The organism is Apilactobacillus quenuiae (assembly GCF_002994005.1).
In the GTDB taxonomy this organism is placed as follows: Bacteria; Bacillota; Bacilli; order Lactobacillales; family Lactobacillaceae; genus Apilactobacillus; species Apilactobacillus quenuiae.
On sequence record NZ_POSN01000004.1, the window covers coordinates 57,672 to 115,342 of the forward strand.

Genomic DNA, 57,671 nt, shown 5'->3' on the forward strand with positions numbered 1-57,671 from the left:
CCCATTAGTTGAATATCAACGTGAAGGTTATCAAATGTTTGAAGAAATGGTTTCAGATATCAATTATGATACAACTAGACTATTTATGAAGGCTGAAATTAGACAAAACATTGAAAGATAATTTTTAAAAACGGGGATGGACTTTTATAGTTCCATTGCCGTTTTTTACATAAGGAGATAACAAGTTTATGGAACTAAAAGATGCAAAAGATGAAATTATTAAAATAAAAAAAGCAATTGCTGGCTTTAGGGGGTCTCTTTGACTTAGATTCATTATCTGAAAATATTGAAATTAATGAGTCTAAAATGGCAGATCCTAATTTTTGGGATGATCCTAATAAAGCCAAAGATTTTATAGAAGAAAACAATAAGCTGAAGAAAAAGTATGATAATTTTAAAGTGATTTCTAATGAGAGTGATGACCTAGAGGTTAATTTGGAACTACTTGAAGAAGGTGACGATCCTTCAATTATGGCAGAATTTGAAGATAATTTAACTAAAACTAAAAATCATTTAGAAAATTATCGTCTAGGAATGTTATTAAATGGAAAGTATGATGGTAATAATGCTATTTTAGAAATTCATCCAGGTGCAGGCGGAACAGAATCTCATGATTGGGGTATGATGTTACTCCGCATGTACACTAGATGGGCAGAACAACATGAGTTCAAACTAGAAACTTTAAATTATCAAGTTGGTGAAGTAGCAGGAATTGATAGTGCAACTTTGTTAATATCTGGTGAAAATGCATATGGTTATTTAAAATCAGAAAAAGGTGTTCATCGATTGGTTCGAATCTCTCCATTTGATTCAGCAGGTCGTCGTCACACATCGTTTGCTTCTGTTGATGTGATGCCGGAATTAGATGATTCCGTAAATATTGATATTAATCCAGCTGATTTAAGGGTTGATGTTTTTAGAGCTAGTGGAGCTGGTGGACAACATGTTAATAAAACTTCATCTGCAGTTCGAATTACGCATGAACCAACTGGAATTGTAGTTGCTAGCCAAGCTCAACGTTCCCAACTACAAAACAGGGAAACTGCAATGAATATGTTAAAGTCAAAGTTGTACGAATTAGAAGAAGAAAAGAAAGCTGAGCAAAAAGCTCAATTAGAAGGTGAACAAAAAGAAATTGGCTGGGGTTCACAAATTCGTTCTTATGTTTTTCATCCTTATTCTATGGTAAAAGATCATCGTACAGGCTATGAAACTGCTAAGGTACAAGATGTTATGGATGGTAAATTAGACAAGTTTATTAATTCATACTTACAATGGAAATTAAGCAAACAAAACCCAGATTAACTTAGGAGACAAGCAAATGAATTATTTATTAACGTTATCTATAATTTTTATTCAACCAATTCTTTGGTTAGGGATAATTAAGGTTATTCTAAATAATAAAAAAAGAATTTCTCGTGAAAGAAATTCTTTTAATACTGCAATCTATCAAAATAATTTTGAATTGAAACATTTTTTATTAGGTTTTTTAATTTTTGGTGTTTTAGGTTCGATTCTTTCAACTTTAGTTGGTGCATTTATTTCTGTTCCATGGATTCTTGGATATGAAATATTATTATTGTTAAATATTATCTTAATTCCTTATAGATTATTTCCAATTATAATAGCTGGAATAACAACTTTGATTACAATAATTCCAAATTTATCTGACTTTATTAATAACGAATTTGAATTTTCAATTGATTTATCAATGACTTCAAGTCAAAATATATTATTTCTTATTAGTTTAATGGTTTTAATATCTGGCTTTTTCTGGCGATATTTTGTTGGTCACTACAATACTCCCAAAGTATCTAAAAATAAGCGTGGTAATCGTGTCGCTGGATATATATTAAATGAAATGACAGTTTTTCCATTATTGGTTTTAATTCCAGGAGACCAGATTCAAAAATCTATTTCATTTTGGCCTATATTTATGATTGGACATCAATCATTTAGTTTGTTTTTATTACCTGTACTTTTAAGTGCAAAAATGAAAATCTTTAAAAACGTTCCGCGTCAGATTTCTAATGACATTGGTAATTCCATTATTAAAATAGGTGTTTTAGGATTAGCATTTACAGTGACAAGTTACTTCTTGCCAATGATTACCCTGTATTTAATTGGGACAATAATTATTCTTTATTTGTTAATTTTAATTAAGCATAAGTTACAAGATCTTAAATCTGAAAAGTGGTTTTCTGATGCCGTTGAAGGAGTTAGAGTGATTGGCATTAGGCCATCTACTCCCGCTTATAAAATGGGAGTGGAAATTGGCGATCGAATTGTTGAAGTTAATGATAAAACAGTTCATAATGAAGCCGAGTTTTATGAAGCAATCCTATCTTCACCTACATTTTGTCGTTTAAAATTAATAAATAGAAATGATCGAATCAAAATTGCTGAATCGGCTATTTATAATGATTCACCAAACGAATTAGGGATTGTTTTATTTAAATAAATCATTTTTTGGTTAAATGTATTGTATTTATTTATGAAAAGTGTTTAAATATCTAATTCAAAGGAGTTGTTAATAAATTGAAAAAATTAACTAGATCAAAAACAGACAGAATGTTAACTGGAGTTGCTGGTGGAATTGCAGAATATATAGGAATTGATTCTAGAATTATAAGGATAATTTTTATTATTCTTGCGTTCTTTCATGGTATTGGATTACTTGCATATTTGATTTTACTTGTTTTAATGCCAAATACTCAAAAAGCAACCGGACCTTTTGATGGGATGTTTAATCATTATAAAACTAAAGAACAATCAACTACTAAGAATAACGACAAAAGAAAAAATTTAAAAGATGTTCAAGAATTTGATCACAAATAAAGGAGCTTTACAAATGGGATTTTGGGGTCGTTTATTAGTTAATACCTTATTATTTATAGCTATTGCAGGCTTCTTTCAAGGAAGCTTTTATGTTGCTAATATAACAACTGCAATTATAGCTGCGTTTGTACTTGCTATTTTGAATACTCTGGTAAAACCGGTATTGTTTATCCTTTCATTACCAATTAATATTTTGACATTAGGATTATTTAGCATTGTTTTAAATGCGTTTATGTTAGAAGCAACTTCATATATTGTTGGAAGTAATTTTCATTTTACGTCCTTTGGTATGGCGATTTTAGTATCTATAATAATGTCAATTTGTAATGCGGTACTATCTAATAATCAGTCAACTGAATAATGTTAAAATAAGTAGGTATAGTAATACTTGCTTATTTTTTTATTTTTAATGTGCTTTTAAGATTAAAAGATAATAATTAAAATGGTAAAATAATAATAATATAGGAGGTAAACTTATGACCTATAATGTTAGTGTCGCTGACTTGGTTGAAAATACACATCTAGATATTTTTTATGGTAAGGATTATTTAGATAGACCTATTACTACTAGTGATATTTCCAGACCTGGTTTAGAGTTAACTGGATATTTTAATTATTATCCAGCTAAAAGAATTCAATTGCTAGGTATTACTGAAACTTCATACGCAAAAGGTATGAATAGTGCTGATCTTTATAAAGTTATGAAGGAAATGTGTCATCCAGAGACACCGGCCTTTGTAATTTCTACGCAACTAGACCCTCCAGATGAATTAATTAGAGCTGCTAAAAATAAGCATATTCCTATCTTAGGATCGAAACTAACAACTTCTAGAGTTCTAAGTAATATGACTAATTATTTAGAGAGTAATTTGGCAGAAAGAAAATCTATGCACGGAGTTTTAGTTGATGTTTATGGATTAGGAGTTTTAATGACTGGTGATTCAGGAGTTGGTAAAAGTGAAACCGCTTTGGAATTAGTTAAACGTGGACACCGTTTAATAGCTGATGATCGAGTAGAAGTATACCAACAAGATGAACAAACATTAGTTGGACAAGCTCCAAGAATTTTGCGTCATTTATTGGAAATTCGTGGAATTGGAATTATTGACGTGATGAATTTATTTGGTGCTGGAGCTGTACGTTCCAAAACTAAAGTAGATTTGATTGTTCATTTGGAAAATTGGTCAGATAATAAAGACTATGATCGTTTAGGTAATTCTGGTGAGACTAGACGAATTTTTGATGTTGATGTTGAAAGAATTAATATTCCAGTTAAAACAGGTCGTAATTTAGCTATTATCGTTGAAGCTGCTGCTATGAACTTTAGAGCTAGAACAATGGGGTATGATGCAACTAAAGTATTCAATGATAATTTAAACAGTTTAATTAAAGAAAATTCAAAAACTAATAATTAATTAAATATTGAATGGAGGAGATCTTATTTCGTTATCTTTAAATCCGATTGCATTTAATTTGGGATCAATTCAAGTCCATTGGTATGGAATCTTCATTGCTAGTGCAGTTATGATTGCAGTATATCTTTCTGTTAAAGAAGGTTCTAAACGTGGAATTATTGCAGATAATATTTATGACATGATTTTATGGGCATTACCTATTGCGATTATTTGTGCTCGTATTTATTATGTTGCATTCCAATGGCCATATTATAGTCAACATTTAGATGAAATTATTAAAGTTTGGGATGGTGGAATAGCCATTTATGGAGCCTTAATCGGTGCTGGTATAGTTGTATTTTATTATTGTCGCAGTAAGTTTATACCAGTGTGGTTAATGTTAGATATAATTGCCCCGACGGTAATAATGGGACAAGGTATTGGTAGATGGGGCAACTTTATGAACCAAGAAGCATTTGGTAAAATTACAAGTCTATCTTTCTTGCAACATTTACATTTACCATCATTTATAATCAATCAGATGTTTATTCAGGGGGCATATCGTCAACCAACATTTTTATATGAATCTATTTGGGATATCTTTGGTTTCATATTATTAATGAACTTAAGACATATTAACAATTTCTTTAAACGTGGCGAAGTATTTTTAGGTTATGTAGTTTGGTATTCATTTGGTAGATTTTTTGTTGAAGGAATGCGTACTGATAGCTTGATGGCTTTTGGTGACATTAGAGTTTCACAATTATTATCAATTATTTTATTTTTAGGTTCTATAGGTATTATTATTTTTCGTAGAAAGAAAAATAAAGATTTACCATACTATCTTGACGGTAGATCAATTATCAATAAGTAATATAAATTACAAGGAGATTTTATAATGGTAGAAAAAGTTGCAGTTTTAGGTGCAGGATCATGGGGTAGTATGTTAGCTAACATCTTATCTGAAAATGAAAACGAAGTTCGTTTATGGTCTTATAAGCCAGCTCAAGTTGAAGAATTAAATAATAAACATACTAATACTAAGTATATTGAGAATTTTACATATTCTAAGGATTTAGTAGCTTATTCAGATATGAAAGAGGCTATTAAAGGAGTTGACGATATTTTATTTGTTGTTCCAGCTCAAGTTACTAGGTCAATTGCCCAAAAGGTAAATAACATTTTGGCAGAATTGAATATGAAAGTAAATATTATTCATGGAAGTAAGGGAATTGAACAAAAAACATACAAACGGATGTCTGAAGTACTTTCTGAAGAAATCGATCCTAAATACCGTAAATCCATTTCTGTAATATCTGGTCCTAGTCAAGCTGAGTCAGTAGCCAAACACGATATTACTTTGGTTACAACTGCCTCAGAAAATATTAAAGATGCTGAGCATGTACAATCATTATTTATTAATGACTATTTCAGAGTTTACACTAATGATGATATTATAGGTGTTGAAATTGGTGCAGCATTGAAGAACATTATTGCATTAGGAGCAGGAGCTCTTTATAGTTTAGGATATGGTGATAATACCAAAGCAGCTTTAATGACTCGTGGTTTAGCTGAAATTTCTAGATTAGGGACTTCATTTGGAGCTAATCCGCTTACTTTTACTGGATTGTCTGGTGTTGGGGACTTAATTGTTACTGCAACAAGTAGTGATTCAAGAAACTGGCGTGCTGGATATCAATTAGGCCAAGGAAAATCATTAGATGAAGTTATTGAGCATATGGGAATGGTAATTGAAGGAATTGCAACCACTAAAGCAGCTTATGAATTAGCTAAACAACGTGGTATTGATATGCCAATTACATCAGCCATTTATCATGTAATAAATGATGAATTAACGGTTAAAGATGCAATTAATAACTTAATGCATCGTGAAGGTCGAGCAGAACTAGACTAAATTTAAGGAGAATCTTTTATGAAAAAAATTAGAAAAGCAATTATCCCAGCTGCAGGTTTGGGAACTAGATTTTTACCAGAAACTAAAGCAATGCCTAAGGAAATGCTTCCAGTAGTTGATAAGCCTGCAATTCAATTAATTGTTGAAGAAGCGGTTGCTTCTGGAATTACTGATATTTTAATTATTATTGGAAAAGGCAAACGTGCAATTGAAGACCATTTTGATTCTAATACTGAATTAGAATTAAATCTTGAAAAGAAAAATAAAATGAAAATGTTGGAAGCTGTTAGGAAAACTAATGGTTTAAATATCTATTTTAAGCGTCAAGAACATCCTAATGGTTTAGGTGATGCTGTTCATACTGCTAAGAGCTTTGTTGGAAATGATCCATTTGTTATTATGCTAGGGGATGATTTAATGCAGGACAAAACTCCTCTAACTAAGCAGCTAATTGAAAGTTATGAAAAAACTAATTCTTCTACACTAGCTGTCATGAAAGTTCCACATGAAGACACTTCTAAATATGGAGTTATTAATCCTGCTAAGGAAGTACAAAATGGATTATATGATGTTACTAGTTTTGTTGAAAAACCTAATCCAGAAGATGCTCCTAGTGATTTAGCTATTATTGGTCGTTATTTATTAACACCAGAAATATTTGAAATACTAGAAAATACTAAACCAGGTAAGGGAAATGAAATTCAATTAACTGATGCTATTGATACTTTGAATAAGAATGGAAAGGTGTATGCCCATGAATTCAAAGGGGCTCGTTATGATACTGGTAATAAGTTTGGCTGGTTGCAAACTAATATTGAATTTGGCTTACAGCATCCAGAAGTATCAGATCAATTGAAACAATATATTAAAGATTTAGCTAAAAAATTAGATTAATAATAATTTGTGTGCAAAATAATAGACAAACTTACTATTTGATAGTAAAGTAATGGTTATTGAAATTTAGAGAGGAGCTGAAACTATGGAAAAATATGATGTAGTCGTAATTGGTGCAGGCCCTGGTGGAATGACTGCAGCTTTATATGCTTCTCGTGCCAATTTATCTGTTTTGATGATTGATCGAGGCATTTATGGTGGCCAGATGAATAATACTGCTGAAATCGAAAATTATCCTGGCTTTAAATCAATTTTAGGCCCCGATTTGGCTAAGAAAATGTATGAAGGTTCAATTAATTTTGGTGCAAAATACGCATATGGAACTGTTGAATCTATTGAAAAATCAGGTAAGAATAAGGTTGTTAATACTGACCAAGGTAGTTATGAGACAGGTTCTGTAATTATTGGAACAGGTTCTCAATATCGCAAATTGGGTGTTCCCGGTGAAGATGAATATGGTGGTAAGGGTGTCTCTTACTGTGCCGTATGTGATGGGGCTTTCTTTAAAAATAGAGAAGTTGTTGTAATTGGTGGTGGAGATTCAGCTATTTCTGAGGCATTATATCTCGCTGGAATTACTTCAAAGGTTACTGTTATTCATCGTCGCGATCAATTAAGAGCGCAAAAGGTTCTTCAAGATCGTGCTTTTGCAAACGATAAAATTACCTTTATTTGGAATACTAATGTAACTGAAATCATTGGTGACAATATGAAAGTTACTGGTGTTAAGACATTGAACAATCAGACTAATGAAACTGATGTTGTTGACGCTAATGGAGTTTTTATCTATGTTGGAAATAATCCAATGACTGAACCTTTTGATAATTTACAAATTACTGATGATAAAGGTTGGATTAAAACTAATGAACGTATGGAAACTTCATTACCTGGGATTTTTGCAATTGGAGATGTTCGTTCAAAAGAATTAAGACAGGTTGCAACTGCTGTTGGTGATGGTGGAATTGCTGGTCAAAATGCTTTTGAATATGTATCATCATTAGAAAAATAATCGATAAAAAGGAATGCTTAAATAGCATTCCTTTTTATTATCTTGGCGGATACGTATTAATTTTAGAATGTATGTTCGTGTGTTAAAATATATACAAAATTATAGAGATGTTTAAGGGCTTATAATTTAAGCTCTTATTTTAATGAGAAAGTGAGGGCTTTTATTGCAAATTAAACGAGAAAAAAATAATCATTTTGATTTAGTTTCTAAATATAAGCCAACTGGAGATCAACCAGAGGCAATCAAAAAATTAACTGATGGTATTGAAAACGGTCAAAAATCGCAAATCTTATTAGGTGCTACTGGTACCGGTAAAACATTTACGATTTCAAATGTTATCAAAAATGTAAATAAGCCTACGTTAATTTTGTCTCACAATAAAACCTTGGCTGGTCAATTATATGGTGAATTCAAGGAATTTTTTCCAAACAATGCAGTTGAATATTTTGTTAGTTATTATGATTATTATCAACCGGAAGCTTATGTACCTTCAAGTGACACTTATATCGAAAAAGACTCTTCTGTAAATGACGAAATTGATAAGCTACGGCATGCTGCTACTAATGCACTCCTAACTAGAAATGATGTTATTATTGTGGCTTCAGTATCATCTATTTTTGGTTTAGGGAGTCCAGAAGAATACTATAAACATACTGTATCTTTACATGTAGGACAACAAATAGAACGTGATGATGTTTTACGTCAACTTGTGGATATTCAATTTGATCGTAATGATATTGATTTTCAACGTGGTCGCTTTAGAGTTCATGGTGATGTGGTAGATATTTTTCCAGCTTCTGGTGATAAACATGCACTTAGAGTTGAATTTTTTGGCGATGAAATTGATTCAATTAGAGAAATCGACACATTGACAGGTGAATTTTTAGGAAAAAAGGATAATATTATTATTTTCCCTGCGACTCACTTTTTAACTGATGATCAAAATTTGGATCGTGCTTTAGCTAACATTAGGAAAGAAATGGATGAGCAAGTTGCTAAATTCAAAAGTGAAGGTAAACTTGTTGAAGCACAACGCCTTAAGCAAAGGACTACTTATGATGTAGAAATGATGGCTGAAATGGGATATACCAACGGTATTGAAAATTACTCTAGACATATGGACCATCGTAAACCAGGAGAACCACCATATACATTACTTGATTTCTTCCCGGATGATTATTTATTAGTTGTTGATGAGTCACACCAAACTTTGCCCCAAATTGGTGGTATGTATAAGGGTGACAAGGCTAGAAAAGAGCAACTTATTAAGTATGGTTTTAGATTGCCTAGTGCTTTAGATAATCGTCCTTTGAAGATGCCTGAGTTTAAGAAACATATTAACCAAGCGGTTTACATGTCGGCTACGCCTGGTCCTCGTGAACTTGAAATGACTGATAAAAAGAATATTGTTCAACAAATTATTCGTCCAACTGGTCTTTTAGATCCTACAGTTGAAGTTCGCCCAATTATGGGACAAATGGATAATTTGGTTGGTGAAATAAATAAGAGAATCGATAAAGATGAGAGAACATTTGTTACCACTTTAACCAAAAAGATGGCAGAAGATTTAACTGACTATCTTAAAGACTTAGGAATTAAAGTAGCATATTTACATTCGGATGTTAAAACGCTTGAGCGAACTAAAATTATACGTGATTTAAGGTTAGGTAAATATGATGTTTTAGTTGGGATTAATCTTTTAAGAGAGGGAATTGATGTTCCAGAAGTTTCTTTAGTTGCAATTTTAGATGCTGATAAAGAAGGCTTCCTAAGAAATGAACGTTCATTGATTCAAACAATTGGCCGTGCAGCTAGGAATGAAAACGGTGCTGTTATTATGTATGCCGATACAGTAACTGATTCAATGAAAAAGGCAATGGATGAAACTGCTAGAAGAAGAAAAATTCAAAAAGGATACAATAAAGAGCATGGGATTACACCGCATACCATAAAAAAACCAGTTCGTGATCTTATTAAGTATGACAACAACGATGATGACGAACCAAAAGAAAGCCATTCATTTGTTGAATCTGATTTTCAAAAGATGACCAAAAAAGAGCAACAATCAATGCTTGAAACTTTAAATAAAGAAATGAGGCATGCTGCAACAAAATTAGACTTTGAACAAGCTGCCTCGATTCGTGATACAGTTATGGAACTTAAAAGCCAAATGAAATAATTAAGGAGTGATTTCTTGTCAAACGACAAAATTATTATTAAGGGTGCTCGTGCCCATAATCTAAAAAATATTAATGTTTCAATCCCTAAAAATAAATTAACAGTAATGACAGGACTATCTGGATCTGGTAAAAGTTCTTTGGCTTTTGATACTTTATATGCTGAAGGCCAGCGTCGTTATGTTGAAAGCTTATCTTCATATGCCAGACAATTTTTAGGTCAAATGGATAAACCAGATGTAGATTCAATCGAAGGATTAAGCCCAGCAATTGCGATTGATCAAAAAACGACTTCTCATAATCCTCGTTCTACTGTAGGAACCGTCACTGAAATTAATGATTATTTTAGATTATTATGGGCTCGTGTTGGAAATCCAATTTGTCCTAATGATGGGACTAAGATTACTCGTCAATCAATTGACCAAATGATTGATGAAATCATGGCATTACCAGAACGTACGAAATTGCAGATTCTTTCACCAGTAGTTCGTGAGGAACGAGGTCAACATAAAAAGACTTTTGAAAAGATTCAAAGAGAAGGCTTTGTTCGTTTTCGTGTTGATGGTGAAGTTCACGAATTAGGTGATGGAGTGGAATTGGATAAAAACAAACGACATAATATTGATATTGTGATTGATCGAATTATTGTAAAAGATGGTATTAAGTCAAGATTGTCTGATTCTTTAGAAACTGCTTTAAGATTGAGTGGTGGATATGCAGTTGCTGATTTAATGGGGCATGGTGAAAATCTAATCTTTTCAGAGCATTATGCATGTCCTTTGTGTGGTTTTACCATTAGCGAATTAGAACCACGTTTATTTTCATTTAATTCTCCAATTGGCGCCTGTCTAGATTGTGATGGATTAGGGATGAAGCTAGAAGTAGATGATAGTCTAGTTATTCCTGATCAAAATAAAACTTTAAATGAAGGGGCGATTGAGCCATGGAATCCAATCAGTTCTAAATTTTACCCAAGTTTGTTAGAACAAGCTTGTCATGCTTTTAAAATTAATATGGATACTCCTTTCAAAAAGTTACCTAAGAAACAACGTGATATTGTTTTAAATGGATCTAAAGGTAAAGAATTTCATTTTCATTTTGATAGTAACTTTGGTGGCGTACGTGATACGGATGCACCATTTGAAGGGGTTCTAAATAATATTGATCGTCGTTATCATAGTACTAATAGTGATTTTACTCGTGAACAAATGAGAAAATACATGACAGAATTAACGTGTCAAACTTGTCATGGTCTTCGATTAAATCGTGAAGCACTAAGTGTCAAAATTAATGGGGAAAATATTAGTGAAATTACTAATTTAGATATTAATAAAGAACTAGAATTCTTTAAAAAATTAACCTTTGGTGAAAAAGATACCGTAATTGCAAAACCAATCTTAAAAGAAATTATTGATCGTTTGTCTTTCTTAAAGAATGTTGGGATAGATTATCTAACATTGTCTAGAAATGCAGGAACTTTATCTGGTGGGGAATCACAAAGAATTCGTTTAGCTACTCAGATTGGTTCTAACTTATCAGGTGTTTTATATGTGTTAGATGAACCATCCATTGGATTGCATCAACGCGATAATGATCGATTAATTAGTTCATTGAAATCAATGCGTGATTTAGGGAATACTTTAGTAGTGGTCGAACATGGTGAAGACACTATGGAAGCTGCTGATTATATTGTAGACATTGGTCCAGGTGCTGGTGCTAATGGTGGTAACGTAATGGGTGTTGGAACTCCTAAAGAAATTGCTGATAATGATAATTCCTTAACAGGTCAATATTTATCTGGGAAGAAGTTTATTCCGGTACCGTTGAAACGACGTAAAGGTAACAAAAAACATATTAAGGTTAAGGGTGCAGCTGAGAACAATTTAAAGAATGTCGATGTTGATATCCCATTAGGTGAATTTAATGTTGTTACTGGAGTTTCTGGTTCTGGTAAATCAACATTGATTAATCGTGTTTTAAAACGAGCCTTGGCACAAAAACTCAATAATAATTCAGAAAAACCTGGTAAGTATAAGTCTATTTCTGGTTATAAGAATATTGATAAGTTAATTAACATTGATCAAAGTCCGATTGGAAGAACTCCACGTAGTAACCCGGCTACTTATACAGGTGTTTTTGATGATATCCGTGAATTATTCGCTGAAACTAATGAGGCTAAGTTAAGAGGGTATCAAAAAGGACGTTTTAGTTTTAACGTTAAAGGAGGCCGTTGTGAAACTTGTCATGGAGATGGGATTCTAAAAATTGAAATGAATTTCTTACCTGATGTTTATGTGCCTTGTGAAGTATGTCATGGTAAACGTTATAATAATGAAACACTTGAAGTTGAATATAAGGGTAAAAATATTGCGGATGTTTTAAATATGACTGTTAAAGAAGCTTTATCATTCTTTGAAGCAATGCCTAAAATTACAAGAAAACTTAAAACAATTGACGAGGTTGGGTTAGGTTATGTTAAGTTGGGACAATCTGCCACTACATTATCTGGTGGTGAGGCTCAAAGAATGAAATTAGCAGCTGAATTATACAAAAAATCTGCTGGCAATAATTTATATATTTTAGATGAACCGACAATTGGATTACACACCGATGATATTAAACGTTTATTGGTTGTTTTACATGAATTGGTGGATCAAGGTAATACGATTTTAATTATTGAACATAACTTGGATGTTATTAAGACTGCTGATAACATAATTGACTTGGGTCCAGAAGGTGGTGAAGGTGGCGGTAATATTATCGCTACTGGAACGCCTGAAGAGATCATTAAACAAAATGATAGTTATACAGGCCAATATTTGTCTCCAATTTTGAAGCGTGATACTAAAAGAACTAAAATGAATAATAAATAAGAAAGAGTTTTTGACTCTTTTTTATTTTGTTTATAAATGACACGCCCGGGTATGTGTGTTAAAATATCATGAGTTATTATATTGAACGAATAAAATGTTAAAGAAAGGCGGTAAAATTAATGATTAATGATTTAAATGACCGTCCTAGAATTGTAGTTATTGGTGGTGGAACCGGACTACCAGTTATATTAAAAAGTTTAAAAGAAAAGAATGTTGATATTACAGCAATTGTTACAGTTGCTGATGATGGTGGTTCATCTGGAAAAATTCGTAATTATATGGATGTGGTTCCGCCGGGTGATATTCGAAATGTTTTGGTTTCTTTGTCAGAATTGCCGAAGTTAGAATTGGATTTATTCCAGTATCGTTTTAATAACGGGGATGAATTTTTATCTGGGCATTCAATTGGAAATTTAATTATTGCGGCTTTATCAGAAATGAAAGATGGAGTTGATAATGCAGTTGAATTAATTAGTAAGATGATGAAAGTGAGGGGACATGTTTATCCATCCTCTAGCCAAAATTTACAGCTATGTGCTGAATTTGATGATGGAACCAAAATGACTGGTGAATATGAAATTACTTATGCTGATAAGAATATAAAACGTGTTTGGATTGAAAATGTTGAGGATAATGAACAACCTAAAACTAATCAAAAAGTAATTGATGCAATTATGAATGCTGACCAAATTGTTTTGGGGCCAGGTAGTTTATTTACTAGCATTTTGCCTAATTTAATGATTAAAAATTTAGGGGATGCGGTTATCAATTCACCTGCTGAAGTAGTTTATATATGTAATATCATGACACAAAAAGGTGAAACTGATCATTTTACAGATGCTGACCATGTACAAGTTTTAAATCATCATTTGGGATGCAATTTTATTGATATTGCTTTGGTTAATAATACAGTAATTCCTGATAACTATATTGATAAATTAAAATGGAATGAAATATCTAAACAAGTTTTTCATAATGAAGCTGGTCTTAAAAGACAGCATTGTAGAGTAATTCAAGATAACTTTTTAAAATTATCTGATCATTGTGCTTTTCATAATGGAAAACTAGTATCTGATAAATTAGTTGAATTAATAAACAAAAAAGGATTGGAGTAATTAATATGTCATATGCAAGTGAAGTAAAAAAAGAGTTAACCACTCTAGAAGTTCATAAAAAAAATGCTAAGGCTGAATTAATGGCTTTAATTCGAATGAATGGTTCAATTTCTTTATCTTCGAACCAAGTTTTATTAAATATTCAAACTGAGAATCCAGCAATTGCTCGCAGAATTTATAGCTTGATTTTGAAATTTTATGATGTAGAGAGTAAATTGGTTGTTCGTAAAAAGATGAAATTAAATAAAAACAATATTTATATCGTAAGAATTATGTATCAAGTTAGAGAAATTCTTGATGATTTAAAAATATTTGATAACTATCAAATTGTTGAAACTGTTCCAACTGAATTATTAAATAGTGATTCTCAAGTTAGATCATATTTAAGAGGGGCTTTCTTAGCTGGTGGTTCTGTTAACAATCCAGAAACTTCTCGTTACCACTTAGAGATATATTCATTATACGAAGAACATAATGATATGATTTCTGAAATGATGAATAATTATGGGCTTAATTCCAGAACTACTGAACGTAGAAGCGGTTATATAACTTATTTAAAGGAAGCCGAAAAGATTGCTAATTTTCTACAATTAATTGGTGCTACCAATGCAATGCTAAAATTTGAGGATGTAAGAATTATGCGGGATATGCGTAATTCTGTGAATCGTTTAGTCAATTGTGAAAATGCTAATATGAATAAGGTTGCTAATGCATCGACAAAACAATTATCAAGTATTCAATATATAGCTAATACAGTTGGATTAAAGCAATTACCAAAAAAACTTTATGACGTGGCGATTACCAGAATAAAAAAACCAGAAGTTAGTTTAAAAGAATTAAGTGATTCATTGCCTTCTGGTGGGATTTCAAAATCAGGGATTAACCATCGTTTGAGAAAAATAAATGAATTTGCTGATAGGATTAAGAAGGAAGCTGAGGAGGCTGCTGAAACATAAAAAAGCATTTGGAATAATTCCAAATGCTTTTTTATTATATACAGATTGTATTATTTCTTTTCAGAGCTATTTTTCATGATTGCATCAATTAAACCATAATCAACTGATTCTTGAGCACTTAAGTAGTGATCACGTTCAGTATCATGATTAATTTTCTCAATTGATTGACCAGAATTTTTAGCTAAAATCTCATTAATCATATGACGGGTTTTTAAAATTGATTCAGCAGCAATTTCAATTTCAGTTTGTTGACCTTGGGCACCACCAGATGGTTGGTGAATTAATACTTCTGAATGTGGTAATGCAAAACGCTTACCCTTAGTACCAGAAGAAGCTAAGACACTGGCCATTGATGCAGCCATACCCATTACAATAGTTTGAACATCCGCTTTGATAAACTTCATAGTATCATAAATTGCCATTCCGGCAGTTACGACACCACCAGGAGAATTTATATATAAGTAGATATCTTTATCGGAATCTTGGGCGTCAAGAAATAATAATTGAGCAATTACTGTATTTGCCATATTATCTTCAATTGGACCTGATAGCATGATAATGCGATCTTTTAATAATCTTGAGTAAATGTCATATGCACGTTCACCATTAGATGATTGTTCAATGACTGTTGGGACTAAATTCATATTGTTTCCTCCCCATAAATTCATTTCTTTTTAAAAAGCTGTAATTAATTCTATATTATTGGTCAATCAAGGTCAAACGATTTGTTTGAAACTAATGCACTTGAAGGGAATCGAACCCTTAACTTAAGAACCGGAATCTTACGTGCTATCCATTACACTACAAGTGCATAAAATTACTATAAATGAATAAGCTATAAAATTCAAGATAACTATTAATTTGCAAAGTAAAAATACGATTGATATACTAAATTTGTAGAGATTAATGCTATTTTATTTCTAAATAATTATTATAAATTAATAATGAAAATTATTTTAAATTAGTTAGCCAGTTTTATAGACTATCACTGGAAAAAGTAGTAACATTAGCTCTGTACGTAGTACTTAAATTTATTTCTCTAGGAGGAAAACAGTTATGACTGTAAAAATTGGTATTAACGGTTTTGGTCGTATTGGTCGTTTGGCTTTCAAACGTATCAACGAACTAAACTCAGATGAAATTGAAGTTGCTGCTATCAATGATTTAACAACTCCTTCAATGTTAGCTTACTTATTAAAATATGATTCAACACATGGTAAATTCCCTGGTGAAGTTTCATCAACTGATAAAGGAATTGTTGTTGACGGTAAGGAAATCCCAGTTTACGCTGAAAAGAATGCCGCTGACCTTCCATGGGTTAAGAATGATGGTGTTGACTTTGTACTAGAATGTACAGGTTTCTACACTTCAGAAGAAAAATCACAAGCTCACTTGGATGCTGGTGCAAAACGTGTCTTGATTTCAGCTCCTGCTGGTCAAATTAAGACTGTTGTTCCTGGTGTTAACTTGGATACATTAAACTCAGATGACAAGATTGTTTCAGCTGGTTCATGTACTACAAGTTGTTTAGCACCTATGGCTTACTTCTTAAACAAAGACTTTGGTCTTAAAGCTGGTACTATGACAACTATTCATGCCTTTACTTCTACTCAAGCTATCTTAGATGGCCCTCGTGGTAAGAAGTTCAGAAACAACCGTACTGCTTCAGTAAACACTATTCCTCACTCAAGTGGTGCTGCTAAAGCTATTGGCTTAGTAATTCCTGAATTAAATGGTCATTTGCAAGGTCACGCACAACGTGTTGGTGTTGTTGATGGTTCATTAACAGAATTAGTTTCTGTATTAGACAAGAATGTTACTGCTGATGAAATCAATGAATCAATGAAGAAATATGCTAAAGACAATGATGCCTTCGGTTACACTGAAGATCCAATTGTTTCAACTGATATTATTGATGATTCTCATGGTTCAGTATTTGATACAGGTCAAACTGAAATCACAGCAAATGGTGACACTCAATTAGTTAAGACTGTTGCTTGGTACGATAACGAATGGGGCTTTACTTGCAACATGGTTCGTACTTTACTACACTTTGCTGAACTTTAATATTAAATTAATGCTTTTATAGCAAACAAAGGTGGAGGAGGCATTTGCCTCCTCCATTTTTTATAAAATATTTTTCATTATTCTTTAAAAAAGAAGTGAAATGAATTATATTTAATATGTGATTTATAATAACAATTCTTTTGAGGAGGTCGTCTAAATTGGCTAAGACTATTGTTTCTGATTTAGATTTAAATGGCAAAAAAGTTTTAATGCGTGTTGACTTCAACGTTCCTGTTAAAGATGGCGTTGTTGGTGATACTAGTCGTATTGTTGGTGCCATTCCAACAATTAAATATGTAATTGAACATGGTGGTAAAGCTGTACTATTTTCTCACTTAGGTCGTATTAAGAGTGAAGATGATAAAAAAGCCTTATCATTACGTCCAGTAGCTGAAAAGCTATCTGAATTAATTAATAAACCTGTAACTTTTGTTCCTGAAACAGAAGGTAAAAAATTAGAAGATACAGTTAACAATATGAATAATGGTGATATTGTCCTAGTACAAAATACTCGTTATGAAGATGTTGTTGATGGTGAAAATGTCAAACGTGAATCCAAAAATGATCCTAAATTAGGTCAATATTGGGCTTCATTAGGTGATTGTTTCGTAAATGATGCATTTGGTACCGCTCATCGTGAACATGCCTCAAATGTTGGTATTGCTCGTGCAATGGAAGCTAATAACAAGCCAGTTGCTGCTGGATTCTTGATTGAAAAAGAAATTAAGTTTATCGGTGGGGCTGTTAATAATCCTAAACGTCCATTTGTTGCCATTCTTGGTGGTGCAAAAGTTTCTGATAAGATTGGAGTTATTGATAACTTATTAGGCAAGGCTGATAAAATTATTATCGGTGGTGGAATGACTTACACATTCTATGCTGCTAAAGGTTACTCAATTGGTAATTCACTTGTTGAAAAAGACAAGATTGATACTGCTAAGGAAATCTTGAAAAAGGGTGGCGACAAAATCGTCCTACCTATTGATTCTGTAATTGCTCCTGAATTCAAGAATGATGCACCTACTGAAGTTGTTACTGACAATATTCCTGATGGCCAAATGGCTTTAGATATTGGCCCTAAGAGTATTAAGTTGTTTGAAGATGTACTAAGAGATGCTAAAACAGTAGTTTGGAATGGACCTATGGGTGTATTCGAAATGAGTAACTTTGCTAAGGGTACTTTAGCTATTGGTAAATTCTTAGGTGAATTAAAAGATGCTACTACTGTTGTTGGTGGTGGTGATTCAACTGCCGCTGTTAACCAATTAGGCGTTGCTGATAAATTATCACACGTTTCAACTGGTGGTGGAGCTTCACTAGAATATATGGAAGGTAAAACCTTACCAGGTATTGCTGCAATTACTGACAAGTAATGATATATTAAATTTAAAGAGTTCGATACTGTTATTATCGAACTCTTTTTTTTATTTATGATAAAATTAAATTACTTAATTTATTTTACCTGAGTGGTATCATTGATTATAAAGATTAATATTTAATTTTATTAAATATTTAGGAGGAAATAATAATGAGGACTCCTTTTATAGTTGGTAATTGGAAAATGAATTTAACTCTTGAAGAGGCTAATGATTTTTTAGACCAAATTACTAATAAATTACCTGATACTAATAAAGTTGAGTGTGCAATTGCAGCATCACCAATATTTTTAGAATCTTTGACTAAGTATTGTAAAAACAGTCCTTTAAAATCAGCTGCTGAAAATTGTTTTTATAAAGATAAAGGCGCTTATACTGGCGAAGTTAGTCCATATTCTTTATCTGATATGGGAATTAATTATGTTATGCTTGGCCATTCTGAAAGGCGTAAGTATTTTAATGAAACTAATAAGATAGTAAACAAAAAAGTTAAAGCTGTATTAAAAAACAATATGATTCCAATTATTTGTTGCGATGAAACTATGACTAAACAAAAAACTGATAATCATATGGATTGGGTGGTAAATCCGGTTGCAGAATCCTTAAATGGTGTTTCATCTAAGAATGCACAAAAAATAGTGATTGGATATGAACCTAGTTGGGCAATTGGAACTGGTAAATCTGCTAGTGTTTCTGAGACACAAGAGGCTTGTTGCTTAATTAGAAAAACAATTGCTGAACTGTATGATGAAGAAGTGGCAAATCAAGTTAGAATATTATATGGTGGTAGTGTTAATGATAAAAATGTCAAAGAATTAATGAAACAAAAAGATGTTGATGGTGTTTTAGCAGGAACTGCTAGTTTAAAACCGAAGGAATTTTTAGAAATTATAAATTATTAAAAATAATTCGCTTTTTATAAGGAGTTTATGTTGAAAGTTTGGCTTTAAAATAATAAAATGAAAGTAGCCTTGATTCTGAGGTAACAACTTTCATTAAGGAGAGAATAAAATGTCAATTATTTCAGATATTTATGCTCGAGAAGTATTAGATTCTCGTGGAAATCCTACAGTTGAAGTAGAACTATATACTGAAGCAGGTGCAATGGGTCGTGGAATCGTACCTTCAGGTGCATCTACTGGTGAACACGAAGCCGTTGAATTACGTGACGGTGATAAAAACCGTTACATGGGTAAGGGTGTTACTAAGGCTGTTAACAACGTTAATAACATTATTGCTAAAGAAATTGTTGGTTATGACGTAACTGATCAATTAGCTATTGACCAAGCTATGATCAAATTAGATGGTACACCTACTAAGGGTAAGTTAGGTGCTAACGCTATTTTAGGTGTTTCATTAGCTGCTGCACGTGCTGCTGCAGACGAATTAGGTGTTCCATTATACAACTATCTTGGTGGTTTCAATGCTCATGTATTGCCTACTCCAATGATGAACGTTATCAATGGTGGTGAACATGCTAATAATAAGGTTGACTTCCAAGAATTTATGATTATGCCTGTTGGTGCTGAAACTGTTAAAGAAGCTATCCGTATGGGTTCTGAAACTTTCCACAATTTAAAGGCTATCTTAAACGAAAAGGGTTACTCAACTGCCGTAGGTGACGAAGGTGGTTTTGCTCCTGATTTGAAGAACAATGAAGAACCATTCGAAATCTTAGTAGAAGCAATCCAACGTGCTGGTTACAAGCCAGGTAAAGATGTATCAATTGCATTTGATTGTGCTGCATCAGAATTTTATGATGCTGATACTAAGAAGTACAACTTAGTAGGTGATGGTAAATCATACTCTGCTGATGAATTTGTTACATTGCTAGAACAATTAGTAGACAAATACCCAATTATTTCAATCGAAGATCCATTGGATGAAAACGAATGGGAAGATTGGCAAATGGCTACTAAACGCTTAGGTAAGAAAGTTCAAATCGTTGGTGATGACTTATTCGTAACTAACACTGACTACTTACGTAAGGGTATCAAGATGGGCGTTTCAAACTCAATCTTAATTAAACTTAACCAAATCGGTACTTTAACTGAAACTGTTAATGCTGTACAAATGGCTAAGGAAGCTGGATACACAGCTATCATTTCACACCGTTCTGGTGAAACTGAAGATACTACAATTTCTGACTTAGTTGTTGCTATGAATGCTGGTCAAATTAAGACTGGTTCAATGAGTCGTGGTGAACGTATCGCTAAGTACAACCAATTAATGAGAATTGAAGACCAATTAGGTTCAGTTGCTCAATACAAAGGTGTACACTCATTCTACAACCTAAGTGAAGAAGCACGTAATAACATCATTAACAAATAGTTTTGCTATTTATTAACAAAAAGGCATTGAACATAATTTATGTTTAATGCTTTTTTGTTTATAACTTATGATATGATTTAATTATTATGATTTAGGGAGAAATTGCTTTGAAAAATGACAATATTAAACGCTTTAAATCAGTGTTATATGGCACCTTAATTGGATTGTTAGTTGGATTTTTTATCAGTATATTTAGAATATTAATTGAGTTTTTATCTGGAATTTTGTTAAAAATATCAATGTATGCTAACCATAATTTATTATCTTTAGTATTATTAATTTTCATTAATTTAACGTTTGCAATTATTACTTATCAACTAATACTATCTAATTCGGATATTAAAGGATCAGGAATCCCTCAAGTTGAAGGCCAATTAGCTGGAGAGATTGATTATAAATGGTTACCTGTATTTGTAAAGAAGTTCATAGGCGGCGTTTTATCTATTTCAAGTGGCTTATTTCTTGGTAGAGAAGGACCATCAATTCAACTGGGTGCTACTTTAGCTCAGGGCACAGCTAAGCTTACTCATAAAATTGGTGTTGATAGAAAAATAATGATTTCAGGTGGAGCAGCAGCTGGTTTATCTGCGGCATTTAATGCACCAATTGCTAGTACTTTATTTGTTTTAGAAGAAATTTATCATAATTTTTCTACTTTAGTTTGGACCGTTGCATTATCAGCAGCAGTTGCATCTAATTTTATTTCAACAGCTATTTTTGGAAAAACTCCGGTCCTACATATGCAGTATTTTCATGTAATTCCATTACACATATATCCTTATTTAATCGGTTTAGGAATATTTTTGGGAACTTTTGGTAAACTGTATGAGTTTTTTACTATTAATATTAGCAAATGGTATTCTAAAATTGAATTTTTGCCACGTTGGATTTTCACTATAGTTCCTTTCGTATTAGTAATACCAATTGAGATGTTTGTTCCTAAAGCTTCTGGCGGTGGCAGTACACTAGTCTTGATGATTGCTAAGCAGTCACCAGCAATATCCATATTGTTTTTTTATTTTTTGTTACGTTTTATCTTTTCAACTATTTCATATGGGACTGGTACCCCTGGAGGGATTTTTTTACCTATGCTGTCTTTAGGTGCTATTCTAGGAGCATTATATGCAAAAGCATTAATTCATTTTAATTTGATGCCATCATATTTATTTATTAATTTTATTATTGTTTCAATGAGTGCATATTTTGCTTGCATTAGTAAATCACCTTTTACAGCAATATTATTAATTACTGAAATGGTGGGTTCGTTGCAAAATTTAATGGCCTTATCATTTGTTACTTTGGTAGCATATGTAGTTTCTGATTTAATGAATAGTAAGCCGATTTATGACGAAATGTTAAATAATTTATTAAGACCACAAAAGCAAAGTGATTTAGGTGGCTTATTCACAATTAATTATTCAGTATTTGTAGGATGTAAAATTGATGGTAAAATGGTAAAGAATGTTCCTTGGCCAAGTGATACTATTTTAAGTTCAATCGATCGAAACGATAAAAAAATTATTCCTAATGGTTCTACGATAATTAAAGCAGGAGATAATTTGAAAATATCAACTAATTATAACAATCGTGGTTATGTACATTCTTTGATGTCTAAACTAGTAACTAATAATTAACAAAATTTATTACTAATTGGAAAGATTTGTTTTATGTGATAAACTAAAGCATAAAGCTATCAATTATTGATTTAAAACCTATTTTAGGTAGGAGGCAACGAATTGTATAATTTATTAATGGATATAATTTGGATTGACAGTGTTTTAATAATCATTGCCGTATTAATGCAACCAGCTAAAACTAATAATGATGCAATGTCATCATTGAGTGGTGGAGCTGATGACTTGTTTGCCGGCTCAAAGCCTCGTGGTTTTGAAGCTTTTATGCAAAAAGTTACTGTTGTTTTATTAATTATCTTTTTTGCGTCTGCATTAGCTTTAGTATGGCTATCATCGCATTAAAAAAGAATGACTCCTGTAAAATTTACAGGGTCTTTTTTTATATTTAGTTAATAAAAGATAGTATAAAAATGTTAAAATAACTTATAGAAGTATGACGGAATTTGATTAAGTTCAAAAATAATAAATTAATGAGGAATCGATATTGGAAGATAATAATTTAAAAAATGAAGTCCAAGCGGTTTTAAACAAGTTTCCTAGTCAAACCTTTGCTGTTGAAGAAATTGCTGATGAACTAGGCTATCACGGTGCTAATGCATTTACTCTCATCGTGCAAACACTTGCTGTTTTGGAAAGAGAAAAAACTGTAATTGTTACTGAAGAAGGTAACTTTAAATTTAATGAAGAAAATGAAAAACTAGAAGGTATTTTTCATTCAAATCCTAAAGGTTTTGGTTTTGTTAATTATGATGATGATTTGGACGATGCGTTTATTGCTCCTGGAAATACAATGAATGCAATGAATGGCGATACTGTTGAAATTAAGATTGTAAGAAAAGGTGACCAAAAATCAGGTAAAGGTCCTGAAGGTAAAATTGTAGATATCATTGAAAGAAATTATGAACAAGTAGTCGGTGAATTTACTCGTACTGATGATGATCAAGGCTATATTGGCCAAGTGAAGTTAAAGGAAAAAAAGTTAATCAACTATAAATTTTATGTTGTTGGTGTTGGTTTAAATCCAACCCCAGGTGAAGTAGTTACTGCTGAAATAACAGAATATCCAAATGAAGAGCATCCTGATTATATGGTGGGAATTGCTAAAGAAGTAATAGGTAGTGTTGATGATCCAGGCATTGATATTTTGCAAATCGTTTATGCTCATAATATTCCATCACAATTTCCAGAAGATGTCTTACAAGAAGCTGATGCCATTCCAGAAGAAATTAGTGAAGAAGAAATGAAGGGCCGCGAAGATATCACTGATCAAGATTTAGTTACTATTGATGGTGAATCTTCTAAAGATTTGGATGATGCTGTTACTGCATGGAAATTACCAAATGGTAACTATCATTTAGGTGTTCACATTGCTGATGTATCACACTATGTTAAACCAGGTAGTTTACTAGATGAAGAAGCATATAAACGTGGAACTTCAGTTTATCTAACTGATCGTGTTATTCCAATGTTACCTCGTCGTTTATCTAATGGTATTTGTTCGTTGAATGAAGGCCAATTGAGATTATGTATGAGCTGTGACATGGAAATTAATCCGGAGGGGCACGTTGTTAAGCATCGTATTCATCCTAGTGTTATGAAATCTACTGCTAGAATGACATATAAAGCGGTTAATGATATCTTGGAATCAGATGATGAAAAAACCAAGGAAAAATATTCACGTTTAGTTCCAATGTTTAGAACCATGGGTGAATTACACAAAATATTATATAAACAACGTCGTCGTCGTGGTGCTATTGATTTTGATGATAATGAAGCAGAAATTATCGTTGATGATAATGGTCATCCAATTGATATTCAAGTTCGTGTCCGTGGCCTAGCAGAAAAAATGATTGAATCATTTATGCTAGCTGCTAATGAAACTGTTGCAAAGAACTATTGCCAAAAGCATGTACCATTTATTTATCGTGTCCATGAAACGCCTGATGGTGAAAGAGTTAAGAATTTCTTTGAATTCTTAAGTGCATTTGGGATTGATATTAAGGGTGATCCAGACCATTTGAAGCCTAAGATGTTACAAAATGTCTTAAAGAAGGTTGCAGGTAAACCTGAAGAAGCTGCGGTATCAGTTATGATGTTACGTAGTTTAAAACAAGCTAGATACACTGATCAACCACTTGGTCATTTTGGATTAGGTGCTGAATACTATACCCACTTTACTTCACCAATTAGAAGATATCCTGATACTATGGTGCACCGTTTGATTCATCATTATGAAGATAACGGCATGGGTAAGGAAGCTAAAGCAAAGTATGGTAACTTACTAGAAGAAATTTCAGTACATTCATCTAAATGTGAACGTCGTGAAGTAGATGCTGAACGTGACACTGATGCAATGAAGAAAGCTGAATACATGGCTGATCATGTTGGTGAAGAATTCGATGCAACTGTTAGTTCGGTATTGAAATTCGGTATGTTTATTGAATTACCAAATACAGTAGAAGGATTAGTTCATATTAGTCGCATGAAGGATGATTATTATGAATATATTGAAAAATTCTTAGCTTTAGTTGGTCGTAATACACATCGTACTTACCGTATTGGACAACCAGTTCGTGTTAAAGTTGTTAATGTTGATGTGGATCAAAGTGCTGTTGATTTTGATATTGTTAATCCACAAGACACACCAATGTCTAAATTAAGACCTGAACATAAGAACAATGGTTCTCATGGCGGTAACAGACGCAATCGTCGTAACGTCGGCGATAAAAAGGGTCGCGGAAAATTCAATGATAAACGTTCTAGAAGAAACGATAATCATAAAAACAATCATAGAAAATCTAACCATAAGCATTAATTATCCTAGATCTTAGAGGTGATTTTAAATGGCTAAGAAAAAACAAAATGCAAAAAACGCTAATTTAATGGCTCAAAATAGAAAAGCTAGACATGATTATCGTGTTTTGCAAACTTACGAAGCAGGTATTGCTTTGACTGGAACTGAAATTAAGTCTGTTAGAGCACATCGAGTTAATTTAAAAGATGGCTTCGCTCAAATTCGTAATGGACAAGCTACTTTGATGAATGTGCATATTAGTGAATATACTCAGGGAAATCAATTTAATCATGATCCATTACGTAATCGTAAGTTGCTTTTGCATAAGCAAGAAATTAAGCGATTAGCACGTGAAACTGATAAAAAAGGAATTACTTTAATACCTTTGAAAATGTATATTAAGCGCGGATTTGCTAAAGTTTTAATTGGTATTGCTGAAGGAAAACATGAATATGACAAGCGCAACACAATTAAAAAACGTGATCAACAACGCGAAATTTCTCGTGTAATGAAACATTATTAACTATAATTAAGAGCACTTTCTGTTTGGAAAGTGCTTTTTTGTAAATGTAATTTGGATATTAATTGTGATAAAATTAATCTGAGGTGTTTAGACATGAAACCTTTTATTCATAATGATTGGTGGGAAGTTTTACAACCAGAATTTGAAAAAAGTTATTATCAAGATTTAAGAAAATTTTTAGTTAATGAATACAATCACTATGATATTCATCCGGCAGCTGGTAAAATTTATGAAGCTTTTGAGTGGACACCATTTAGTAAAGTAAAAGTGGTTATTTTAGGACAAGATCCTTATCATGAGCCTAATCAGGCTCATGGTTTAAGTTTTTCAGTTATGCCAGGTGTTCAATTACCACCATCTTTACGTAATATTTATAAAGAACTACAAGATGATTTAGGAATCAAGCCAGTGAATCATGGTTATTTAGAAAAATGGGCTAAACAAGGAGTTTTATTATTGAACTCGGTTTTAACTGTTAGGAATGGACAAGCTTTTTCCCATAAAGGTAAAGGTTGGGAGCAATTGACAGATGCCGCAATTAAGAAATTGTCAGCACGTTCAGAACCTGTTATTTTTATATTATGGGGAGGAGCAGCTCGTTCCAAAATTAAATTGATCAATACTGATACTAATATTGTTATTCAATCTGCTCATCCTAGTCCTTTATCTGCATATCGTGGATTTTTTGGGTCTAAACCATTTTCTAAAACGAATGATGCATTAAGAGCATTGGGCGAACAGCCAATTGATTGGCAACTACCTGAACATGTATCAATAAAATGATTTATTAGGAGGCTTTTATATGACTAACTTATTTGATGGATTAAGAAATGATATTAAAGGTAAAAATAAAAAGATTGTTTTTCCAGAAGGATCTGATGAAAGAATTATTGAAGCAGCTTCACGATTGGCTTCTGAAAATTTGATTACACCAATTTTATTAGGCAAAGATTCTGATATTGCTGATAATGCTCATGGTGCTGATTTAAGCAAAGTTAAAATTGTTGACATCAATAATTATCCTAAAGATGAATATGAAGAAATGTTAGATGCTTTAGAAGAGCGCCGTAATGGCAAAAATACTCGCGAACAATTATCTGAATGGTTGAATAATGAGAATTATTTTGGAACAATGTTAGTTTATATGGGCAAAGCTGATGGCATGGTGTCAGGAGCAGCTCATGCCACTGGAGACACAGTTAGACCGGCATTGCAAATCATTAAAACTAAAAAAGGAATGCGCCGAATCTCTGGTTCTTTCTTAATGCAGAAGGGTGATACTCGTTATGTATTTGCTGATTGTGCTATTAATCTAGAGTTAGATGCAGCAGGTATGGTTGAGGTAGCTAAACAAAGTGCAGATACTGCTAAAATGTTTGGTATTGATCCTAAAGTGGCATTCCTAAGCTTTTCTACTAAAGGTTCAGCTAAAGGTGAAATGGTTACTAAAGTGCAAGAAGCTGCTAAGATTGCTCAAGATGAATTAGCTTGCCCATCTGATGGTGAATTGCAATTTGATGCTGCACTTATGCCAGAAGTTGCAAAGAAGAAAGCACCTACATCTGCAGTTGCAGGAAATGCGAATGTATTTGTATTTCCAGAGCTACAATCAGGAAATATTGGCTATAAAATTGCTCAGCGTTTAGGTGGCTTTGAAGCATTTGGTCCAATTTTACAAGGCATGGCCAAACCAGTTTCAGATTTATCCAGAGGTTGCAACGCAGAAGATGTTTATAATGTTTCAATCATTACAGCTGCCCAATCTCTAAAATAGGAGGTTAATAAATGAAAGTTAATGTTAATACTCCAGACGAAACCATGAACTACGGTAAAAAAATAGCTGATTATCTAAAGCCTAAGGACGTTATTCTGCTAGATGGCGATTTAGGTGCTGGTAAGACTACTTTTACCAAAGGACTAGCAGAGGGGCTAGGGATTAAAAGAAACATTAAAAGTCCTACTTTTACAATTATTAGAGAATATCAAGATGGTCGTTTGCCTTTGTATCATATGGATGCATATCGTTTAGATGATGGTAGTGGTGATGAATTAGGCTTAGAAGAATATTTTAATGGTGACGGAGTTAATGTCATTGAATGGTCTAATTTTATTGAAAATGAATTGCCTAATGAATATCTTAAAATCATTTTTAAACGTGATGATTCTAAGGGTGATAATTATCGGACAATTGATTTTCAGCCTAAAGGTGAACATTTTAATAAGATTATTAAAGAAAGTTATTTAAAAAATAATGGAAAATGAAATTGATATAATGGTTACTTTAGCAATGCCTAAAGATGCTGAAAAATTAATTGGTTTGCTAGAGCAATTAAAAACTGAATCAGATACTTTTACAGTTGATCCAGAGCTAGGTCAAATGAGCGTACAAAAACAAGCTCAGCAAATTATGTTAGTTAATCAAACACGTGGTAACGTAATTTTGTTAGCTAAACATTTAGATGAAATTATTGGTATAGTTACTGTGCAAAATTTAGATGATTCTGATTTAGGTGAGTTAGGTATAGCAATTACTAAAAAGTATTGGAACTATGGATTAGGAACTGATTTAATCAAAGAAGCTATTAATTGGGGAACTAATTATAGTAACCTATCTAGAATTGCATTAATTGTAGAGAAACGAAATCATGCTGCCATTCATTTGTATAAAAAGTGTGGTTTTTCATTTTCAAAAAAACGGTTAATTAACATTCATGAGAACTATCATTCTACTTATGAAATGAATATAAAATTATAAAAAATAATCTGCTTATTAAATTAAGCAGATTATTTTTTTACTTGAATGAAATTTTTAATTGCATCATTACCAAATTCTTGCTGTTGTTGAATTAGTATATTGGCACATGCTAAGCTATCATCTAAGGCATTATGATGATGATGTAAATTAATATTCATATTTTCACATACAGTCTTTAATTTATGATCTGAGAGATCTGGCAAAAAGTACTTTGAAGTTTTTACTGTATCTAAAGTTAAGTATTTAGGTACAATTAAATTATACCTTATTAGCGTATTTTTTAAAACACTGTTATCAAATGAATTATTATGTGCAATTACCAGCTTATCATAGCTGAAAAAATTTTTAATAATTGGCCATATTTCTGGGAAAGTAGGTGCATTAGCGACATCCTTTTCATGTAATCCATTAACTTTAATATTGCGCCAATTAAAATCTACTTCTGGATTTATGAGTGTATAAAATTCATCAATAATTTTATTATTTCTTACTACCGTTATGGCTAATGAACAGGCACTTGCACGTTTGTTATTAGCTGTTTCAAAATCAATTGCAGTAAAATTCATTTATAGACTCCTTAATATAAATTTGTACTTAAGTATAACATGGTAACAAAGTCTTTTATCGTGTTAAAATTAAATTATAAAATATATTAAGGAAATTGATACTTATGACTAATACGTTAAAAATTTTAAGAAATGAATCATTATCAAAATATACATTTACTCAAACGGGTGGTTTAGCTGATTTTCTGGCTTTTCCAAAAAAAGTTGATGAGGTACAAGAATTGTTGGAATTTTCTGAAATTAATAACTTGCCAATTACGGTTCTTGGTAATGCCAGTAACTTAATCATTAAAGATGGTGGAATTCGTGGATTAGTAATTATGCTAACCTATATGAATAATATTGATACCTCTGATGATTGCATTATTGCTGATGCTGGTGCAGCATATATTGATGTTACGATAGCTGCACAAAAAAATGGCTTATCTGGTGCTGAATTTGCAGCTGGGATTCCAGGTAGCGTAGGTGGAGCAATATTTATGAATGCTGGTGCATATGGTGGAGAAACTGATCAAATTGTTGATAGCATATTAGTATTAACTCCCGATAATAAAGTTAAAAAAATTGATCATGATAATTTGGATTTTGGATATCGTCATAGCTATGTTCAAGATAATAACGATATTGTTTTACAAGCTACCTTTAAATTGAAGCATGGTGATAAAAATGAAATTCAGCTAAAAATGGATTATTTTAATTCTTTAAGGGCTTCAAAGCAACCATTGGAGTTACCTTCTTGTGGAAGTGTTTTTAAACGTCCTAAAGGATATTTTGCCGGTAAATTAATACACGAGTCTGGATTACAAGGCTATCAATCCGGTGGGGCACAAGTTTCTACTAAGCATGCTGGATTTATTGTAAATATAGGTAATGCAAGTGCTACTGATTATCTTAATGTAATCCATCACGTTCAAACAACCGTTTATGGTAAGCAGGGAGTTAATTTAGAAACTGAGGTTAGAATTATCGGAGAAGATAAATAAGGAGTTAATTTATATGGAACTCATTGAAATTATTCTACTATTAACTATTATTTTACTATTGTCTAATATAATTCATCATTGTATTCCAGTAATTCCAGATAGCCTTATTCAAGTAGCTTTAGGATGCTTGTTAGCGGTTATATTTGGCTTCAATATTCGCTTAAGTAGTGACTGGTTCTTATTACTATTCATTGCACCCTTATTGTTTAACGATGGTCGGCGTTTTCCTAAAGATGATTTATGGGAATTAAGATGGCCAATTTTTGCTAACTCTATTTTATTAGTATTCATAACAATGATACTAGGTGGTTTAGTTATTTATAAAATGATTCCATCAATGCCACTGCCGGTTGCCTTTGCTTTAGCAGCTATTTTGTCACCAACTGATCCAATTGCAGTTGAATCAATTGCTAAAAAGGCAAAACTACCTAAAAATATTTTACATTTAGTTAATGGTGAAAGTTTAATTAACGATGCCAGTGGACTAATTGGTTTTAAATATGCAGTTGCTGCTACTGTCTATGGATCTTTTTCTTTAAAGGGTGCCGTTGTTGATTTCTTTTACATTAGTATTGTTGGTGGAATCATTGGAATTATAACAATGTTGTTTATTTTATTTATTCGTAAATTTTTATATGAAAATGGTCTTACAAATATTCCTTTTAATATTGTTTCTCAAATAGCATCACCATTTTTAATATATATGTTATCTGAAGAAGTATTTCATGCTTCAGGAGTAATCGCAGTTGTCACTGCTGGAATTATTTATCATTTAAAATCCTCAAAATCAAATGCTTCTTCTGCTGAATTAGATATTATGAGTGAACATACTTGGGATGTTATTATCTATTTATTAAACGGGATTGTGTTTATAATATTAGGGATTGAAGTACCTTTTGCTATGGAAACTGTAGTAAAAAGTATGCAGTTTAATACCTGGTTGTCTATTGGATATGCAATTATAACTTGGTTGATTTTACTAATTATTAGAATTGTTTGGATTATTATGTATGAAATTTTTTCTACATTTATTGCTGAATATAAATTTGCTCCAATTGATTTTAAAACTTCTATTATTGCAGGATTATCAGGAGTTAGAGGTGCAATTACAATGGCTGGTGTGCTATCAATACCATTTTTAACTAATCAAGGGATATCATTTCCAGATCGCGCTCTGATTTTGTTTATTGCTGCAATTGTAATCATTTTAAGCCTACTTGCTGCAGTCATAATATTGCCATTAATTCCTAGTGATAGTAAAAAAATTATAAAATATAATAATAATAATTACTGGAATGAAGGCAAAACTCGTATTTATATATTGAATTTTGCCATTGATAGTATTAAAAAGCATAGTTCTGAAGACAAGCATATCAGTAATGTCATTATTGATCAGTATCAAATGATCATTAAACAATTTTCTATGACACATATTAGTAAAATGGAAAAAGACATTCGACTTGCAGCTATTAAGTATGAAAAAGTGGCAATTAAAAAATTAATGGCACAAGGACAATTGTCTAAAAAGATGATTAATGCAGTTAATTATGAAATTAATCATCGTGAAATTAAAAATTTGAATCAGTCTAATCAATCTAATGCTAAGTTGGAATTAGTATCTTCATATCAAACTTTAAAGTTATGGTTATTTAAACAAAATAATGATGAACAGATTAATAAACAGATGCGCAAAATTTTGATTAAAATAAATAGTTATACAATTGAAAATTTAAAACAATTGTATAATAAGTATGACAAAGATGTTGTTGAAACAATAATTGATGAATATTTAAACTATAATGAAGCATTAAAAACAAGTCCAATTGATTATGATAAAAGATATCGTAAAATTAGAATTAGGGCATTAGGTGCTCAAAGAATAGCAATTCAAGAGTTACTTAGTGATGAAAAAATTGATTGGAAAACAGCATCTGATTTAAGGCAAGAAATTAATTACCTGGAAAATCTTGAACTAGATGCTTAAAAATAAAAAATCACTCACACATGTATGTGAGTGATTTTTTATTAAACATTATTTTTAGTATCTTTGATTATTATATATATTATCCAATATACAAAAGTTTGAATGATTGTTAAAATTATTACGAATACAATCATGTAAGATGTCCACATATTAATTAACGGATTAATCAATAATTTTGGTGATAGTAATAAATATATTGTATGAAATCTTAAAAATCTTCCTATATAGATGCCAATTGAAGCAAGTATGTTAAAAACTATAATTAAAATTACACCAAATAATTTATTTTTAATATTAAATTTATTTTTAATCTCTTTAACTATTTTAAATAGTCCGTATAATCCAACTAATGAGCATCCTAAGGCACTTATTATTAGATAGGAATAACTTAACCACATATTACTTGATAAACGAAGTAAACCCTCATTTGTATATGGATTTAGTAAAGACAAATGAAATAAATCGGTTAAAAGATATGGTGCATTTGGATAAAATATTAACCATAATATTAAAATAGGCCAGAATATCCATGACTTTTTAACTTGTTTATTTGTAAGATCTAAACTTAGTTCAATTGGAATATAACCTAAGATGGTATTTAAAATTAAAAAACCAAATGGTGGTTGTACCATAAAGTATAAGAAAATAATCCATGCGATAAAGACTATTCTAATTTGCCATTTTATATTTTTAAACATTACGCAACCTCTTAAAACTATTATTATTAACATAATATATTTTAACGCGAAAGGTAATTTTATTGAACAATTAAAAGCTAAAAATTACAATGTAATTATTAATATTAAAAAGTCCCAATGTTGAGTGATATAATATACATTGTTAATTAAATATGGAGGAATATTTATGAGTATAAATTTTAGTAGTATATTTAATCTAAGCAACCTATTAGATATATTAGTTGTTTGGTTTATTATATATGAAGTAATTGTCTTACTTAGAGGGACAAAAGCAGTTCAACTATTTAGGGGAGTACTAGTAATTGCGATTGTAAAAATTATTAGTATTATTTTTGGGTTGACTGCAGTTTCATGGTTAACTGATCAGGTTATAAATTGGGGAGTTATTGCAATTATTGTTATTTTCCAACCAGAAATAAGACGTGGATTAGAGCATATTGGTCGTGGATCAATTTTGAAACATACACAAAATCAAAATGTTGAAAATCAAAAGATGATTAGTGCTTTAGATAAAGCAATTCAATATATGTCTAAACGGCGTATTGGTGCTTTAATAACAATTCAAATGGATACAGGATTAGAAGACTACATAGAAACTGGTATTAATATTGATGCTGATGTTACCGGTGAACTATTAATAAATACATTTATTCCTAATACTCCATTACATGACGGTGCTGTTATTATTAGAAATAATAGGTTAGCAGTAGCTGCTGCTTATTTGCCATTATCTCAAAGTAATTTAATTCCAAAAGAACTAGGAACTAGGCATCGTGCTGCCGTTGGAATTTCAGAAGTTACTGATGCTCTTACTATTGTTATTTCGGAAGAAACCGGTGAAGTTTCTATCACCAAAAATAATGAATTATTAAGAGGACTTACTCAAGAAGATTATATTAAGTTTTTAAAAGATCAATTAATTACCAAACAGGATTCTGTTAATAAGAATTTTTTTACTACTGTTGGTACATGGATTGATAAAATTAATCTTAAAAATAAAGATGGAGGTAAAAAATAATGAAAAAATTTGATAATCCTTGGTTTTTTAGATTGATTTCATTAATTTTTGCTATCCTTTTGTTTGTTTATGTTAATCAAGGTAAATTTTTTGGTAATGATAATAATTCTACTGATAGTTCAATCACTCAACTAACGGCTACAAAAAAATCAACTTTATCTTTGCCATTGCAATTAAATTTTGATAACAATAAATATTTTGTAACTGGATATCCTGAAAAAGTATCAGTTAAAATTAGTGGACCAGCTGCTTTGGTTACTACTACTGTTAACACACAAAACTTTAAAGTATATGCTGATCTTTCTAGGCTAGGTGTTGGACATCATAAAGTTAGAATTTATCAAGATGGATTAAATAATGAGCTTAAATATAAAACTAATCCTTCTTATATTAATGTTAATATTCAACCACGTAGAACAACTGAATTTCCGGTGAATGCAAAGTATGATGAATCTAACATTGCTGAGGGATATCATGCTGGCAAAGCGGTTTTAGGTAATGATAAGATTAAAGTTACAGGTGCTGAAAATGAAATTAATAAGATTAGCAAAGTGGTTGCTGAACTAAGCATCCCTCAAGGGACTAATAAAACTGTTAATTCTTCGGTTATTCTTGAAGCTTTGGATTCAAAAGGAAAAATTGTAAACGTAATTTTGACGCCTTCTACGACTTCTGTTAATTTACCAATAAGTAGTGGTAATAATAAAAAAGTTCCAGTAAGTTTGCATACTGAAAATTCTTCTTCTGCTAAAAAGTATACTTTAACTTCTGACATTAAAAAGGTTAAAGTTTTTGGTACATCAAAAGAGTTAGATGATATCAAAGAAGTAAAAGTCTATGTTGATGTTTCTGGAATAAATAAAGAAAAGAATGTTAATGTTCAATTAGATAAAAATCTAAATCATGTATCTGGGTTTGATCCTGATAGTATTAGAGTCAAAGTCAAAACTAATGAGAAGTAAATAAGCCTATTAAACGAAATAGAAATGGAGATATTATTATGAAATATTTTGGAACTGATGGTGTCAGAGGAGTAGCTAATGAAAGTCTTAGCCCCGAATTGGCATTTAAATGTGGTCGTGCTGGTGGATATATTTTAACTAAACATAGTGAATCAGAGGGACAACCTCAAGTTCTAGTTGCTCGTGATACTAGAATCTCTGGTCAAATGTTAGAAAATGCCTTGGTTGCAGGCTTGTTGTCTGTAGGAATTGAAGTATTGCAGCTAGGAGTTGTAACAACACCTGGGGTTGCTTATTTAGTAAGAACTCAGGGAGCTGCAGCCGGTGTTATGATTACTGCATCTCATAATCCTGCAGAGTATAATGGTATTAAGTTCTTTGGTTCAGATGGTTATAAGTTATCAGATGAATTGGAAGAAGAAATTGAAAAAATATTAGAAGAAGACAAAGATGATTTACCTCGTCCATCAGCTAAAGGATTGGGTACTGCTGATGATTATTCAGAAGGTAGTCAAAAGTACATTCGTTTCTTAGAACAAACAGTTCCAGAAGACTTATCTGGAATGAATATCTGTGTTGATTCTGCTAACGGTGCTACTAGTAAACTAGTTTCCAGACTATACGCTGATTTAGGTATTGAATTTGATACTATGGCTACCATGCCTAATGGAATTAATATTAATGATCAGGTTGGTTCTACTCATCCAGAGCAACTACAAAAAATGGTTGTTGATAAAGGTGCTCAAATTGGTTTAGCATTTGATGGAGACGGTGATCGTTGTATTGCCGTTGATGAAAATGGTGAATTAGTCGATGGTGATAAGATAATGTATATTTGTGGTAAATATATGTCTGATCATGGTCGTTTGAAACAAGATACAGTTGTAAGTACTGTTATGAGTAATCTTGGTATGTATAAAGCAATGGAAGCTAATGGTATTAACAATGTTCAAACTAAAGTTGGCGACCGTTATGTTGTAGAAGAAATGAATAAATCTGGATATAATCTTGGTGGTGAACAATCTGGACATATTGTTTTCTTAGACTTTAATACTACTGGTGATGGATTGTTAACTAGTTTACAATTACTACATGTAATGAAAGATACTGGCAAAAAATTATCAGAATTGGCTAGTGAAGTTAAAAAGTATCCACAAAAATTAATTAATGTTAAAGTTTCTGATAAACAACATGCTTTGGATAACTCAAAAGTTAAAGATGTTATTTCACGAGTAGAAACAGAAATGAATGGTGATGGACGCGTACTTGTTCGTCCTAGTGGAACTGAACCATTATTGCGTGTGATGACTGAAGCACCTACTCAAGAATTAGTTGATGGCTATACCAAACGTATTGCTGACGTAGTTAAACAAGAAGTAGGAATTGAATAAAGCAATTAAAGACCTTCTTTAGGGTCTTTTTTTATATTTAAACATACAACTATACCAATTCGTTCTTATTAATTGACATATATTATAAAACATTGTAATCTATTACTTGTCTTGAAAAAATATATAATATGAATGTCTATACCAATTAAAAATTGAAAGGAATATAAAATTATGTGTGGAATTGTTGGAGTCGCAGGTAATAAAAATGCTGTTAATATTTTAATAAATGGTTTACAAAAACTTGAATATCGTGGATATGATTCTGCCGGTCTTTATGTCAGTGATGAAGATGGTAAGGATTGTCTAATCAAAAGAACTGGGGCTATTTCTAATTTAAAAAATGCTATTGGTTCAGATGTAAAAGGAACATCTGGAATTGGTCATACTAGATGGGCTACTCATGGTGGAGTAACTGTAGAAAATGCTCATCCTCATTACTCACAAGATAAGCGTTTTTACCTTGTTCATAATGGGGTTATTGAAAACTATAAAGAATTAAAAGAGCAATATTTAAGTGACTTTACTTTTACTTCTCAAACTGATACTGAAGTCGTTGTGCAATTAGTTGATTATTTTGCTACTAAGGAAAATATGAATGCTAAGGATGCTTTCTTAAAAGCCTTATCCTTATTAGATAAGGGCTCATCATATGCATTTCAATTAATGGATCGTGAGGAACCAAATACTATTTATGTTGCTAAAGATAAAAGTCCGCTATTGATTGGAATTGGTGACGGATTTAATGTGGTTTGTTCAGATTCATTAGCAATGTTAAATGAAACTCATGACTTTTTGGAATTGAATGATGGTGACTTTGTTACTGTAAAGCCAAATTCAATTGATATTCAAGATAAAGATGGAAATGAAGTTACAGACCGTAAACCTTTCCATGTTGATATTGATGCTAGTGATACAGATAAGGGAACTTACCCATACTATATGCTTAAGGAAATTGATGAACAGCCCAATGTTATGAGAAAATTATCTTCTGAATATTTAAATGCAGATGGTAATCCTGAGATTGAACCAGATTTACTAAAGTCAATTAAACAAGCAGATCGTTTATACATTGTTGCTGCTGGTACTAGTTATCATGCCGGTTTAGTAGGAAAGAACTTATTTGAAACGATGGCTCAAATTCCTACTGAAGTCCATGTTGCTTCTGAATTTGCATATAATATGCCACTTTTATCAAAGAATCCATTCTTTATTTTCTTGAGCCAAAGTGGTGAAACTGCTGATAGTCGTGAAGTGTTAGTCAATGTTAGCAAATCTGGTTATAAGAGTTTAACCATTACTAATGTTGCTAAGTCAACTTTGTCACGTGAATCAGACTATACATTGTTATTGCATGCAGGTCCTGAAATTTCTGTTGCATCTACTAAAGCATATACTGCTCAAATTGCTGTGGAAGCTATTTTGGCTAAAGGATTGGGTGAAGCAGATAAAATTAAGGATGCTACTGAGTTTAACTTAAGACAACAATTAGGGTTGGTTGCAACAGGGATGCAAACAATTGTTGACGAAAAAGAAAAAATGAATCAATTATCTAAAGATTACTTTGTAAATGCTAGCAAGTCATTTTACATTGGTCGTGGAATTGATTACTTTGTTTCGTTAGAAGCTGCACTTAAGCTTAAAGAAATTTCATATATTCATGCTGAAGGTTTTGCTTCTGGTGAATTAAAACACGGAACAATTGCTTTAATTGAAGACAAAACTCCAGTTATTGGAATCATAACTCAAAAGAATACTGCTAATTTAACTAGGAGTAATTTGGAAGAAACCATGGCTCGTGGATCAAAAGCTATTACAATTGTAACTAAATCATTGGCTAAAGAAGATGATGATATTATTATCCCTGATGTTAATAGTATGTTGACTCCATTGTTAAGTGTTGTTCCTGCTCAATTACTTGCTTATTATACAAGTTTAAATAAAGGACTAGATGTTGATCATCCTAGAAACTTAGCTAAGAGTGTTACAGTTCAATAAAATCGAAAAAAGAAGCATCGGAATTTAATCCTAATGCTTCTTTTTTATTTTAAAAATGTTTTTGTTTTGTAATAACGATTTATATTTAGTGATGTTATAATTTTAGTTAAGGGTATGTAAATGTTTATCTTATTAATGTTATAATGCCAAGGATTGGAGTTCGATTTATGAAATTTACTAAAAAAAGATCAAATAATGCTAAGTCGCAAGCTAAGAAAGACAAGACTTGGGAAAAATTTAAAAATCAACAAAATAAATTAAGCGCAGATAAGCGTGGTATAAGAAGATAATATACATAAATATGGAGGAAGACTATGCGAAATAAAAATATTTCAAAAACTTTTCTATCAGTTATGGTTGTTAGCTCAATTATGACATCTTTTAAAGTTTTAGATGTTAGTGCTGATGATAATAATCAATCTAATAGTTCTAGTGTCGATGTTAGTAATACTAGTAATGTAAGCGTTATTTCTAGTGAACTTAATAGCCAGAACTTTTTTGATAAACTTGGTCCATTAGCACAAAAAATTGCTAATAAAAATGATCTATATCCTTCTTTGTTGCTTGCACAAGCAGCTATAGAAAGTGCTTATGGGCAAAGTTCTTTAACTCAAAATAGTAATAATTTATTTGGAATTAAAGCTACCAATGGACAAGGCATTAATACTCAAACTAATGAATTTAGTAATGGTAATAGTTATACAACTAATTCTACTTTTAGCACTTATCCTGATTTATTAAGCAGTTTGCAAGGGTATGCCGATTTCTTAAATAATAATAGTAGATATTTGAACGTTCACCGATCAATGTCTCCGTCAGTAGAACAAGCAGCTATCAATATTCAAGCTGATGGTTATGCGACTGATCCAGCTTATTCTAATAAGCTAATTTCATTTATTAATCAAAATAATTTAAAAGCTTATGATTCTGGAACAATGCCATCTAATAATTCTCAGAACGATCAAAATACTCAAAATAATAATGATAATAGTACGCAGAATAATAATGCTATTCCATCACAACCTAAAAAAGAAAACATTACTAAATATGTTGGGGCAGATGGTAAAGAAACTTTTAAATTATCAAATAAGTATAGAACATATAAATTATATAATCATGTAAAAGGGACTACTCGTAATATTAAGTCTTATGGTTGGAATAAGTCCCTTAATTCTAGAAAAAAGGTTTTTGTTGATTGCTTAGGTATTCGTAATTATGGTCAAAATGAATCTAAATGGTATCGGATTAGACTATCAGAACATTCAAAGAAAAAATATTGGGTATATTCAAAAGCTTTAGATATACCTAAAGTAAACTACATTAAAGAAAACAAAGAAGTTACTGTGAACACTAATACTGACGATGGGGTTTATAACCATGTTTATAATTCACCATATTTAAGTAAAAAAGTTAAAGACAATAAGAACTTAGTTGATGATAAATATCATACCAGTTTAAAGGCCGTAATTGATAATGATGGTATCAGAACAGAATGGTATCGAATTTATATTCCAGGAACGGGTAATGCTTGGATTAAGTCTAAAGATTTGTCTAATATTACTAAGCACAAAGAAGTAAAAAATAACTATAATAATAAATCTGGATATGCTTATCTGAACAACTATGGTAAGTATCATCTTTATAACGATATCCCTGGATCATCAAAGAAGGCCAAGATTACTAATTGGGACAATGTAAAAGTACCTAATGATTATCTGATTACTTATGATAAATCTGGGGTAAAGGGTAAAGATAGCACTAATTGGTATCGCATTAATCTAAATAATAAGAACTATTGGATTGCATCAGGGGCTTTAAAGTTTTAGTTTAACTTTTTAGTTATACTTTGATTTGATATAATGTTCATGTAGTTTTATAATAAACAAATTGAATAAAATTTTAGGAAGTATAAAAATGACAGAAGATTATAAAATTAGGGTTCAAAATGTAACAAAAGAATACGACTTATTTAAAACTCAAGCTGATAAATTAAAATCATTTTTTTCAATTAAAACGAATGTACCTCATTTTTGGTCTTTAATGGGGATTTCTTTTGATGTGAAGCCTGGAGAAACTTTAGGACTAATTGGCGTTAATGGTTCAGGTAAATCAACTATATCGAATATAATATCAGGGATTATTCCACAAACTAGTGGTTTCGTTGATGTTAGAGGTGATACATCAATCGTTGCAATTAGTGCTGGTTTAAGAAAGAACTTAACGGGTCGCGAAAATATTAGGTTAAAGTCTTTAATGCAAGGCCTTACTAATAATCAAATTGATGATATGATGGATGATATTATTTCATTTGCTGATATTGGTGATTTCGTTGACCAACCGGTTAAAAGTTATTCAAGCGGTATGAGATCTAGATTAGGTTTTTCAATCGCTGTTCATATTAAACCTGATATTTTAATTATTGATGAAGCCTTGTCAGTCGGAGATGATACTTTTTATCAAAAGTGTGTTGATAAAATTGCTGGCTTTAAAGCTGAAGGCAAAACAATTATTTTTGTTAGTCACTCATTAAGACAAATTGAGCTACTTTGTGACCGTGTTGCTTGGATTAATTATGGTGAATTAAAAACTATTGGTAAAACTAAGGATGTTACTAAAAAATATCGTGAATTTACTAAATGGTTTAAAGGATTATCTAAACAACAAAAAGTTGATTTTGAAACTGATAAAAAGCAAATTCAAAAAGATTTTGATATTAATAAGTACCAAGACAAGGTAATTGAAACAGAACAAAAGGCACATCCTGATGAAAAAAGAGTAGCTGCTAAAATTAAGAAGCGTTTTTATAGCTCTGTTATTAGTGAAAAAATGCCAAAATTAACAGTTGCATTTACATGGTTAGTTGTTTTTGCAACTATGTTTTTCTGTTTAGTAAATATATCTGGTCATTCGATTAGTCATATTGTTAAAAATCCTTCTTCGATTGTGAAACCTTCAAAGACATTGAAATTGCCTGGTAAATTAGAGCAGGCATCAGGTATTAAAAAACATCATAAAACTCAAAAAATGAGTGTAAAATAATACAAAATCCGTTTATTCGGATTTTTTTAGTAAGGAGATATTAGATAATGTCTGAAGAATATAAAAGTAATGAAACTTTAGACTTAATTGAACAAATTACTAGGTTAGATGGTAGTAAATATATGGAAATTAGTAATATGGTTCAAAATGGTCGAGCTGAACTGGCTGCTGAAAAAGGTTTTATTAAGGAAGTTAGAATCCTTCAATTAAATATTCCACATTCTGATCACGTTGTAAATTATGAAGATTATATTAATAAGAATTATAAAATGCAAGATGAAAATTTAGATCATTTTGAAGAATGGAAAAAGAATGATGAAATGAAAAAAGAAGTTCAAATGATTCTGAAAGAAAATCATGTTGGATAATAAAAAGACTGCTGAAATAATCAGCAGTCTTTTTGATATGTGTCCACTCATATATTGCAGAAAATAATAGCAAGAAAAAATTAAACAATATTTAGTGGTGAATTTGAATATGTATTCATAATTATAACGTAAATTGTTAAGTAGTTCAACGTAATATAGTAGATAATCAATTATGTTAATATATAAAGTAATTATATATTCTTTAAAGGAGATGAATTATTTGAACTACTTAATTGAAATAGTGTTAATTTTAGTATTTTCTATAATATTTGGAAAATTATTTCAAAAGTTAGGATTGCCAAGCGTGGTTGGACAATTAATTAGTGGAATTGTGTTAGGACCATCCATTTTAAATATTGTTAATACCGGTTCAATAATCAGTACTTTTGCAGAAATTGGTGTAATTATATTGATGTTTATTGCTGGATTGGAAAGTAACTTAGATCTTTTAAAAAAATATTTGAGGCCTAGTTTGTTAGTTGCAATTTTAGGTATCATATTTCCAATCTTGTTTATGTACATTGCAGGTATTATACATCATTTTTCTAATATTGAAAGTTTATTTATTGGAATTATATTTGCAGCTACTTCGGTTTCTATATCAGTTGAAGTATTAAGAGAAATGAAAGAATTAGATAGTTTTGAAGGAATTACTATTTTAGGGGCTGCAGTGGCTGATGATGTTTTATCAATTTTGGCTTTAAGCTTCGCAGTATCTTTCTTTGGTGTTAGTGATGATAACAATAATAATATTTTTATAACTATTTTACTTCAAATATGTTTCTTTATTTTTATTTATATTTTATATAGAATATTTGATAAATGGTTAAATAATTTTATAAAAAAATTTAAGATTGGCATCACTGAATTTTCTATGATTATATGCATATTGTTATCCTACTTAGCTGAAGAGACATCTTTGAGTACTATCACGGGAGCCTTTTTTGCTGGAATTATATTTAGTCGTACTGATTTTAAAAAAGATATTTCTAACAAATTTGAAAATATTGGATATTCCTTATTTATCCCTGTTTTTTTTGCCAATGTTGGCTTAAATATGGAATTAAGTGGTATTGTAAACAACTTATTCATTTTTGTTATATTTACTTTATTAGCAGCTATAACTAAATTCTTTGGTGCAATGTTAGGGGCCAAATTTAGTAAATTTAATTATATATCTTCAATGGAAATTGGCGCTGGAATGATCAGTAGGGGAGAAGTTGGATTGATTATAACTGGTATTGGATTAAATGCTCATTTAATTAATGAAGATTATTATTCAACAATCATTGCCTCAATCATTGCAACAACCTTGATAGCACCTATAATTCTCAGAAAAATTATTTTAATAAAGAAGAGAGGATAAAATGAATTCGTTCACGAAAGAAATATTACTTAATTTAGGATTATTAGTATTTCCATTTATATTTATTATAAGTGGAGTAAGTGATTCTTCACCAGTCCTGTATATTGGTATCATGTTACTAGGAATTATTTGTTTATTAATGGCACCAATATATACTTATTATTGGTTTAATAACCCCAAGGGCCTTTGGTATCGAAAAACATTAGCAATTATTTACATTATTGTATTATTGGCTTGTATTAATTCATATATTTTTTAGTAATAAAAAAAGATTTACCAACTAATGGTAAATCTTTTTCTTTACTATTTTTTTCTCGAATGAATTGAATGATAGATCTTTCTTTGTACTAAATATTGATCATGTTGCATCGTTATAAATAGTGGCGATGATTCTTCAATTACATTACTGAATTCTAATCCATACCATGAAATAGGTGACGCAGTAATATTTTGTAAGAAAATACGTCCAGAAATTAATTGGCGATCGAAAGCATTGATTTCAGAATTTAGTGCTAAATCAGAAGGCCTTTCATTAATAATAACGAATTTAAAGTCACCAACATTACCAGGAACATTAGTTGATGAATAACGTTGCTTCTGTGGGTCGATTACACCTTGTTCTATTAGGTAATGAACGATTTGATGCAAGTAAATACTTACACTTTGTTGTTTTCTAAATCCTAAGTACAGTTGAATATCTACAACATTCTTAGTGTCTAATAAATCAACGGTATAATTACTTTCATAGGGATTATTAGTTTCGTTAACAGTTACAAACCAATAAACCTTTGCACGTTTAGGTTCCTTATCTAAAATGGAATACATAGTACTACGCTTAATTTGATAATCATTTTTAATTTTAGTCATATAGACTAAATTAGATGTATACAAAGGAATTGAATCATCATTACTTAATTCCGATAATTGTTGACGATAATCTAATAATGAAACATATTCACTTTCTTTTTCATAATGATCACGACGTTTGTTACCAAAGTACCATAGAATCATTACTAGTAAAATAGATAGCATGATAATAAGTGTTACATATCCACCATGAACGAATTTAACGATACTTGCTAAGAAGAAGGTAAATTCGATTACGGCAAAGAACAATGCAATGAAAAAGGCAAATACTCGTTTAATTTTAGCCGATAAGAATTCAAATAATAGCAACGTAGTCATTAACATAGTAATCGTAATTGCTAACCCATAAGCTGACTCCATTCTTTCTGAGCTTCTAAAGAACCATAGCACAATAAATGTAACTATACATAAGAACCAGTTAACAGTTGCAATGTATATTTGGCTTCTCACATTACTTGGATGTTTAACAATCATTCTAGGTAAGAACTTTAGACCAATTGCTTCATCTACTAATGTAAATGATCCTGTAATTAAGGCTTGCGATGCAATAATAGCAGCTAATGCAGCAATTGCAATTGCAAATCCACGTAAACTACTTGGTAGCATATCATAAAAAGGATTTAAATTTTTTAAACCAGAAAAGGCAGGATTATGAACATTTTTAATAATCCAAGCACCTTGACCTAAATAGTTAAGAATTAATGAAATATAAACAAAAGGCCAAGTGCCGTAAATATTCTTTTTACCAACATGTCCCATATCAGAATATAATGCTTCAGCACCAGTAGTAGCAAGGAAAATACTACCCAAAATAAAAATTCCAGATTTATTAGTGGGACTAAATAAAATTCTTACAGCATAGATAGGATTAAAAGCTTTTAGAATCATAGGATAGTGTAATAAGTTAATAATCCCCATAATTGCTAAAAACGAAAACCAAACTAACATAACTGGACCGAAAGAATTACCAATAATTCCAGTTCCAAATCTTTGGATAATAAATAGTAATAATAATACACATGATGTAATTATTACAACGTCTTGTTGAGAATTGCTGAAAGAAATAGCACCAAACGATTGTCCTTTCAAACCTTCAACAGCAGAAGTTACAGTAACAGCAGGAGTTAGAGTACCATCAGCTAAAAGGGCAGCTCCACCGATTAAAGCGGGCCAAACTAACCATTTTGCTCGACGTCTTACTAATGCATAAAGAGCAAAAATACCACCTTCACCATTATTATCAGCCCTCATTGTAATTAATACATATTTAACAGTAGTAATAATCATAAGAGTCCAAATTATTAAAGAAATAGATCCTACAATGTAATCTGGAGTGATGTCAGACATTTTTCCAGCATCACCGATAATTGCATTCATTACGTATAAGGGTGATGTTCCAATATCACCATAAACAATACCTAATGCAATTAGCATTCCAGCAAAGGATAGCTTATCAAATTTAGCTTTCATAACTAAATCCTCCAAATAAATATAAAATTTTATGTAATTTTTACCTAATAGAATACAACATACCACTAAATCAGCATACTTTAAAGAAAAACTATAAAATATTAGAATAAATGTTAAATTATATACAAAGACAAAAAATTGCAATCTAAGAATGGGATGATTTTATAAATGAAAAAAATTAAAGACAATATTTTACATGACCCAATACTTAAAATTGTCACTATAATACTCATTATCATGATATTTATTGGTATGCCTAGAATAAATGATATTAACTTTACTACCATTTTAACTTTATTTACGATGATGATGTTAGTCTCAATTATTAAGGATCTAAGTATTTTAAATTTTTTCAGTAATTATATAATTAATATTTCACATAGTATCCGACAAGTTGTGTTTTTGATGACAATACTTTCTTTTTTTGGATCAATGTTAGTTACAAATGATATTGCAATTATAACTTTAGTTCCTTTATACATAGAAATTGCTGCTAATCAAAATTTACCAATTCCATATCCAGTGACATTAATTACAATTGCTGCTAATCTAGGTAGTTCTGTAACACCATTTGGTAATCCACAAAATGTTTTTTTACTATCATACTACCATTTATCAATTAATCAATTTTTTAATCCGGCATTTATAGTACTATTGCTAGGAATAATTATTTTATTAATTTTACTATCATTTGTCAGCAATAAAAAAATGAATTCAAACAATTTATCAGTAGTTCATTTGAATTATAGAAAATGCTTTCCTGTCATTATATTAATTATCTTTATTTTTCTTGGCATATTTTCAATTATCAATCTATGGATTCCATTTTTAATAACATTAATTTATGGTAGTTATATTAATCGTTCAACAATAATTAATGTTGACTATTCATTATTACTATCATTTATTGGATTCTTTTTGATTGTTGGTATTTTAAGTCGAAATCAATTAGTTATTAGTAATTTAAGCCTTTTATTAAAAACACCACATCAGGTGTTTTTTTCTGGGGCATTAATTAGCCAAATAATTAGTAATGTTCCGGGATCTGTTTTAATTGCTAAATTTACACGTGATTTTTATTCATTATATTTGGGCGTTAATATTGGAGGCTTAGGTAGCTTAGTTGCATCTTTAGCAAATTTGTTAGCCTTTAAGCAAATTCAAATATATTCAAATAAAGATAGTTGGTCATTTCTAAGAATTTTTACATTTACTAATGTAGTTTTATTATTATTAACAATGATAATAATTAGTTTTTTAATTTAGAAACTAATTATTAACGTTTTTTAATAATTTATGTAATAATTTAAATAGTAAGCGTATTAGAGAGGAATGATTTTAATGTATACAGATCTTAAGGGAAAAGTTGCGGTTGTTACTGGTGCTTCAAAAGGTATTGGTAATGCTGTTGCTATTCGTTTAGCAAATGAAAATATGAAATTAGTATTTAATTATAATTCTGACGAAGCGGGAGCTCAAAAGGCTGTCGATCAAATTAAGCATGAAGGTGGCGATGCTGTTGCTGTTCAAGCAAACGTTGCTAAGGAAGAAGATATTCAAAAGCTAGTAGATACTGCTGTTGAACATTTTGGTACTTTAGATTTATGGATTAATAATGCTGGTATGGAAAAGGAAGCTCCAACCCATAAATTATCATTAGAAGATTGGAACAAGGTTATTAATGTGAACTTAACTGGTACTTTCTTAGGTACTAAGGCTGCTTTAAACTATTTCTTGGATAATAATAAGCAAGGTAACATTATTAATATGTCTTCTGTACATCAAAAAATTTCTTGGCCACACTTTGCTGACTATTCAGCTTCAAAGGGTGGTAGTAAATTGCTTACAGAAACAGTTGCTAAGGAATATGCCAATAAAAATATTCGTGTAAATGCAATTGCTCCAGGAGCCATTAATACACCAATTAATGCTAAAAAGTTTGCTGATCCAAAGACTTATGCAGAAACTGCTGAATTAGTCCCAATGGGTCGTATTGGTAAACCAGAAGAAATTGCCGCTGCTGCTGCATGGTTAGCATCTAACGAATCATCATATGTAACTGGTGATACAATTTTTGTTGATGGTGGTATGAAATTATATCCAGCATTTAACAATGGTCGTGGATAAAAATAGACGATAATCTTATTACAAAAAAGGTTCACTGAATGCAATCAGTGAACCTTTTTGTCTATAGTGCTTTGAATCCAAAATCTTTGGGTTGTATTAATACTTCAATAATTGGATAAATCATTAAAATTCCTAAGAAAATAAATCCATATTCATATGCAATATTAGTTTTCATAAAAGTTGATAATGCTGATATAATCACTGTGATAATTGAAACTCCTAATCCTTGCGCCATGGTTTGAAGGACTGAACTTAGGGTATTAGCAGAATTTCTTTCGTCCATAGGAATCTCTGAAAAAGTAACAGCATTATAACAAGTTAGTGCCAACGATCGTCCGCAACCAGATAATAATGCTAATAATGCAATTATTATTCCGTTTGTATTTGGACGAACTAATGAAATTAATGAAGTACTAATAGCGACAGTAATTAATGCTAAAATTAATGACCATTTATATTTAATAGTTTTAATTATCATATTAGTAAATGGTTTAATTCCAATATTACCTATAAATACAAAGATTACATAGTATCCAGCAGTTAATGCAGACCAATGGAATACGGTTTGTAAATAAATAGTTAATAAATATGGCAATGCTCCAACTGACAACCATAGAAAGGTGCCACCAGTTTGATAAATTCTAAATGAGCTTACTTTCAATGCTTTTATTTCAAATAATGGTTCATCTGTTTTTGATAAATGGTATCCGACTAATAAAATCATTAATAAACCAATTATGACTAAAGCACCTGATAGTGGCCATAAATATTTACCATAAGTTGCCATTTCTGCACCAATTAAAATTAATCCAGATGATACAGCAATTTCAATAAATCCTAATAAATCAAATTTACTACGTATTTTCTTATCATCCTTTTCAATTAATTTGTGTCCGATTACTACTGCAACTAATCCAATTGGAATATTAAGTAAGAATATCCATTGCCAACTAAGATATTTAACAATAAAACCTCCTAACATAGGAGCAATTGCAGGTGCAATCAAAGCGGGCCAAACTAAATAATTAGCCATTTTTAGCAATTGATTGGAAGGTGTTTTTTCTAACATAATTAATCTAGCAGTTGGTGTCATTAATGAACCAGCAAATCCTTGTACAAAACGACTAATTAATAAGAAAGAAAACGTTGTAGCAATTGCATCTCCCAATGAACTAAGCACAAATAGTGAAGTTGCTAATATCCAAGCATTCTTTTTACCAATTCTTTTAGCAATCCATCCACTTAAAGGGATAAAAATAGCCATAGTAATAAAATAAATACTAACGGTTAACGATAAAGAACTAGTCGGCACTTTCAAACTTTTTCCGATATATGGTAGAGCAGTTGTTAAAATAGTGGCGTCTAAAAACTGCATAAACAAGCTTGATGCCATTAAAATGGCGACTTTTTTATAATTATTAATATTAAGCCAAATCCTTTCTTCATAATGATAAAAACATATATAATATATTGTATCAGTACTTAAATTTTACTATCAATTATTTAAGTTAAAATAATTATATAAAAATGAGGGATTATATTTGAAGAAAGTACATAAACTAATTGATTCTACTTGGATAGAATTAGTTGATGCCAATACTAAAGAGGTAGTTAATACAATTGATGATTACAAACTACCTAACATATTAAAGGGGTATATGCTTGATATTCATGAACATTCTCGTTTTGAATATGATTCTGTCAAAAAATACTCAGTTCTGATTGCACGCGCATTGATTAGCGGCCAAGATGAAAATGTTGATACTTCTCCGGTAGTTGCTGCATTTACTGATGATGTAATTATAACTAAAAGTGATTCTAGATATCGAGTTAAACAACAAAGTAGTTGTAATAAGTTTGATGTTATTTTTAGTATCTTACAAAGAATTAACAAGCCTTATATGAATAAATTAGATGAAATTAACGAAGACGTTGAACATTTGCAAGGGCTACGTAGATCCGTTAATAATAAGCAACTTAATGAAATTGCTATTTTAAAAAATGATTTAGTATATTTAAAGTCCTCTACAGCTGCAAATATTATGGCTATTAATCAATTACAAAAGTCGAGCGATAACTTTGTGGTTCCAATTACCTTTAATAACCATCAAGATCAACATATTGACGATGTTGTTGTTGAATATAAAGAGTGTAAGTATATGTTTGATGTTAATGATGAGATTGTCAGTCAAATTGAAGATACCTATAGTAATATTATTAATAATAATTTAAATGAAACTATGAAAATTCTTACTATTTGGTCTTTGATATTAGCTATTCCACCAATTATTAGTGGATTTTATGGAATGAATGTTGGCTTACCTTTTGCTAATAGTAGTTGGTCGTGGTTGTTTACAGTGTTTATCACATTTGTGATCATTTATCTAATGATACATTATTTAAGAAAACACCATGACCTATAATTATTTCCAAACAAATTCAGTTTGATGATCTGGATTTGTTCTTTTTATTACTTGATTTTGATCTTTAGTATTAATGAAGGAAATAAATATTATTAATGAAATGGTAGTTACTATAATTATCTTTTTTATCATTATTTTATTCATTTTAATCACTTCCATATATTTTTTTATATTTTAAATTTAGTTACTTAAAAATAGCTTAAATGAAAATTAATGAAAGCGCTTTACTGAAATTGTAATTGAATGTATAATGATAAATATACAAAATGATATTTAACTTTAACTATAAAAAAGTGCATAATTAATTTTGTAATCAAATGAGAAAGAAGTGCTTCTAATATGAGTTTGAATATTTTAATCGGAATACTTCCTGCTATTATGTGGGGGGTTGGTCCTTTAATAGCCACTAAAATTGGCGGTCGTCCAATTGAACAAGTGGTAGGTACTGGATATGGACAAGTTATTGTTGGATTAATAATTTATGCGTTTACTAGACCTTCAATATCTTTCCAAGAATTTTTATGGCCTTTCTTAGGTGGAATGGCTTGGTCATTTGCTCAATTTACTCAATTTAGTTCTTTCCAAAAAATGAATGTTTCTTCAGCAATGCCTATTTCAACAGGATTACAATTAATTGAAATTCCTTTATGTGGTGTGATTTTCTGGGGTGAATGGGGATCTATTGATGCCAAGACAATTGGATTTATTAGTATTGCTTTATTAATTATTGGAGTATTTTCAACTAGTTATGTTGATAAATCAGTTTCTAGAGTCAAGATGGATTATAAAGCTGGAATTCCATTACTACTTATTGGATCTTTAGGTTACACTGCTTGTTCTGTATTTCCTAGAATTCCTAATGCTTCTGGAATTGTTGGCTTATTGCCCCAAACAATTGGTATGTGTTTAGGTGCTATTGTTATTTCATTTGTTATGAATGGTAATAGTAGTGTTCAATTAATCAAATCTAAATTTACTATCAAAAATGGAATCATTGGATTATTAGGTGGTTTAGGTACATTAGCATACTTAACTTCATTAAGCTTAAATGGTGTGGCAACTTCATTCCCATTAACCCAAATGAATGTGGTTGTTTCAACTATAGGTGGTTTATTAATCTTAAAAGAACACAAAAATAGAAAAGAATTATTATTTACAATTGCCGGTTTAGTAATGATTGTATTTGCTGCCGTTATGATTGGAAGATTATCATAAATTAGATTTATTAATTAGAACTGATTAATTTAATCAGTTCTTTTTTTATGTGTTAGTTTATTAATATTATAATAAGATTAAAAACAGATTGCATCATTTTAATGAATGTATTAATATATTCATTAAATTAAATGAATGGAGTGATTTATATGGATTTTCAATTTTCAAAACGTGTACCTAATTTAAATAATGACGTGGTTGGTGAAATTTTAAAAGTAGCGGGAGATCCTGATATCATTTCATTTGCTGGTGGTTTACCGGCACCAGAATTATTTCCAGTAAAACAAATGCAAAAAGCTGCTAACGAAGTTTTTGAACATGACGGTCAGGATGCATTACAATATACTGCATCTATTGGTAATCCTAAATTAAGATCATTAGTTAAAAATCGAATGCAAACACACAAACATATTAGTTGTGATGTGAATAATGTATGTATTACTACAGGATCAGAACAATCAATTGATTTAATTGCTAAAATGATGGTTAATCCTGGGGACGTTGTTTTAGTTGAAAAGCCTACATATCTTTGTGCATTAGATGTTTTTAGAAGTTATGGAGCTAAAATCATCGGTGTAGATATGGATGATGATGGGATGAAAGTTGATACCTTAGCAGATACTTTGGAAAAATATCCTGAAGCTAAGTTGATTTATACAATTCCTAATTTTCAAAATCCTACTGGACGTACAATGCCTGCTAATCGTAGAGAAAAAGTAGCTAATTTAGCTAGTCAATATGATGTGATTGTGATGGAAGATGATCCATATGGTGAAATTCGTTATTCTGGTAAAGCAATTAATCCAATCAAACATTTTGATCCAGATGGACATGTTATTTATATGAGTACTTTTTCAAAAATATTAGCTCCAGGAATGCGGTTAGGTTGGATTGTAGCTGATAAGAAGTTTGTGGATATGTTTGTTGTTATGAAACAATCAGCTGACTTACACTCTGATAACTTGTCGCAATATATCATCGCTAGATTCATGGAAGAAAATGATTTAGATGCACATATTCAAAAAATTCGTGATGTTTATTATAGTCGTGCTTCTATGATGATAAAAGAGATTGATGAACAGTTTCCTAAAGGGGTTAAACATAGTAACCCTGAAGGAGGAATGTTTATTTGGGTAGAAGTCCCCGGTAATATCAATACAATGGATTTATTTAATACTTGTGTTGAACATAACGTGGCATTTGTCCCAGGAGAACCATTTTATCCAGATGATGTTATTCCAGGAACTTTTAGAGTGAATTTCTCCAATATGAATGATAATCAAATTCATGAAGGAATTCGTAGAATGGCAGTTGCCATTGATGAGATGATGAATAAATAATATGTTTGTAAAAAAGACTACCTAAAATTAGGCAGCCTTTTTGTTTTAAAATAGATTTTTTTAAGTAATTGATTGGACTTCTTTTTTAGCTAATCTTAACGTTTCAGTATCTTGTTTTTCTAAAATTGCAACGATAATTTGAGCAATTCTTTCAGCATCCTTTTCATTAAAGTTATGACTAGTAATTGTAGGAGTACCAATTCGAAGTCCTTCCATTACATTTTCTTTTTCATTTGGCAATAATCCCTTATTGGTAGCGATGCCTATTGAATATAATAAATCAGCACCTTGTTCACTAGTTAAATTATTTTTTTGGATATCTAAGATTATTTCATGATTTTCAATAGAATTAGAAACCACTCTAATTTTCCTTGATTGATTAAATGTTTTCGTCATAGATTGAGCATTTAAAATAACTCTTTTGATATAATCTTTAAATCCTGGAGTCATTGCTTCTCTAAAAGCAATAGCTTTAGCTGCAACAACATGCTCTAAGGTTCCACTTTGTGATAATGGTAAGGCTGAATTATCTAACTTATCTGCATATTGACCTTTAGCAAGAATTAGACCTCCTCGTAGTCCGCACAAAGTTTTATGAGTAGTTGAAGTTACCACATCAGCTACTTCCTTCCATTGGATTATGATGTAAAACAGCAGTAACAAACCCAGCAATATGAGCCATATCAATCATTAAATATGCACCTACGGAATCAGAAATCTTTTTGAATTGATGCCAATCAATAATATGTCTATATGCTGACGCACCGACAATAATTAATTTTGGCTTTATATTTTGAGTAATTTTATTAATTTGATTGAAATCCAATCGTTTAGTTTGCGGATTGACACCATAAAATGAACAATTATATAGTTAACCAGAAAAATTGGTAGGCTGACCATGCGTAAAATGCCCACCAGCTTTTTCACTCATGGCTAAAATCTTATCGCCTGGATTTAATAATGCTGCATAAACAGCTTGATTAGCTTGAGTTCCTGAATGTGAATAAACATTAGCGTATTCATCATTAAATAATTTTTTTGCTCGTGTGATAGCAACCTTATCAATTTTATCGATGGCTTCATTACCAGTGTAAACACGTTTATTAGGTGAACCAACTGCATATTTATTGGTTAATATTCGCTCCTTGAGCATCCATTACTTCTTTAGAGACTATATTTTCCGATGCAATTAATTCAATTACATTTTCTTGACGGTTTTTCTTCACTAATCACTGCCCATATTTCTTTGTCTTTATGATTTTTATCCATTTATATTTTTATGAAAGAGGTGACTTAATTGTCTAATAATATTAAAATACTTGAAGCAAAGCAAGGCTTATTAAAAGTAAAATATCGCGGCGAATTTGGTTATTTTTTTCCTTCAACAAAGTTGGTTAAAAATGATGCTAAAATTAAATCTTTCAATGATGCGAAAAAAGAACTATTAGAAAAATTAAAATTAAGTAATGCTATCTTTGCACCAACTGAATTTGATATCGATAATCAATTGTTTATTATTCAAGTTATTAATCGTGATTTTAAGAATTATGGTATTTTTATTGTTGATAGTTTAGGCAAAATAAAAGAAGTAATAGATTAAAAATCTATTACTTCTTTTATTATCTTATTTAAAAATTAGAATGGTGCATTTCCTGGTTCACGTGGGTAAGGGATTACATCTCTAATGTTTTCCATACCAGTTACGTACATAACTAGTCTTTCAAATCCAATACCAAATCCAGAATGCTTAATTTCACCATATTTTCTTAGTTCAGCATACCAAGAATATTCTTCAGGTTTTAGCCCAAATTCATGAATTTTTTGGTCAAGTACATCTTCACGTTCTTCACGTTCGCTTCCACCAACAATTTCACCAATTCCTGGTACTAAACAATCAGATGCAGCAACTGTCTTACCATCATCATTATCACGCATATAAAATGCTTTAATATCACGAGGATAATCAGTTAAGAAAGTAGGACGCTTGTAAATATCTTCACACAAGTAACGTTCATGTTCAGATTTTAGATCCATACCCCATTTAACTGGAATATCAAATTTTTCACCTGATTCTTGTAGTAATTTAATTGCATCAGTATAAGTGACACGAGCAAATTCTTTGCCAGCAGTACCTTTTAGTTTTTCAATTAATCCAGGTTCAACATTTTTATCTAAAAATGCTAATTCGTCTTTAGCATGTTCTAGAAGGTAATTGATAACATATTTTAACAATCCTTCAGCACAATCCATCATACCGGGTAATCTAGTATATGCCATATCTGGTTCAATCATCCAGAATTCTGAAGCATGTCGAGGTGTATGTGAATTTTCAGCTCTGAAGGTAGGGCCAAATGTATATACATTCTTAAATGCCATAGTAAATGCTTCTTCTTGTAATTGTCCACTAACAGTTAAGTTAGTAACAGTTTTGAAGAAGTCTTTTGAGTTATCAACATTACCTTTATCATCTTTAGGTAAATTATTCATATCTAAAGTAGTTGCACGGAACATTGCTCCAGCACCTTCAGCATCACTACTAGTAATAATAGGGGTGTTAACATAAACGAAATCATTGTGTTGTAGATATTCATGAACAGCGAATGCTGCTAATGAACGAATACGAAAAACAGAATAGAAAGTATTAGTTCTTGGACGTAAATGCGCAATCGTTCTTAAGTATTCAAAACTTTGTTTTTTCTTTTGTAGTGGGTAATCAGCATTTGAATGACCAACCAATTCTACTTTTTGTCCATGAATTTCAAATGCTTGTTGAGCATCTGGAGTTTTAATAAATTCTCCTTCAACAGTAATTGTTGATGCAATAGGTAACTTGCTAATTTCTTCAAAGTTAGGATTATCTTTTTTTAAGATAACTTGAGCACTTCTGAAACATGAACCATCATTTAATTCAATAAAACTGATATTTTTTGATCCACGAATGGTTTTTACTGAGCCTTCAAGAGCAACTGTTGATTTGTCTTCAATGTCTTTGTCGTATAGATCAATAACACTTAGTTGTTGCATATAAATTACACACCTTTCTAATTTCATTAAATACGATAAAAGAAAAAGAGCTTTCATCCATCAAAGGACGAAAACTCTTTTCCGCGGTACCACCTAAAATGCCTTGTAAAAAGGCCACTCTTTCATGTAACGCACGAAAAACGTTTATTCCTACTTAAGGTTCGAAATAAAAACAAATAGGTGTTATTCCTAAATAACATCATTATTAAGCTCTCACTATCCTTAACTCGCTAAAAATTTGAAATTTAGTACTCATCCATATTTATAGTATTTAATATATAAACTTATTAACATTTAAATATTAACACTAAACAGTATCTATATACAATACTATTATTTTCAATATTTGTTATGAGTTGACTTATTGGGAAATTGTATTTTACTTCATTATAATTAAATTGTAATTAGAGATGTTTAGGAGATGTTTATTTATGTTAATTTCTACTACTGAGAATATTGGAACTAAATATGAAGTACTGGGAGAAGTTTTTGGTGTAACTACTCAATCAAAAAACGTAGGAAGCAACATTGCTGCTGGATTAAAGAATCTTGTTGGTGGCGAAATTAAAGGCTATACTCAAATGCTACATAATTCTAGAGAAGAAGCTATTCAAAGAATGAAAGATGAAGCAAAAAGTAAAAACGCAGACGCTATTGTTATGATGAGATTTGACTCAGGATCAATTGGTAATGATATGCAATCAGTTGTTGCATATGGCACAGCAGTCAAGTTTGTTCAGTAATGCTCATTTTATTATATTTAGCTATAAATTATATGATTAATAAGTTATAATATTATCGAGGTGATATAAAATTATGCTCATATTTTTTCATAGATTTATATCTTGTTTACCTTACTATCAATTGAAATAGTTTAATATAGTTTATTTAAATTGTACTAAATTGAAAAGGTAGATATAAATGAGTGATAAGGAAAATTATCAACTAACTGTTGATCAAATAATAAAGAAATTTGGCATCAAAAATATTAAAAATGGATTGAATGATGAACAAGTTCAATCTAAATTGAAAAAAAATGGATTAAATAAAATTGAAGTTGTAAAAGAGCCTAAGTGGAAATTGTTTGTTCGCCAATTTAATAATATGATTATTTATATTTTAATTGTTGCGGCATTGATTACATTACTAATGGGACACTATTCTGATGCTATGGTAATTGCTTTAGTGGTAATAATTAATGCTTTAATTGGTTATTATCAAGAGGCTAATGCTTCTGAAGCCTTGGAAAAGATTAAACAAATGTTATCAACCCAAGCAACCGTTTATCGTAATGGTAATCGTGACGATATTCCTGCAGAACAATTAGTATTAGGTGATGTTGTTTTCTTAGAAGCCGGGGATAATGTACCTGCTGATTTGAGAATCTTCGATGCTGATAATTTAAGAATTCAAGAAGCAGCATTAACAGGTGAACCCGACTCAATCGAAAAAATTGAAGGTGTTATTGATAAGGCTAAAACTCCCTTGGCTGAAAGAAAGAACATGGCATATGCTTCAACTTCAGTAACCTCTGGTAGCGGTAGAGGAATTGTTGTGGACACTGGTGTGAATACACAAATTGGTAAAATTTCTTCCGAGGTAAGTAATACCAAGTCTAGGAAATCTCCATTGATGATTGAATTGGATAAATTAGGTACTCAGATTACTTATGTAATCATAGCCGTTTCAATTTTGTTATTTATATTGGGATTATTTATGGGGACCTATTCATTGTCAGTTCTAGCTTTAGCGGTTGTCTCAATGTTAGTAGGTGCTATTCCTGAAGGCTTGCCAGCCACGACTTCAGTTGTTTTGGCAATGGGTGTTAGTGATATGGCTAAGAAGAAACATACAATTATTAAGTCATTACCCGCAATTGAGACTTTAGGATCAGTTGATGTAATTGCCACTGATAAAACAGGGACACTTACTAAAAATGAAATGACTGTTAAGAATATTATTGTTGATAATAAAAATTATGAAGTAACTGGTAATGGTTATGAACCAAGAGGTCAAATTAAATTTAACAATGAACCTATTGATATTAGTCCTAAGATGAAATTGTTCTTAGAATCTGGTTATGAAGCTAATGATACTATTCTAGATAATGATGAAGGTATGTGGGAAATTAATGGAGAACCTACTGATGGAGCTTTTCTAGCTTTATATCACAAAGTATTTAAT

The 57,671-nt window shown here is 30.9% G+C and carries 52 protein-coding genes, 1 tRNA gene, 1 pseudogene and 1 other annotated feature (2 of these 55 cut by a window edge); of the genes and pseudogenes, 45 read left to right on the forward strand and 9 right to left on the reverse strand.

The window, feature by feature from the left end; genetic code table 11:
* The 14 genes from secA to whiA form a co-directional block, all read left to right on the forward strand.
* Positions 1-121 carry the 3' portion of a preprotein translocase subunit SecA gene (gene secA / locus C7N44_RS06280; protein ID WP_105957065.1) on the forward strand. 2,243 nt of this gene lie to the left of the window's left edge, so only the last 121 of its 2,364 coding nucleotides appear in the window; its start codon lies off the left edge, out of view; the stop codon is at positions 119-121.
* A 67-nt stretch (positions 122-188) separates the two neighbouring features.
* A protein-coding gene (gene prfB / locus C7N44_RS06285) for a peptide chain release factor 2 (protein ID WP_191983101.1) occupies positions 189-1,305 on the forward strand; the annotation gives its coding sequence in 2 pieces (ribosomal slippage) (positions 189-260 and positions 262-1,305; 1,116 coding nt in all).
* 16 nt (positions 1,306-1,321) lie between these two features.
* Positions 1,322-2,461, forward strand: a complete 1,140-nt coding sequence (locus C7N44_RS06290; RefSeq protein ID WP_105957066.1) for a PDZ domain-containing protein — start codon at positions 1,322-1,324, stop codon at positions 2,459-2,461.
* Positions 2,462-2,538: 77 nt separating this feature from the next.
* The gene (locus C7N44_RS06295; RefSeq protein WP_225362961.1) at positions 2,539-2,838 is read left to right on the forward strand and encodes a PspC domain-containing protein; all 300 of its coding nucleotides are present in this window, start codon (positions 2,539-2,541) and stop codon (positions 2,836-2,838) included.
* Between the two features lie 13 nt (positions 2,839-2,851).
* Positions 2,852-3,199, forward strand: coding sequence for a phage holin family protein (locus C7N44_RS06300; protein WP_105957067.1), 348 nt, complete (start codon positions 2,852-2,854; stop codon positions 3,197-3,199).
* A gap of 115 nt (positions 3,200-3,314) precedes the next feature.
* The gene (hprK, locus tag C7N44_RS06305; protein ID WP_105957068.1) at positions 3,315-4,253 is read left to right on the forward strand and encodes an HPr(Ser) kinase/phosphatase; all 939 of its coding nucleotides are present in this window, start codon (positions 3,315-3,317) and stop codon (positions 4,251-4,253) included.
* 7 nt (positions 4,254-4,260) lie between these two features.
* The gene (gene lgt / locus C7N44_RS06310) at positions 4,261-5,106 is read left to right on the forward strand and encodes a prolipoprotein diacylglyceryl transferase (protein ID WP_105957069.1); all 846 of its coding nucleotides are present in this window, start codon (positions 4,261-4,263) and stop codon (positions 5,104-5,106) included.
* A gap of 24 nt (positions 5,107-5,130) precedes the next feature.
* Positions 5,131-6,147: an NAD(P)H-dependent glycerol-3-phosphate dehydrogenase gene (locus tag C7N44_RS06315; RefSeq protein ID WP_105957070.1), complete on the forward strand. Its 1,017-nt coding sequence runs from the start codon at positions 5,131-5,133 to the stop codon at positions 6,145-6,147.
* 18 nt (positions 6,148-6,165) lie between these two features.
* On the forward strand, positions 6,166-7,041 hold the full coding sequence (gene galU / locus C7N44_RS06320; RefSeq protein ID WP_105957071.1) for a UTP--glucose-1-phosphate uridylyltransferase GalU: 876 nt from the start codon (positions 6,166-6,168) through the stop codon (positions 7,039-7,041).
* A gap of 85 nt (positions 7,042-7,126) precedes the next feature.
* On the forward strand, positions 7,127-8,050 hold the full coding sequence (trxB, locus tag C7N44_RS06325; protein WP_105957072.1) for a thioredoxin-disulfide reductase: 924 nt from the start codon (positions 7,127-7,129) through the stop codon (positions 8,048-8,050).
* Between the two features lie 169 nt (positions 8,051-8,219).
* On the forward strand, positions 8,220-10,229 hold the full coding sequence (gene uvrB, locus C7N44_RS06330; RefSeq protein WP_105957216.1) for an excinuclease ABC subunit UvrB: 2,010 nt from the start codon (positions 8,220-8,222) through the stop codon (positions 10,227-10,229).
* A gap of 15 nt (positions 10,230-10,244) precedes the next feature.
* On the forward strand, positions 10,245-13,100 hold the full coding sequence (gene uvrA, locus C7N44_RS06335; RefSeq protein WP_105957073.1) for an excinuclease ABC subunit UvrA: 2,856 nt from the start codon (positions 10,245-10,247) through the stop codon (positions 13,098-13,100).
* Between the two features lie 119 nt (positions 13,101-13,219).
* A complete protein-coding gene (locus C7N44_RS06340) occupies positions 13,220-14,215 on the forward strand; it encodes a gluconeogenesis factor YvcK family protein (protein WP_105957074.1) in 996 nt (331 codons plus the stop codon).
* 5 nt (positions 14,216-14,220) lie between these two features.
* On the forward strand, positions 14,221-15,171 hold the full coding sequence (gene whiA, locus C7N44_RS06345; RefSeq protein ID WP_105957075.1) for a DNA-binding protein WhiA: 951 nt from the start codon (positions 14,221-14,223) through the stop codon (positions 15,169-15,171).
* Positions 15,172-15,221: 50 nt separating this feature from the next.
* Here the strand turns inward: whiA and clpP are convergent, their stop codons facing one another.
* Complete coding sequence (clpP, locus tag C7N44_RS06350; protein ID WP_105957076.1) at positions 15,222-15,815, reverse strand: ATP-dependent Clp endopeptidase proteolytic subunit ClpP; 594 nt, start codon at positions 15,813-15,815, stop codon at positions 15,222-15,224.
* A 95-nt stretch (positions 15,816-15,910) separates the two neighbouring features.
* A tRNA-Arg gene (locus C7N44_RS06355) sits at positions 15,911-15,982 on the reverse strand.
* Positions 15,983-16,227: 245 nt separating this feature from the next.
* Here C7N44_RS06355 and gap point away from each other — a divergent pair.
* From gap to C7N44_RS06415, 12 genes are all read left to right on the forward strand, one after another.
* Complete coding sequence (gene gap, locus C7N44_RS06360) at positions 16,228-17,238, forward strand: type I glyceraldehyde-3-phosphate dehydrogenase (protein ID WP_105957077.1); 1,011 nt, start codon at positions 16,228-16,230, stop codon at positions 17,236-17,238.
* Between the two features lie 158 nt (positions 17,239-17,396).
* The gene (locus C7N44_RS06365) at positions 17,397-18,611 is read left to right on the forward strand and encodes a phosphoglycerate kinase (protein WP_105957078.1); all 1,215 of its coding nucleotides are present in this window, start codon (positions 17,397-17,399) and stop codon (positions 18,609-18,611) included.
* A gap of 155 nt (positions 18,612-18,766) precedes the next feature.
* Positions 18,767-19,516 (forward strand): triose-phosphate isomerase, encoded by a 750-nt coding sequence (tpiA, locus tag C7N44_RS06370; protein ID WP_105957079.1) that lies wholly within the window; start codon positions 18,767-18,769, stop codon positions 19,514-19,516.
* A gap of 109 nt (positions 19,517-19,625) precedes the next feature.
* On the forward strand, positions 19,626-20,945 hold the full coding sequence (gene eno / locus C7N44_RS06375; RefSeq protein ID WP_105957080.1) for a phosphopyruvate hydratase: 1,320 nt from the start codon (positions 19,626-19,628) through the stop codon (positions 20,943-20,945).
* A 107-nt stretch (positions 20,946-21,052) separates the two neighbouring features.
* Positions 21,053-22,579, forward strand: a complete 1,527-nt coding sequence (locus C7N44_RS06380) for a ClC family H(+)/Cl(-) exchange transporter (RefSeq protein WP_404799041.1) — start codon at positions 21,053-21,055, stop codon at positions 22,577-22,579.
* 102 nt (positions 22,580-22,681) lie between these two features.
* Positions 22,682-22,921: a preprotein translocase subunit SecG gene (secG, locus tag C7N44_RS06385; RefSeq protein ID WP_105957082.1), complete on the forward strand. Its 240-nt coding sequence runs from the start codon at positions 22,682-22,684 to the stop codon at positions 22,919-22,921.
* Positions 22,922-23,063: 142 nt separating this feature from the next.
* A complete protein-coding gene (gene rnr, locus C7N44_RS06390) occupies positions 23,064-25,394 on the forward strand; it encodes a ribonuclease R (RefSeq protein ID WP_105957083.1) in 2,331 nt (776 codons plus the stop codon).
* A 28-nt stretch (positions 25,395-25,422) separates the two neighbouring features.
* The gene (gene smpB / locus C7N44_RS06395; protein WP_105957084.1) at positions 25,423-25,896 is read left to right on the forward strand and encodes an SsrA-binding protein SmpB; all 474 of its coding nucleotides are present in this window, start codon (positions 25,423-25,425) and stop codon (positions 25,894-25,896) included.
* Positions 25,897-25,989: 93 nt separating this feature from the next.
* Complete coding sequence (locus C7N44_RS06400; protein WP_105957085.1) at positions 25,990-26,679, forward strand: uracil-DNA glycosylase; 690 nt, start codon at positions 25,990-25,992, stop codon at positions 26,677-26,679.
* A gap of 19 nt (positions 26,680-26,698) precedes the next feature.
* Complete coding sequence (pta, locus tag C7N44_RS06405; protein ID WP_105957086.1) at positions 26,699-27,670, forward strand: phosphate acetyltransferase; 972 nt, start codon at positions 26,699-26,701, stop codon at positions 27,668-27,670.
* A gap of 11 nt (positions 27,671-27,681) precedes the next feature.
* Positions 27,682-28,158, forward strand: coding sequence for a tRNA (adenosine(37)-N6)-threonylcarbamoyltransferase complex ATPase subunit type 1 TsaE (gene tsaE, locus C7N44_RS06410; protein WP_105957087.1), 477 nt, complete (start codon positions 27,682-27,684; stop codon positions 28,156-28,158).
* Positions 28,148-28,651: a GNAT family N-acetyltransferase gene (locus C7N44_RS06415; protein ID WP_105957088.1), complete on the forward strand. Its 504-nt coding sequence runs from the start codon at positions 28,148-28,150 to the stop codon at positions 28,649-28,651. The genes tsaE and C7N44_RS06415 overlap by 11 nt, the downstream gene beginning before the upstream one ends.
* A 29-nt stretch (positions 28,652-28,680) precedes the next feature.
* Here the strand turns inward: C7N44_RS06415 and C7N44_RS06420 are convergent, their stop codons facing one another.
* A complete protein-coding gene (locus C7N44_RS06420) occupies positions 28,681-29,217 on the reverse strand; it encodes a 3'-5' exonuclease (protein ID WP_105957089.1) in 537 nt (178 codons plus the stop codon).
* A gap of 104 nt (positions 29,218-29,321) precedes the next feature.
* Here C7N44_RS06420 and murB point away from each other — a divergent pair, with 104 nt between their 5' ends.
* Positions 29,322-30,200: a UDP-N-acetylmuramate dehydrogenase gene (gene murB, locus C7N44_RS06425; protein WP_105957090.1), complete on the forward strand. Its 879-nt coding sequence runs from the start codon at positions 29,322-29,324 to the stop codon at positions 30,198-30,200.
* Between the two features lie 13 nt (positions 30,201-30,213).
* Positions 30,214-32,184, forward strand: a complete 1,971-nt coding sequence (locus C7N44_RS06430; protein ID WP_105957091.1) for a cation:proton antiporter — start codon at positions 30,214-30,216, stop codon at positions 32,182-32,184.
* 41 nt (positions 32,185-32,225) lie between these two features.
* On the opposite strand, the gene C7N44_RS06435 is transcribed toward C7N44_RS06430, so the two are convergent.
* On the reverse strand, positions 32,226-32,882 hold the full coding sequence (locus tag C7N44_RS06435; protein ID WP_105957092.1) for a DUF1361 domain-containing protein: 657 nt from the start codon (positions 32,880-32,882) through the stop codon (positions 32,226-32,228).
* Between the two features lie 166 nt (positions 32,883-33,048).
* Between C7N44_RS06435 and cdaA the strand changes: the two genes are divergently transcribed.
* The 9 genes from cdaA (at position 33,049) to C7N44_RS06475 (ending at position 43,021) form a co-directional block, all read left to right on the forward strand.
* Complete coding sequence (cdaA, locus tag C7N44_RS06440) at positions 33,049-33,900, forward strand: diadenylate cyclase CdaA (protein WP_105957093.1); 852 nt, start codon at positions 33,049-33,051, stop codon at positions 33,898-33,900.
* Positions 33,900-34,862, forward strand: a complete 963-nt coding sequence (locus C7N44_RS06445) for a CdaR family protein (protein ID WP_105957094.1) — start codon at positions 33,900-33,902, stop codon at positions 34,860-34,862. The genes cdaA and C7N44_RS06445 overlap by 1 nt, the downstream gene beginning before the upstream one ends.
* 38 nt (positions 34,863-34,900) lie before the next feature.
* Complete coding sequence (gene glmM / locus C7N44_RS06450) at positions 34,901-36,253, forward strand: phosphoglucosamine mutase (RefSeq protein ID WP_105957095.1); 1,353 nt, start codon at positions 34,901-34,903, stop codon at positions 36,251-36,253.
* A gap of 171 nt (positions 36,254-36,424) precedes the next feature.
* Positions 36,425-38,248, forward strand: a complete 1,824-nt coding sequence (gene glmS, locus C7N44_RS06455; RefSeq protein ID WP_105957096.1) for a glutamine--fructose-6-phosphate transaminase (isomerizing) — start codon at positions 36,425-36,427, stop codon at positions 38,246-38,248.
* A 167-nt stretch (positions 38,249-38,415) separates the two neighbouring features.
* On the forward strand, positions 38,416-38,538 hold the full coding sequence (locus tag C7N44_RS08150; RefSeq protein WP_263851169.1) for a hypothetical protein: 123 nt from the start codon (positions 38,416-38,418) through the stop codon (positions 38,536-38,538).
* A gap of 24 nt (positions 38,539-38,562) precedes the next feature.
* On the forward strand, positions 38,563-40,074 hold the full coding sequence (locus tag C7N44_RS06460; protein ID WP_105957097.1) for a glycoside hydrolase family 73 protein: 1,512 nt from the start codon (positions 38,563-38,565) through the stop codon (positions 40,072-40,074).
* Between the two features lie 88 nt (positions 40,075-40,162).
* Positions 40,163-41,287 (forward strand): ABC transporter ATP-binding protein, encoded by a 1,125-nt coding sequence (locus C7N44_RS06465; RefSeq protein ID WP_105957098.1) that lies wholly within the window; start codon positions 40,163-40,165, stop codon positions 41,285-41,287.
* A 47-nt stretch (positions 41,288-41,334) separates the two neighbouring features.
* On the forward strand, positions 41,335-41,655 hold the full coding sequence (locus C7N44_RS06470) for a hypothetical protein (RefSeq protein ID WP_105957099.1): 321 nt from the start codon (positions 41,335-41,337) through the stop codon (positions 41,653-41,655).
* Between the two features lie 220 nt (positions 41,656-41,875).
* Positions 41,876-43,021 (forward strand): cation:proton antiporter, encoded by a 1,146-nt coding sequence (locus C7N44_RS06475; RefSeq protein ID WP_157945059.1) that lies wholly within the window; start codon positions 41,876-41,878, stop codon positions 43,019-43,021.
* A gap of 303 nt (positions 43,022-43,324) precedes the next feature.
* On the opposite strand, the gene C7N44_RS06485 is transcribed toward C7N44_RS06475, so the two are convergent.
* Positions 43,325-45,358 (reverse strand): KUP/HAK/KT family potassium transporter, encoded by a 2,034-nt coding sequence (locus tag C7N44_RS06485; protein WP_105957102.1) that lies wholly within the window; start codon positions 45,356-45,358, stop codon positions 43,325-43,327.
* 168 nt (positions 45,359-45,526) lie between these two features.
* Between C7N44_RS06485 and C7N44_RS06490 the strand changes: the two genes are divergently transcribed.
* Together C7N44_RS06490 and C7N44_RS06495 are read left to right on the forward strand one after the other, a co-directional pair.
* Complete coding sequence (locus tag C7N44_RS06490) at positions 45,527-46,624, forward strand: SLC13 family permease (protein WP_105957103.1); 1,098 nt, start codon at positions 45,527-45,529, stop codon at positions 46,622-46,624.
* A 75-nt stretch (positions 46,625-46,699) separates the two neighbouring features.
* Entirely contained in the window at positions 46,700-47,485 is a 786-nt protein-coding gene (locus tag C7N44_RS06495) for a glucose-1-dehydrogenase (protein ID WP_105957104.1), read from the forward strand.
* 61 nt (positions 47,486-47,546) lie between these two features.
* On the opposite strand, the gene C7N44_RS06500 is transcribed toward C7N44_RS06495, so the two are convergent.
* Complete coding sequence (locus C7N44_RS06500) at positions 47,547-48,878, reverse strand: MFS transporter (RefSeq protein WP_105957105.1); 1,332 nt, start codon at positions 48,876-48,878, stop codon at positions 47,547-47,549.
* 148 nt (positions 48,879-49,026) lie between these two features.
* Between C7N44_RS06500 and C7N44_RS06505 the strand changes: the two genes are divergently transcribed.
* A complete protein-coding gene (locus C7N44_RS06505; RefSeq protein WP_105957106.1) occupies positions 49,027-49,908 on the forward strand; it encodes a magnesium transporter CorA family protein in 882 nt (293 codons plus the stop codon).
* Here the strand turns inward: C7N44_RS06505 and C7N44_RS08025 are convergent, their stop codons facing one another.
* The gene (locus C7N44_RS08025) at positions 49,909-50,052 is read right to left on the reverse strand and encodes a hypothetical protein (protein ID WP_157945060.1); all 144 of its coding nucleotides are present in this window, start codon (positions 50,050-50,052) and stop codon (positions 49,909-49,911) included.
* Between the two features lie 195 nt (positions 50,053-50,247).
* Between C7N44_RS08025 and C7N44_RS06510 the strand changes: the two genes are divergently transcribed.
* Together C7N44_RS06510 and C7N44_RS06515 are read left to right on the forward strand one after the other, a co-directional pair.
* Positions 50,248-51,123, forward strand: a complete 876-nt coding sequence (locus tag C7N44_RS06510; protein ID WP_105957107.1) for a GRP family sugar transporter — start codon at positions 50,248-50,250, stop codon at positions 51,121-51,123.
* A 149-nt stretch (positions 51,124-51,272) separates the two neighbouring features.
* Positions 51,273-52,463 (forward strand): aminotransferase-like domain-containing protein, encoded by a 1,191-nt coding sequence (locus tag C7N44_RS06515; protein WP_105957108.1) that lies wholly within the window; start codon positions 51,273-51,275, stop codon positions 52,461-52,463.
* A 60-nt stretch (positions 52,464-52,523) separates the two neighbouring features.
* Here the strand turns inward: C7N44_RS06515 and C7N44_RS06520 are convergent.
* Positions 52,524-53,732, reverse strand: a pseudogene (locus C7N44_RS06520) (serine hydroxymethyltransferase).
* A 28-nt stretch (positions 53,733-53,760) separates the two neighbouring features.
* On the opposite strand from C7N44_RS06520, the gene C7N44_RS06525 reads away from it, so the two are divergent.
* Positions 53,761-54,063 carry a hypothetical protein gene (locus C7N44_RS06525; protein WP_105957109.1) on the forward strand — a complete coding sequence of 101 codons (303 nt, stop codon included), beginning with the start codon at positions 53,761-53,763 and terminating at the stop codon, positions 54,061-54,063.
* Positions 54,064-54,098: 35 nt separating this feature from the next.
* On the opposite strand, the gene asnS is transcribed toward C7N44_RS06525, so the two are convergent.
* Positions 54,099-55,487, reverse strand: coding sequence for an asparagine--tRNA ligase (gene asnS, locus C7N44_RS06530; RefSeq protein WP_105957110.1), 1,389 nt, complete (start codon positions 55,485-55,487; stop codon positions 54,099-54,101).
* 60 nt (positions 55,488-55,547) lie between these two features.
* Positions 55,548-55,762, reverse strand: a binding site (T-box leader).
* Between the two features lie 156 nt (positions 55,763-55,918).
* Between asnS and C7N44_RS06535 the strand changes: the two genes are divergently transcribed.
* Both C7N44_RS06535 and C7N44_RS06540 read left to right on the forward strand, forming a co-directional pair.
* On the forward strand, positions 55,919-56,230 hold the full coding sequence (locus C7N44_RS06535; protein ID WP_105957111.1) for a heavy metal-binding domain-containing protein: 312 nt from the start codon (positions 55,919-55,921) through the stop codon (positions 56,228-56,230).
* 178 nt (positions 56,231-56,408) lie between these two features.
* Positions 56,409-57,671, forward strand: partial view of an HAD-IC family P-type ATPase gene (locus C7N44_RS06540; protein ID WP_105957112.1) — the beginning only. 1,392 nt of this gene lie beyond the right edge of the window; only the first 1,263 of its 2,655 coding nucleotides appear in the window; its start codon is at positions 56,409-56,411; its stop codon lies off the right edge, out of view.

Coding starts and splice junctions, on each gene's coding strand:
- C7N44_RS06290 (WP_105957066.1), top strand. CDS start 1,322: ATGAATTATTTATTAACGTTATCTATAATTTTTATTCAACCAATTCTT.
- C7N44_RS06300 (WP_105957067.1), top strand. CDS start 2,852: ATGGGATTTTGGGGTCGTTTATTAGTTAATACCTTATTATTTATAGCT.
- hprK (WP_105957068.1), top strand. CDS start 3,315: ATGACCTATAATGTTAGTGTCGCTGACTTGGTTGAAAATACACATCTA.
- C7N44_RS06315 (WP_105957070.1), top strand. CDS start 5,131: ATGGTAGAAAAAGTTGCAGTTTTAGGTGCAGGATCATGGGGTAGTATG.
- galU (WP_105957071.1), top strand. CDS start 6,166: ATGAAAAAAATTAGAAAAGCAATTATCCCAGCTGCAGGTTTGGGAACT.
- trxB (WP_105957072.1), top strand. CDS start 7,127: ATGGAAAAATATGATGTAGTCGTAATTGGTGCAGGCCCTGGTGGAATG.
- C7N44_RS06340 (WP_105957074.1), top strand. CDS start 13,220: ATGATTAATGATTTAAATGACCGTCCTAGAATTGTAGTTATTGGTGGT.
- whiA (WP_105957075.1), top strand. CDS start 14,221: ATGTCATATGCAAGTGAAGTAAAAAAAGAGTTAACCACTCTAGAAGTT.
- clpP (WP_105957076.1), bottom strand. CDS start 15,815: ATGAATTTAGTCCCAACAGTCATTGAACAATCATCTAATGGTGAACGT.
- gap (WP_105957077.1), top strand. CDS start 16,228: ATGACTGTAAAAATTGGTATTAACGGTTTTGGTCGTATTGGTCGTTTG.
- tpiA (WP_105957079.1), top strand. CDS start 18,767: ATGAGGACTCCTTTTATAGTTGGTAATTGGAAAATGAATTTAACTCTT.
- eno (WP_105957080.1), top strand. CDS start 19,626: ATGTCAATTATTTCAGATATTTATGCTCGAGAAGTATTAGATTCTCGT.
- smpB (WP_105957084.1), top strand. CDS start 25,423: ATGGCTAAGAAAAAACAAAATGCAAAAAACGCTAATTTAATGGCTCAA.
- C7N44_RS06400 (WP_105957085.1), top strand. CDS start 25,990: ATGAAACCTTTTATTCATAATGATTGGTGGGAAGTTTTACAACCAGAA.
- pta (WP_105957086.1), top strand. CDS start 26,699: ATGACTAACTTATTTGATGGATTAAGAAATGATATTAAAGGTAAAAAT.
- tsaE (WP_105957087.1), top strand. CDS start 27,682: ATGAAAGTTAATGTTAATACTCCAGACGAAACCATGAACTACGGTAAA.
- C7N44_RS06415 (WP_105957088.1), top strand. CDS start 28,148: ATGGAAAATGAAATTGATATAATGGTTACTTTAGCAATGCCTAAAGAT.
- C7N44_RS06420 (WP_105957089.1), bottom strand. CDS start 29,217: ATGAATTTTACTGCAATTGATTTTGAAACAGCTAATAACAAACGTGCA.
- murB (WP_105957090.1), top strand. CDS start 29,322: ATGACTAATACGTTAAAAATTTTAAGAAATGAATCATTATCAAAATAT.
- C7N44_RS06430 (WP_105957091.1), top strand. CDS start 30,214: ATGGAACTCATTGAAATTATTCTACTATTAACTATTATTTTACTATTG.
- C7N44_RS06435 (WP_105957092.1), bottom strand. CDS start 32,882: ATGTTTAAAAATATAAAATGGCAAATTAGAATAGTCTTTATCGCATGG.
- cdaA (WP_105957093.1), top strand. CDS start 33,049: ATGAGTATAAATTTTAGTAGTATATTTAATCTAAGCAACCTATTAGAT.
- C7N44_RS06445 (WP_105957094.1), top strand. CDS start 33,900: ATGAAAAAATTTGATAATCCTTGGTTTTTTAGATTGATTTCATTAATT.
- glmM (WP_105957095.1), top strand. CDS start 34,901: ATGAAATATTTTGGAACTGATGGTGTCAGAGGAGTAGCTAATGAAAGT.
- glmS (WP_105957096.1), top strand. CDS start 36,425: ATGTGTGGAATTGTTGGAGTCGCAGGTAATAAAAATGCTGTTAATATT.
- C7N44_RS08150 (WP_263851169.1), top strand. CDS start 38,416: ATGAAATTTACTAAAAAAAGATCAAATAATGCTAAGTCGCAAGCTAAG.
- C7N44_RS06460 (WP_105957097.1), top strand. CDS start 38,563: ATGCGAAATAAAAATATTTCAAAAACTTTTCTATCAGTTATGGTTGTT.
- C7N44_RS06465 (WP_105957098.1), top strand. CDS start 40,163: ATGACAGAAGATTATAAAATTAGGGTTCAAAATGTAACAAAAGAATAC.
- C7N44_RS06470 (WP_105957099.1), top strand. CDS start 41,335: ATGTCTGAAGAATATAAAAGTAATGAAACTTTAGACTTAATTGAACAA.
- C7N44_RS06485 (WP_105957102.1), bottom strand. CDS start 45,358: ATGAAAGCTAAATTTGATAAGCTATCCTTTGCTGGAATGCTAATTGCA.
- C7N44_RS06490 (WP_105957103.1), top strand. CDS start 45,527: ATGAAAAAAATTAAAGACAATATTTTACATGACCCAATACTTAAAATT.
- C7N44_RS06495 (WP_105957104.1), top strand. CDS start 46,700: ATGTATACAGATCTTAAGGGAAAAGTTGCGGTTGTTACTGGTGCTTCA.
- C7N44_RS06500 (WP_105957105.1), bottom strand. CDS start 48,878: ATGGCATCAAGCTTGTTTATGCAGTTTTTAGACGCCACTATTTTAACA.
- C7N44_RS08025 (WP_157945060.1), bottom strand. CDS start 50,052: ATGAATAAAATAATGATAAAAAAGATAATTATAGTAACTACCATTTCA.
- C7N44_RS06510 (WP_105957107.1), top strand. CDS start 50,248: ATGAGTTTGAATATTTTAATCGGAATACTTCCTGCTATTATGTGGGGG.
- C7N44_RS06515 (WP_105957108.1), top strand. CDS start 51,273: ATGGATTTTCAATTTTCAAAACGTGTACCTAATTTAAATAATGACGTG.
- asnS (WP_105957110.1), bottom strand. CDS start 55,487: ATGCAACAACTAAGTGTTATTGATCTATACGACAAAGACATTGAAGAC.
- C7N44_RS06535 (WP_105957111.1), top strand. CDS start 55,919: ATGTTAATTTCTACTACTGAGAATATTGGAACTAAATATGAAGTACTG.